Origin of the sequence: Undibacterium sp. 5I2 (genome assembly GCF_035019605.1) — a bacterium.
Lineage (GTDB): Bacteria > Pseudomonadota > Gammaproteobacteria > Burkholderiales > Burkholderiaceae_D > Undibacterium.
Genome location: NZ_JASJVS010000010.1, coordinates 1 through 57,671, shown reverse-complemented (window position 1 = coordinate 57,671; position 57,671 = coordinate 1). Strand labels below are relative to the sequence as shown.

The 57,671-nt window shown below is 54.6% G+C and carries 55 protein-coding genes (1 of these 55 running past the window's edge); 20 read left to right on the top strand and 35 right to left on the bottom strand.

Translation table 11 applies throughout. The annotated features are described in order from the left end of the window. From QN359_RS05805 to flhD, 3 genes are all read right to left on the bottom strand, one after another. Positions 1-140, bottom strand: the 5' portion of a protein-coding gene (locus QN359_RS05805; RefSeq protein ID WP_322248745.1) for a class I SAM-dependent methyltransferase. Its footprint begins 664 nt before the window's first position; only the first 140 of its 804 coding nucleotides appear in the window; it begins with the start codon at positions 138-140; its stop codon lies off the left edge, out of view. Positions 141-161: 21 nt separating this feature from the next. After that, on the bottom strand, positions 162-716 hold the full coding sequence (flhC, locus tag QN359_RS05800) for a flagellar transcriptional regulator FlhC (protein WP_322248746.1): 555 nt from the start codon (positions 714-716) through the stop codon (positions 162-164). 61 nt (positions 717-777) lie between these two features. Further along, the gene (flhD, locus tag QN359_RS05795; protein WP_322248747.1) at positions 778-1,095 is read right to left on the bottom strand and encodes a flagellar transcriptional regulator FlhD; all 318 of its coding nucleotides are present in this window, start codon (positions 1,093-1,095) and stop codon (positions 778-780) included. Positions 1,096-1,302: 207 nt separating this feature from the next. Here flhD and QN359_RS05790 point away from each other — a divergent pair, with 207 nt between their 5' ends. Beyond that, positions 1,303-1,608, top strand: coding sequence for a hypothetical protein (locus QN359_RS05790; RefSeq protein WP_322248748.1), 306 nt, complete (start codon positions 1,303-1,305; stop codon positions 1,606-1,608). A gap of 13 nt (positions 1,609-1,621) precedes the next feature. On the opposite strand, the gene dnaQ is transcribed toward QN359_RS05790, so the two are convergent. The 3 genes from dnaQ to QN359_RS05775 are packed head-to-tail and all read right to left on the bottom strand — an operon-like array spanning position 1,622 to position 4,776. After that, positions 1,622-2,335 (bottom strand): DNA polymerase III subunit epsilon, encoded by a 714-nt coding sequence (gene dnaQ, locus QN359_RS05785; protein ID WP_322248749.1) that lies wholly within the window; start codon positions 2,333-2,335, stop codon positions 1,622-1,624. 48 nt (positions 2,336-2,383) lie between these two features. Further along, a complete protein-coding gene (tilS, locus tag QN359_RS05780; protein ID WP_322248750.1) occupies positions 2,384-3,805 on the bottom strand; it encodes a tRNA lysidine(34) synthetase TilS in 1,422 nt (473 codons plus the stop codon). After that, positions 3,802-4,776 (bottom strand): acetyl-CoA carboxylase carboxyltransferase subunit alpha, encoded by a 975-nt coding sequence (locus tag QN359_RS05775; protein WP_322248751.1) that lies wholly within the window; start codon positions 4,774-4,776, stop codon positions 3,802-3,804. The genes tilS and QN359_RS05775 overlap by 4 nt, the downstream gene beginning before the upstream one ends. A gap of 589 nt (positions 4,777-5,365) precedes the next feature. Between QN359_RS05775 and QN359_RS05770 the strand changes: the two genes are divergently transcribed. The 6 genes from QN359_RS05770 (at position 5,366) to QN359_RS05745 (ending at position 10,932) form a co-directional block, all read left to right on the top strand. Next, positions 5,366-6,340, top strand: coding sequence for a tetratricopeptide repeat protein (locus tag QN359_RS05770; RefSeq protein ID WP_322248752.1), 975 nt, complete (start codon positions 5,366-5,368; stop codon positions 6,338-6,340). Between the two features lie 313 nt (positions 6,341-6,653). After that, positions 6,654-7,631 (top strand): tetratricopeptide repeat protein, encoded by a 978-nt coding sequence (locus tag QN359_RS05765; RefSeq protein WP_323493203.1) that lies wholly within the window; start codon positions 6,654-6,656, stop codon positions 7,629-7,631. After that, positions 7,598-8,887 (top strand): L,D-transpeptidase family protein, encoded by a 1,290-nt coding sequence (locus QN359_RS05760; protein ID WP_322248754.1) that lies wholly within the window; start codon positions 7,598-7,600, stop codon positions 8,885-8,887. Before QN359_RS05765 ends, QN359_RS05760 begins: the two co-directional genes overlap by 34 nt. A 56-nt stretch (positions 8,888-8,943) precedes the next feature. Continuing rightward, positions 8,944-9,606: a peptidylprolyl isomerase gene (locus tag QN359_RS05755; protein WP_322248755.1), complete on the top strand. Its 663-nt coding sequence runs from the start codon at positions 8,944-8,946 to the stop codon at positions 9,604-9,606. A gap of 37 nt (positions 9,607-9,643) precedes the next feature. After that, positions 9,644-10,132, top strand: a complete 489-nt coding sequence (locus QN359_RS05750; protein WP_322248756.1) for a peptidylprolyl isomerase — start codon at positions 9,644-9,646, stop codon at positions 10,130-10,132. Positions 10,133-10,152: 20 nt separating this feature from the next. Then, positions 10,153-10,932, top strand: a complete 780-nt coding sequence (locus QN359_RS05745) for a UDP-2,3-diacylglucosamine diphosphatase (RefSeq protein WP_322248757.1) — start codon at positions 10,153-10,155, stop codon at positions 10,930-10,932. Positions 10,933-10,950: 18 nt separating this feature from the next. Here the strand turns inward: QN359_RS05745 and QN359_RS05740 are convergent, their stop codons facing one another. Continuing rightward, on the bottom strand, positions 10,951-11,631 hold the full coding sequence (locus tag QN359_RS05740) for an ABC transporter ATP-binding protein (protein ID WP_322248758.1): 681 nt from the start codon (positions 11,629-11,631) through the stop codon (positions 10,951-10,953). A 10-nt stretch (positions 11,632-11,641) separates the two neighbouring features. Between QN359_RS05740 and QN359_RS05735 the strand changes: the two genes are divergently transcribed. Beyond that, positions 11,642-12,310: an arylesterase gene (locus tag QN359_RS05735; RefSeq protein ID WP_416200193.1), complete on the top strand. Its 669-nt coding sequence runs from the start codon at positions 11,642-11,644 to the stop codon at positions 12,308-12,310. Continuing rightward, on the top strand, positions 12,307-13,389 hold the full coding sequence (gene mnmH, locus QN359_RS05730) for a tRNA 2-selenouridine(34) synthase MnmH (RefSeq protein WP_322248759.1): 1,083 nt from the start codon (positions 12,307-12,309) through the stop codon (positions 13,387-13,389). Before QN359_RS05735 ends, mnmH begins: the two co-directional genes overlap by 4 nt. A 57-nt stretch (positions 13,390-13,446) precedes the next feature. On the opposite strand, the gene ccoS is transcribed toward mnmH, so the two are convergent. The 7 genes from ccoS to QN359_RS05695 form a co-directional block, all read right to left on the bottom strand. Then, on the bottom strand, positions 13,447-13,590 hold the full coding sequence (ccoS, locus tag QN359_RS05725; protein ID WP_322248760.1) for a cbb3-type cytochrome oxidase assembly protein CcoS: 144 nt from the start codon (positions 13,588-13,590) through the stop codon (positions 13,447-13,449). Continuing rightward, complete coding sequence (locus QN359_RS05720; protein ID WP_322248761.1) at positions 13,587-15,827, bottom strand: cation-translocating P-type ATPase; 2,241 nt, start codon at positions 15,825-15,827, stop codon at positions 13,587-13,589. The genes ccoS and QN359_RS05720 overlap by 4 nt, the downstream gene beginning before the upstream one ends. Before the next feature lie 8 nt (positions 15,828-15,835). After that, positions 15,836-16,078 carry a heavy metal translocating P-type ATPase metal-binding domain-containing protein gene (locus QN359_RS05715; protein ID WP_323493205.1) on the bottom strand — a complete coding sequence of 81 codons (243 nt, stop codon included), beginning with the start codon at positions 16,076-16,078 and terminating at the stop codon, positions 15,836-15,838. Positions 16,079-16,522: 444 nt separating this feature from the next. Beyond that, positions 16,523-17,497 (bottom strand): S49 family peptidase, encoded by a 975-nt coding sequence (locus QN359_RS05710; RefSeq protein WP_322248763.1) that lies wholly within the window; start codon positions 17,495-17,497, stop codon positions 16,523-16,525. Between the two features lie 14 nt (positions 17,498-17,511). Then, on the bottom strand, positions 17,512-17,877 hold the full coding sequence (locus QN359_RS05705; RefSeq protein WP_322248764.1) for a Rieske (2Fe-2S) protein: 366 nt from the start codon (positions 17,875-17,877) through the stop codon (positions 17,512-17,514). A gap of 11 nt (positions 17,878-17,888) precedes the next feature. Then, on the bottom strand, positions 17,889-18,548 hold the full coding sequence (locus QN359_RS05700) for an HAD-IIIA family hydrolase (RefSeq protein WP_322248765.1): 660 nt from the start codon (positions 18,546-18,548) through the stop codon (positions 17,889-17,891). A gap of 81 nt (positions 18,549-18,629) precedes the next feature. Further along, positions 18,630-19,604: an RluA family pseudouridine synthase gene (locus QN359_RS05695; RefSeq protein WP_322248766.1), complete on the bottom strand. Its 975-nt coding sequence runs from the start codon at positions 19,602-19,604 to the stop codon at positions 18,630-18,632. Positions 19,605-20,304: 700 nt separating this feature from the next. On the opposite strand from QN359_RS05695, the gene QN359_RS05690 reads away from it, so the two are divergent. The 6 genes from QN359_RS05690 to QN359_RS05665 all read left to right on the top strand — a co-directional run bounded on the left by QN359_RS05690 (position 20,305) and on the right by QN359_RS05665 (position 29,284). Continuing rightward, a complete protein-coding gene (locus QN359_RS05690; RefSeq protein WP_322248767.1) occupies positions 20,305-23,343 on the top strand; it encodes an Rne/Rng family ribonuclease in 3,039 nt (1,012 codons plus the stop codon). Between the two features lie 82 nt (positions 23,344-23,425). Further along, positions 23,426-24,727, top strand: coding sequence for a chromate efflux transporter (gene chrA, locus QN359_RS05685; RefSeq protein ID WP_322248768.1), 1,302 nt, complete (start codon positions 23,426-23,428; stop codon positions 24,725-24,727). A gap of 75 nt (positions 24,728-24,802) precedes the next feature. Beyond that, positions 24,803-25,921, top strand: a complete 1,119-nt coding sequence (gene moaA / locus QN359_RS05680; RefSeq protein WP_322248769.1) for a GTP 3',8-cyclase MoaA — start codon at positions 24,803-24,805, stop codon at positions 25,919-25,921. A gap of 35 nt (positions 25,922-25,956) precedes the next feature. After that, complete coding sequence (mobA, locus tag QN359_RS05675; RefSeq protein ID WP_322248770.1) at positions 25,957-26,565, top strand: molybdenum cofactor guanylyltransferase MobA; 609 nt, start codon at positions 25,957-25,959, stop codon at positions 26,563-26,565. Next, positions 26,562-27,863 carry a gephyrin-like molybdotransferase Glp gene (gene glp, locus QN359_RS05670; protein WP_322248771.1) on the top strand — a complete coding sequence of 434 codons (1,302 nt, stop codon included), beginning with the start codon at positions 26,562-26,564 and terminating at the stop codon, positions 27,861-27,863. Before mobA ends, glp begins: the two co-directional genes overlap by 4 nt. A 569-nt stretch (positions 27,864-28,432) precedes the next feature. Continuing rightward, positions 28,433-29,284, top strand: coding sequence for a peptidylprolyl isomerase (locus QN359_RS05665; protein WP_322248772.1), 852 nt, complete (start codon positions 28,433-28,435; stop codon positions 29,282-29,284). 30 nt (positions 29,285-29,314) lie between these two features. Here the strand turns inward: QN359_RS05665 and QN359_RS05660 are convergent, their stop codons facing one another. From QN359_RS05660 to QN359_RS05630, 7 genes are all read right to left on the bottom strand, one after another. After that, complete coding sequence (locus QN359_RS05660) at positions 29,315-30,682, bottom strand: DNA recombination protein RmuC (protein ID WP_416200238.1); 1,368 nt, start codon at positions 30,680-30,682, stop codon at positions 29,315-29,317. Between the two features lie 121 nt (positions 30,683-30,803). Continuing rightward, the gene (locus QN359_RS05655; RefSeq protein ID WP_322248774.1) at positions 30,804-31,229 is read right to left on the bottom strand and encodes a group II truncated hemoglobin; all 426 of its coding nucleotides are present in this window, start codon (positions 31,227-31,229) and stop codon (positions 30,804-30,806) included. Further along, on the bottom strand, positions 31,229-31,864 hold the full coding sequence (gene yfcF, locus QN359_RS05650; RefSeq protein WP_322248775.1) for a glutathione transferase: 636 nt from the start codon (positions 31,862-31,864) through the stop codon (positions 31,229-31,231). Before yfcF ends, QN359_RS05655 begins: the two co-directional genes overlap by 1 nt. 28 nt (positions 31,865-31,892) lie before the next feature. Then, positions 31,893-34,403 carry an ABC transporter permease gene (locus QN359_RS05645; RefSeq protein WP_322248776.1) on the bottom strand — a complete coding sequence of 837 codons (2,511 nt, stop codon included), beginning with the start codon at positions 34,401-34,403 and terminating at the stop codon, positions 31,893-31,895. A gap of 22 nt (positions 34,404-34,425) precedes the next feature. Beyond that, positions 34,426-35,670 (bottom strand): cystathionine gamma-synthase family protein, encoded by a 1,245-nt coding sequence (locus tag QN359_RS05640; protein WP_322248777.1) that lies wholly within the window; start codon positions 35,668-35,670, stop codon positions 34,426-34,428. Between the two features lie 117 nt (positions 35,671-35,787). After that, on the bottom strand, positions 35,788-36,852 hold the full coding sequence (locus QN359_RS05635) for a patatin-like phospholipase family protein (RefSeq protein ID WP_322248779.1): 1,065 nt from the start codon (positions 36,850-36,852) through the stop codon (positions 35,788-35,790). An 11-nt stretch (positions 36,853-36,863) separates the two neighbouring features. Further along, on the bottom strand, positions 36,864-37,778 hold the full coding sequence (locus tag QN359_RS05630; protein WP_322248780.1) for an alpha/beta hydrolase: 915 nt from the start codon (positions 37,776-37,778) through the stop codon (positions 36,864-36,866). Positions 37,779-37,897: 119 nt separating this feature from the next. Between QN359_RS05630 and QN359_RS05625 the strand changes: the two genes are divergently transcribed. After that, positions 37,898-39,610, top strand: a complete 1,713-nt coding sequence (locus QN359_RS05625; protein ID WP_322248781.1) for an acyl-CoA synthetase — start codon at positions 37,898-37,900, stop codon at positions 39,608-39,610. Here QN359_RS05625 and QN359_RS05620 read toward each other — a convergent pair. Beyond that, positions 39,589-40,212: a flagella assembly protein FlgT middle domain-containing protein gene (locus tag QN359_RS05620; protein WP_322248782.1), complete on the bottom strand. Its 624-nt coding sequence runs from the start codon at positions 40,210-40,212 to the stop codon at positions 39,589-39,591. The two genes, QN359_RS05625 and QN359_RS05620, sit on opposite strands and share 22 nt — an antisense overlap. Before the next feature lie 87 nt (positions 40,213-40,299). On the opposite strand from QN359_RS05620, the gene QN359_RS05615 reads away from it, so the two are divergent. Beyond that, positions 40,300-40,845, top strand: coding sequence for a GNAT family protein (locus tag QN359_RS05615; RefSeq protein ID WP_322248783.1), 546 nt, complete (start codon positions 40,300-40,302; stop codon positions 40,843-40,845). A 4-nt stretch (positions 40,846-40,849) separates the two neighbouring features. Here QN359_RS05615 and QN359_RS05610 read toward each other — a convergent pair whose 3' ends face one another. After that, positions 40,850-41,635, bottom strand: coding sequence for a ferritin-like domain-containing protein (locus QN359_RS05610; protein WP_322251129.1), 786 nt, complete (start codon positions 41,633-41,635; stop codon positions 40,850-40,852). Positions 41,636-41,776: 141 nt separating this feature from the next. Here QN359_RS05610 and QN359_RS05605 point away from each other — a divergent pair, with 141 nt between their 5' ends. The 3 genes from QN359_RS05605 to QN359_RS05595 all read left to right on the top strand — a co-directional run bounded on the left by QN359_RS05605 (position 41,777) and on the right by QN359_RS05595 (position 44,372). After that, positions 41,777-42,301, top strand: a complete 525-nt coding sequence (locus tag QN359_RS05605; RefSeq protein WP_322248784.1) for a gamma carbonic anhydrase family protein — start codon at positions 41,777-41,779, stop codon at positions 42,299-42,301. A gap of 11 nt (positions 42,302-42,312) precedes the next feature. Beyond that, entirely contained in the window at positions 42,313-43,239 is a 927-nt protein-coding gene (gene hslO / locus QN359_RS05600; RefSeq protein WP_416200239.1) for an Hsp33 family molecular chaperone HslO, read from the top strand. 68 nt (positions 43,240-43,307) lie between these two features. After that, on the top strand, positions 43,308-44,372 hold the full coding sequence (locus tag QN359_RS05595) for a MerR family transcriptional regulator (protein ID WP_322248786.1): 1,065 nt from the start codon (positions 43,308-43,310) through the stop codon (positions 44,370-44,372). Between the two features lie 53 nt (positions 44,373-44,425). On the opposite strand, the gene QN359_RS05590 is transcribed toward QN359_RS05595, so the two are convergent. The 12 genes from QN359_RS05590 to QN359_RS05535 form a co-directional block, all read right to left on the bottom strand. Further along, entirely contained in the window at positions 44,426-45,601 is a 1,176-nt protein-coding gene (locus tag QN359_RS05590) for an acyl-CoA dehydrogenase (protein WP_322248787.1), read from the bottom strand. A gap of 139 nt (positions 45,602-45,740) precedes the next feature. Next, positions 45,741-46,133, bottom strand: a complete 393-nt coding sequence (locus tag QN359_RS05585) for a RidA family protein (protein ID WP_322248788.1) — start codon at positions 46,131-46,133, stop codon at positions 45,741-45,743. 1 nt (position 46,134) lies between these two features. After that, complete coding sequence (locus QN359_RS05580; protein ID WP_322251130.1) at positions 46,135-47,322, bottom strand: acyl-CoA dehydrogenase family protein; 1,188 nt, start codon at positions 47,320-47,322, stop codon at positions 46,135-46,137. 13 nt (positions 47,323-47,335) lie between these two features. Then, positions 47,336-48,190: an enoyl-CoA hydratase family protein gene (locus tag QN359_RS05575; RefSeq protein WP_322248789.1), complete on the bottom strand. Its 855-nt coding sequence runs from the start codon at positions 48,188-48,190 to the stop codon at positions 47,336-47,338. Positions 48,191-48,193: 3 nt separating this feature from the next. Then, complete coding sequence (locus QN359_RS05570; protein WP_322248790.1) at positions 48,194-48,715, bottom strand: MarR family transcriptional regulator; 522 nt, start codon at positions 48,713-48,715, stop codon at positions 48,194-48,196. Beyond that, complete coding sequence (locus tag QN359_RS05565; RefSeq protein WP_322248791.1) at positions 48,715-49,503, bottom strand: SDR family NAD(P)-dependent oxidoreductase; 789 nt, start codon at positions 49,501-49,503, stop codon at positions 48,715-48,717. The genes QN359_RS05570 and QN359_RS05565 overlap by 1 nt, the downstream gene beginning before the upstream one ends. A 5-nt stretch (positions 49,504-49,508) precedes the next feature. Next, positions 49,509-51,902 carry a bifunctional salicylyl-CoA 5-hydroxylase/oxidoreductase gene (locus tag QN359_RS05560; protein WP_322248792.1) on the bottom strand — a complete coding sequence of 798 codons (2,394 nt, stop codon included), beginning with the start codon at positions 51,900-51,902 and terminating at the stop codon, positions 49,509-49,511. Positions 51,903-51,935: 33 nt separating this feature from the next. After that, positions 51,936-53,576, bottom strand: coding sequence for an AMP-binding protein (locus QN359_RS05555; protein ID WP_322251131.1), 1,641 nt, complete (start codon positions 53,574-53,576; stop codon positions 51,936-51,938). 490 nt (positions 53,577-54,066) lie between these two features. Further along, a complete protein-coding gene (locus QN359_RS05550) occupies positions 54,067-54,834 on the bottom strand; it encodes a DUF4145 domain-containing protein (RefSeq protein WP_322248793.1) in 768 nt (255 codons plus the stop codon). A 578-nt stretch (positions 54,835-55,412) separates the two neighbouring features. Further along, positions 55,413-55,721: a hypothetical protein gene (locus QN359_RS05545; protein WP_322248794.1), complete on the bottom strand. Its 309-nt coding sequence runs from the start codon at positions 55,719-55,721 to the stop codon at positions 55,413-55,415. A 548-nt stretch (positions 55,722-56,269) separates the two neighbouring features. After that, on the bottom strand, positions 56,270-57,037 hold the full coding sequence (gene istB / locus QN359_RS05540) for an IS21-like element helper ATPase IstB (protein ID WP_322249440.1): 768 nt from the start codon (positions 57,035-57,037) through the stop codon (positions 56,270-56,272). A gap of 11 nt (positions 57,038-57,048) precedes the next feature. Beyond that, positions 57,049-57,671: Mu transposase domain-containing protein (locus tag QN359_RS05535; RefSeq protein WP_416352098.1), on the bottom strand; the 623-nt coding region annotated here is incomplete at its 5' end.

Genomic DNA, 57,671 nt, shown 5'->3' with positions numbered 1-57,671 from the left:
CCAGCAGCTTTGAGGGTAAAGCACAGGCCCACTGAAATGAGTAAGGCCAGCAATTGCGCCAGCAAGGCCGAGCAAGCGGCAGAGCGCGACGCAGACTGAGAAGAAGGAGGAATGACAGAGTCAGCGGACAGCAATGCCAAAAGGATCCCCCGGGAAAATGTTTAAGCGACCATCTCCATTTCGGCATCAAGCTCTTTAGCTCGCTTGGTTTTACCGGCACGCGATGGAACATGGCACAGGCCACAGCGGTAATGATCGTGCAAATCAAGCGCATGTGCAACAAATTGACCGTTGCATTCACAACATTTTGCAAATGTCAGCATTTTTCCATCAAAAAAGCGCACCAAGGTCCATGCCCGCGTCAAAGACAGCAGGGCTTCATCGGCGGAAATACAACCAACCTGCTCGAGATAGAGGCGGTAAGCTTTGACGATTGCTTCTATGCCAGTAATCTCTGCATGTTCATTGAGATACTTATAAATATTCATGAACAGGGAAGAATGAATATTTGGCTGCCAGGTCGTGAACCAATCTGTAGAGAAAGGCAACATCCCTTTAGGTGGAGAGACACCCTTTAATTCTTTGTAAATTTTCAACAGGCGTTCACGCGACAAGGATGTTTCTGACTCCAGCAACTGCAAGCGCGCACCCAAGTTAACCAGGTCGATTGCCAATTGAATTTCATGCGCTTCGTTCACTACACTTTTGCCAGCCATAATCGTCTCCGTTGAGCTTATTGAGTTAATTGCGTTAATTGAATTAATCTAATAATTACAATTAATGAATTTCTTCAACTGCTTGCCCTGCCATCAGAATCGCCGCATGCGAATGGGCCAGCGCGCGCTCTTTATTGTAGTTAGTCAGCATGCAGAGTATCGAGCTGTCTTCGAAGCGAAAGCGGGCCAACATCATATTGGAACCGGCCAACTTCAGGATTTGCGAATTATTCAAACCCTCAATCAGATCAGCAATTTCTTTGCCGATACCGAGACGGAAAATCGCAGTCGCCTTATCGGCCCGAATCATTTGCTGCGCAAGCATTAAGTAGCTTAAATTTGCATCGCGGATTTCAGCCATCATATCGTTCTGTGTCATGTTCCCACCCTCCGTTCGTTTTCAAAGGCCAGATTCTCTTGCCAGTGAGACAGATTGTGAGCGAGCGCAAAAACGCCGTGTATAGGCGTGCGTCGGTATTTATTTCCGGAAAAATAGGAGTATTCCTGTAGGATAAATACCTACAAGAAATATTTGATGGTGAAACCGAAATAAAGTTTCAACCTGACTGAGTTGTGAGCTTGTGCCTTGATTTTAAAAATATCATTCAAAATCAAAAGCTTAAGCGAAAAACAGAGAACTTATTCTCATCTCTCACTTACATTAACGGCAGTGATTTCGAAAACTTTAGGGTCTTTTGAAAATAAATTTAAAATATTTTTACTTGATTACTTAACGGCAGCGGGCGGAAAAACTTTAATTATTTTTGAAAATATTTTTCAAGTTTGTCCGTTTGTGCAAATTCACAACAGCGAAAGCTGCTTTTTCCTGCAAAAACGGCATACGCAGGCAAAAAAAATCCCTACGAGCAGGGATTTTTGTTCAAACCAGTGACAAAGCAACTTAATCAGATGCCGCGCCAAATACAAGGCTGACGCAATTGCTTATCCAAGGCTCCGAGTACCCCCTCATGCAGAAGCAACTCTTCTTCACTGGCCGGCAAAACTAATAAGTCGCCGAGCGGCAAAGCGATTTCCGGCGCATCGCTCAGCGATGCGACCGGCTCATCGACGATATCGATAGCAAAACTGTTTTGTCCGCGCGACATCGCCAAAAAGACATCGGCCAGCAATTCCGCATCCAATAAAGCGCCATGCAACTTGCGATGGGCATTCGATACCTCGTAGCGATCACACAGGGCATCGAGGGAATTACGCTTTCCAGGATGCAACTCTTTCGCCTGCACCAAGGTGTCCGTCACGCGGCCGACTAATTCCTGGAATGGTGCCAAGCCCAAGCGGGTGAATTCGGCATTCAAGAAGCCGACGTCAAACGGCGCGTTATGGATCACGACTTCGGCACCGCGCACGTACTCACAGAATTGTTGCGCAATATCAGCAAACTTCGGCTTGTCGCTGAGAAATTCCGTCGTCAAACCATGAACCGCCAAGGCCCCCTCTTCCGAATCGCGCTCCGGGTTCATATATTGGTGAAAATTATTGCCAGTCAATTTACGGTTGACTAATTCGACACAGCCGATTTCAATGATACGGTTGCCCTCGCGCGCATTGAGGCCAGTGGTTTCGGTATCGAGCACGATTTGACGTGAGGTTTTATTCATCACACACTCCAATAAATAATTCAGGAATAAAATGTAGCGTCCGCATCTTCACACCGCAGCGGGATCAGGCACCCATTCCAAGGCATATTTTTCGCCATGCTGCTCTGAGCAGTAAGCCGACTGCATCCCTACCCCAGCCGCATACAATAACTGCGCACCGCTGGAAACGAAAGGCAATTGCTGCCGAATCCAGAACGGAATCTGCAAACTCTGATAATGGCTCTTCATATCACGCGTCGGTCGGTTGGCGGCCAATTTAAGTCGCTCACCACCACGGCGCAAATGCAAAGTCAAACACTGCTGCTGCATATAGTCGCCGGCAAAACCGTGTTCCGCCGCGTGAAAATGCAAACGCCCACGAAATGCCGGAAAATCGAGTACCGCCTCGCCGCGCCAAAAAAAATCCTGACTCAGTACCGGCAGCGCTTCATCGTACTCGTCCAGCAGCGGCACCGGCGCTTGCCGCGGCGCGGCATAGATACAGCCTTGGTAGCGATGCAGCGCCAAGGCTTCATGATAGATGGTGATGCGGGCATTGTCTTTAGCCGCAAACAATTGCTTACGCATTTCCAGTAAGCGCGCCGTCGATGGCATGCGCGCACCTGATTGGCCCAACCATAAACGCAGCACATGATTGATGCGCTCATCGGAGAGCGCTTGCAAGGCCGACACAGCCAAGCCTTGGCCAAGCCGGCACGCCGCCATATCGTCGGCGGCCAGTGCTTCGATCAGCGCTTGCGCGGCTTGGGTGTGCCGGGCCGCGCGACCCATGCGGGCAGCAAATCCGGGGACGATATTTTCCAACAAGGGCATGACCTGATGACGCAATGCGTTACGGGTAAAGCGCAGATCGGCGTTCGATTCATCCTCGATGTGTTGCAGAGCATGCTCGGCCGCATACTCGGCCAAACTCGCACGCGATTCTTGCAACAAGGGCCGCAACATCACCAAGGTGGGGTGACCGAGCAAGGTCGGCGCAGTATTCCAACTATCCATACCAGACAAGCCGGCGACGCCCGAGCCACGCAACATTTGCATGAGTAAGGTTTCAGCCTGATCGTCTTGATGGTGTGCTGCCATTAAAAACTGGCTATCCGCGGCCAGGCACAGTCGGCCCAGAGCAAGGTAGCGCGCACTGCGCGCACTGCCCTCAAGGCCGGCAGCATCGCCACGATTGACGCTGACACGCTCGAATGCAAACGGCACCTGCAGCGCCGCGCAGGTGGCGGCGCAATGCGCCAACCAAGCGTCGGCATGCGGACTGAGTCCATGATGAATATGCAGGGCATGCAGCGGCAGTTGCTGCTGTTTCGCATACGCGGCGGCCAGTACCAAGAGCACCGAGGAATCGAGGCCACCGCTGTAAGCAAGCGCCAAACCACCACGCAGCGGTGCGACGGCAGCAAACACGGCCTCCAAATTGGCCGCAAAACGCTGCGCCAAGGCGCTCATCGAACTACCGTGACTCATTCTGCCGGCTTGGTTTCCTTGAACTTACCGTAGCTCAACAATTTCTCATGTCGCGCTGCCAGCAAATCCTTGGTTTTCATGCCTTGGAATTGACGCAAAGTATCGGCCAAAGCACGTTTGACCAAAGCACACATTTGCTTAGGATCACGGTGCGCGCCACCCAAGGGTTCGTTGACAATTTTATCGATCAAGCCCATCGCTTTCAAGCGATGCGCGGTCAGACCCAGCGCTTCAGCCGCATCGGACGCCCGCTCGGCAGTTTTCCACAAGATCGAGGCACAGCCTTCCGGTGAAATCACGGAATACGTAGCGTACTGCAACATCAACACGGCGTCACCCACCGCCAAAGCCAAGGCGCCGCCGGAACCACCCTCACCGATGATGGTGGTAATGAGCGGCACTTTCAATTCAGCCATGACATACAAATTGCGACCGATCGCCTCCGATTGACTGCGCTCTTCGGCATCAATGCCGGGCCAAGCGCCCGTGGTATCGACGAAGGTAAATACCGGGATATCGAATTTTTCCGCTAACTTCATCAGGCGCATCGCTTTGCGATAGCCTTCCGGTTTCGGCATGCCGAAATTACGCAGAGCACGTTCTTTCGTGTCGCGCCCTTTCTGATGACCGATTACCATGCAAGCTTGGCCATTAAAGCGCGCCAAACCACCAACGATAGACAAATCATCGGCAAAGCCGCGGTCGCCGTGCAATTCATGAAAATCGGTAAACATTTGATTGATGTAATCAAGTGTGTACGGGCGCTGCGGATGACGAGAAATTTGAGAAACTTGCCAAGGCGTTAATTTCGCATAAACGTCTTTGGTCAGCATCTGACTTTTTTTAGACAAGCGGTCGATTTCTTCGGAAATATCGACGGCGGAATCATCTTGAACAAAGCGCAATTCTTCTATCTTTGTTTCGAGTTCAGCAATAGATTGCTCAAAGCTCAGGAATGTCGTTTTAGTCATCGTGCCTCCTTAAATCCACACGAGTTGAAAATACTTGCTATTCAATGCGCCAGGCAAATTTGCCTGCATGCGGAAGCCAGCGTGCGCCATGATTTCCGCGTGCGTCATCGCCCGCTATCAAAGCAAGCGATATCAGCGCATTAAAAAATAATATTACTTCACGCAGCCTGACGGCCGTCGTTTAAATATCGGAACGGAGCAGATTAAATATCAAAAACAAGCTTTCTGTCCAGCTTCGTTTGTAAAAATTGAAGTTAAGCAAAGAAATCCTGTCTTTGTCGCCTATTTTCGCTTATTTTACTTTGCTTAAAATCGCCAGCCCACCTGCATACGAGGGAAAATCACGCTACAATGCGCTCGGCTACGAGGATGCGGCTGCGCAGATTGATGAAAAAACATCAAAATATCGTCCATCGTGCACGCGTCTCGCATCTTTTTATCTTTTCAAGCACATTTTTCGTGCTTATTTGATATGATCAGTATCAATGAGGTGAGCAGCCTGCCGGATTAGCCGGCGCAATGCCGCGACGCACGAGTATAACATTGCCGCCCCCTATGCAATCAAGCTCTGACAACCAGTGAGAATAGTATGCGCCCCATTTTAAAGAAGCTCTTCGTCCTATCACAATTGACCTTGGCTATCTTGAGCGTCTCGGCATTTGCCGATGAGGTCAGTGATATCGACAAACTGATCCGTGCCGGTCAAACCGTCGAAGCCCTGCGCAAAGTCGACACGGCCCTGGTGCTGCATCCCAAAGATGCGCAAATGCGCTTCCTGAAGGGTTTGATTCTGACCCAACAAAATAAACCAAGCGATGCCATCACGGTATTTTCCAAGCTCAGCGACGATTATCCCGAACTGCCCGAGCCGTACAATAATTTAGCCGTTCTGTATGCCGCCAACGGCCAGTACGATAAAGCCCGCAGCTCGTTGGAGTCGGCCATACGGGTCAACCCGACTTATGGTACGGCGCAAGAAAATCTTGGTGATGTGTATGCCAAACTGGCTAGCCAAGCTTACGATAAAGCCTTGCAACTCGACCCTGGCAATGCCACGGCGAAGCAAAAATCCACCCTTGTGCATACTTTAGTCGGCAACCCACCTAGCGGCACGAATGCGAAAGTCGCGGCAAAAACGCCACCGACCGCTACCCAAACCGGGCAGAAGCCGGTCGGTATGGTCGAACTGCAGGCCAAAGCCGATGCCGGTAAAACCTTAGCTCCCGAGCAAGCAGAACTGATACGTAAGATAAAAAATTGGGCGCAAGTTTGGAGCGAAAAAAATACCGAGGCCTACCTCGCACATTACGCGCCGGATTTTCAACCGGCCAGCGGCGCAGCGCATAAAACTTGGGTAGAGGAAAGACGCAACCGTATCGGTAGCAAAGGCCGCATCGAAGTCAAACTGGAAGACATCAAAGTTGCCGTAAATGGCGATACGGCAACCGTTCAATTTCGCCAGATTTACACTTCTGACAAATTGACCGAGAAAAACAGCAAAACCCTGGTGCTGGCAAAAACCGATGGCAAATGGCTGATCAAACAAGAGCGCGCGGCTAACTGAAGCGGGCGCATGCTTGCGGCGCGGAGAGGTGACTGCTCCGGTTAACAGATTGCGCCGCTCAGTGTTAAAAATAAATAAAAAAAAACGATAATGAGACGCTCAGTACGCATGTTTGTAGGGGTAAAAGCCCAAGCCCGCGCACTTATTTGATAAGATGACGCTTTGCTGTCGCTACATTCGGCTTGAGCTGCCGCTTTTACACTCTACTTCATTTCATGCCCCAGCAAACTCTAAGAACACTAACCCGTACACCATGCGCCACATTTTAAGAAGTGTCTTCGTAATTTCCCACTTGTCGCTCGCATTGACGGCCATGCCGTCGTTCGCAGATGAGGGCGGCGACGTCAGCAAATTGTTGCGAACTGGCCAAACTGCCGAAGCTTTACGGAAAGTCGATGGGGCGCTGGCGACGCGTCCGAAAGATGCGCAATTGCGTTTTCTTAAAGGCTTGATACTGACCGAACAAAACAAAACAGTCGAAGCGATCAGTATCTTCAGCAAACTCACCGATGATTATCCGGAATTGCCAGAACCGTATAATAATTTGGCCGTCTTATACGCATCTGCTGGGCAATACGACAAAGCGCGCGCGGCACTGGAGATGGCGATCCGTACCAATCCTGTCTACAGTACGGCGCATGAAAACCTCGGTGATATCTATGCCAAACTGGCCAGCCAAGCTTACGGTAAGGCACTGCAACTCGACTCTGGTAATAGCGTAGCGAAATTAAAATTAACTTTGGTGCACAATTTGGTCGGCAATGTGACCGGTGGCACCAATCCGAAACCAGATCCCAAAACAGCCGTGTCGGCACCTCTGCCAACCCCCGTACCGGCGTTGGCACAAGCCAAGCAAACACCAGTGCCGCCGGCGAAAATCGAAGCGGCACCGAGCAAAGCGACGCCGCTGGTCAAAACAGAACCAGTCAAACCACGTCCGCCGGTTGATCGCGATGAAGACGATGTCATCAAAGTGGTGGAAAACTGGGCTAAAGCCTGGAGCAATAAAGAAACCAATACTTATCTGTCGTACTATGCGAAAGATTTTCAAGCCCCGAAAGGCATGAGCCGCAAAGCTTGGGCCGAAGAGCGGCGTGACCGTATCGAGGGCAAGGGTCGCATCAATGTCAAAATTGAAGGCTTAAAAGTGAGCATAGATGGTTCGCTCGCGACAGTAAAATTTCGCCAAATTTACACTTCCGATAAACTGACTGCCAATAGTCGAAAAACGCTGAATATGAGCAAAATCGATGGTAAATGGCAAATCAAGCAGGAGCGCGCGGGCAGTTGATGGCTTTCTTTGCTTATAACCTTACTTCTGCCAAGCTGGTGACGAAGTTGAGCCGCTACGTCCTGCTCTTCATTGCCGCTGCCGCCCTCAGCGTCTGCTTTACTGAGGCGCAAGCACGCAAGTCGCCGGTCTTTGAGAGTCGTGTCGCGGCAGCCCCGAACCCAGATGAATTGCTCGCCGAAGTGTATCAACATTTAGCGGCCAACGAGTTGCAAGCTGCGCAAACTAAAGTTGATCAGTTGATCGCCGCGTACCCACTGTTTCAGCTCGCGCATTTAATCCGCGGTGATTTGCTACTCATGCACTCGCGTCCGGTCAGCAGTTTCGGCGGCGGTGCCGGTGCCAGTGCCGATAAACTCAAAGATATGCGCGATGAAGCAACTGCGCGCATCAAAGCTTACCGTGAGCGTCCGGCAGCTGATCTGGTGCCGAGTCCGGTACTGCAATTGCGTGACGATCAAAAACAGGTACTCGTGATCGACGCCGTCAAGGCCAGATTATATCTGTATGAAAACAGCGGCGGACAGTTGAAGTTACTGAGCGACCATTACATCAGCCACGGCAAATTCGGCCTGAATAAGATCAAAGAAGGCGACCAAAGAACACCAGTTGGCGTGTATTACATCACCAGCCGCTTGTCTGGCAGTAAATTGCCCGATTTTTATGGCCCCGGTGCTCTGCCCCTGAACTACCCGAATGAATGGGATAAGGTGAACGGCCGCAGTGGTTCCGGTATTTGGTTGCATGGCATGCCCTCGACCAGCTTCAGCCGCCCACCGTTCGCCTCCGACGGCTGCGTGGTGCTGACCAATTTCGATTTCATGAAAATTTCCGGGCTCATCGACATAGGCAAAACCCCGGTGATCATCAGCGAGCATCTGGAATTCATCACGCGTGCGCAATGGTCGGCCGATAAACAGTTGGCCAGCAACTTGTTGGAAGAGTGGCGGCGCGATATGGAAAGTCGGAATGCCAATCGGATTTTCGCCAATTACTCGCGCAACTTCAAAACCATGCAAGCAGAAGACCTGAACACTTGGTTTGCGCGTCAACGCCAAATCTGGGAACTCGGCTCGACACCACTGATACAATTGAAAGACGTGACGCAATTCCGTTACCCCGGCAAAGATGAGATCATCGTCAGCACGTTTACCCAAGAAACCCAAGCCGGCAAGAGCCACTCGAGCATACGCAAGCGCCAATACTGGCTCAAAGAAGCCGGTAAATGGCGCATCATTTATGAAGCCGCTCTCTGAGCAGGCTGCTCGCCGCCGGCTGTGCCGGATTTTTTCATCCCTACACTAAAATTACCATGAGCCAAATTCGTCGCCAATTTTTGACCCTCTTGTGCAGTACACTGTGCGGCCTCAGCTTCTGCCAAGCGGGCGCGGCCGAACTGCCCAAGGTCTCGATCAAAACCAATCTCGGTGAGATTGTCATCGAACTTTACCCCGACGCGGCACCGAAAACCGTCGCTAATTTTCTGGCTTACGTCAAGAGCGGGCAATATAAGGGTACACTGTTTCATCGGGTTATCGATAATTTCATGGTGCAAGGTGGCGGTTACGACAAGAATTTCAAAGAAAAAGCGGTACGCCCGGCGATCGTTTCTGAATCGCGCAGCGCGCTGGACCACGGTTTGAAAAATACCAAAGGCACGCTGGCGATGGCACGCACCGAAGACCCGAATTCGGCGACGGCGCAGTTTTTCATCAATGTCAAAGACAATGATTTTCTCGATCACCAGATTATCCCGGCCGGCGACCCGGTCAGCTTCACTTATCGCGGTAATATAGTCACTGCGCCGCGTCGGCAAGCATTGGCCGCGACGGCTGGTTACACACCGTTTGGTAAAGTGATACAAGGCATGGACGTGGTCGAAAAAATTCAGACCAGCGCGACCGGCGAGAGCCATATGATGCCGAATGTACCAAATAAAAACATCGTCATTGAATCGGCGACTGTTATAAAATAATTCCCAGTTTTCATTTCATCATTCATTAAGGAATACCATGGCCGTTATTATGACCACCAATCTGGGCACTATCCGTATCGAACTCGATGCTGAAAAAGCGCCGAAAACCGTTGCCAACTTCCTCGCTTACGTCGAAGCCGGCCACTACGCAGGCACGATTTTTCATCGCGTGATCGACGGCTTCATGATCCAAGGCGGCGGCTTTGAACCGGGCATGACGCAAAAAGACACCCAGGCACCGATCGAAAACGAAGCCAACAATGGCTTGAAAAACGAACGCTACACCCTGGCGATGGCACGCACCGGCGCGCCGCATTCGGCCAGCGCCCAGTTCTTCATCAACACTGGCAATAACAGCTTCCTCGATTTCCCGGGTCAAGATGGCTGGGGCTATTGTGTATTCGGTAAAGTGACCGAAGGTAGCGACATCGTCGACATCATCAAAGCGGTCAAAACATCGCGTTCCGGTATGTTCCAAGACGTTCCAGTGGAAGACGTCGTCATCCTCAAAGCCGAAATCGTTTAAGCGACGCGAACCTGCTGCCCATGCACGCGACCCAGTCGACACAGGCAGCGCCGCTGGCGGCACTGTTTGTGTCAGATATCCATTTAAGCCCGGCGCTGCCGCTTACCACGGCGGCCTTTTTGCGTTTTCTGGCGCAGCATGGCGCTGGTGCGAAACGCCTGTATCTGCTCGGTGATTTGTTCGAGTATTGGGTCGGCGACGATGATCTTGACGACCCCTACCATCAAACCATAGTTTGCGCCTTGCAGCAGTTGGCCGCACACGGCACGGAACTGTTTTGGATAGGCGGAAATCGTGACTTCTTAATCGGCCGCGTCTTTGCACTAGCGACTTCTATGCAGTTGCTGCCGGAACCGAGCGTGATCGTAGCCGGCGCACAGCGCATCATCCTCTGCCACGGCGACGCCGCCTGCACCGACGACCTCGATTACATGCGCTTTCGCAGCATGGTCCGCAGCAGCGCTTGGCAAGAGCAATTTCTGGCGCAAGACTTAGCCACACGCAAGCAACTCGTTGCAGCTATGCGCAGCAATAGCAAGAACGAGCAAGCACAAAAGGAAATGGCGATCATGGATGTCAATCCAGCTGCGATTGCCGCCGTGTTTGAGGCCTGCGCCTGCGACACCATGATACATGGGCACACGCACCGGCCGGCGCGGCATGAACAAGATGGCCGGCGCCGCTATGTGTTACCAGATTGGGACTGCGACACCACACCGGCGCGCGGCGGTTGGATTGCCATCGATGAGGCTGGCACAATCAGCCGCCACCAACTCGATGGCAGTGTGACCAGCGCTTAAGCGGACACGCGACCCACACTACTCGGCCAGCAATTGACCCGACTTCATCGTCAAGGTGCGCTCACAGCGCGCGGCGATGCTCAAATCATGCGTCACCAACACCAAGGTCGAGCGATGTTCACGATTGAGCTCGAACATCAAAGCGATCACGGCTTCACCGGTTACGGCATCAAGACTACCGGTCGGCTCATCGGCAAACAAGAATGCCGGCTCAGTGACAAAGGCGCGCGCCAGAGCAACCCGTTGCTGCTCGCCACCTGATAGATATTTCGGATAATGGCGCAAACGCTGCCCTAAGCCTACCCGCTCGAGCATGGCCGTGGCTTTTTGCTGGGCCGCGCGGTCACCGCGTAATTCCAATGGCAACATGACATTTTCCAGCGCTGTCAAATGCATCAGCAATTGAAACGATTGAAACACGAAGCCTAGCTGTTCTTTGCGAAACAGCGCACGCTCATCTTCACTCAGAGAAAACAAATCGACGCCTGCCAAGTTGACGCGACCGCTGCTGGGCAAGTCTAATCCGGCCAAGATGCCGAGCAAGGTAGACTTGCCGCTGCCGGAGGCACCAACTATTGCAAGCGCTTGTCCCGTTGGCACGGTAAAATCGATACCATCGAGAATAGTCAGTTGCCCACCGCTATCTTCGACTTTTTTGTTCAAGGCATAGACTTCTATGCTGTTTGTGTGCGTTTTCATAGGACTTGTCATGCTGTTTTTTATACCCACTCATCAATGTAAGCTGCTGGTTTCACGCGGTCTGATGTTCATCGCCCTCAGTCTGAGCATGAATTTTGCCTATTCTGCAGCAAAAACGGTGCTCGTGCTCGGTGACAGTTTATCGGCTGAATACGGTCTGGCTCGAGGACAAGGTTGGGTCAGTTTGCTGGAAAAAAAGATCATCGAAGAAAATCTGGCCGTTACCGTAGTCAATGCCAGCATCAGCGGCGAAACCACCAGCGGCGGCAGAAGCCGTTTGCCGGCATTACTCAAGCGGCTCAATCCCGATATCGTGATCATTGAACTCGGCGGCAACGATGCCTTGCGCGGTCTGGCACTGAACGCCTCGGAAGATAATTTCCGCACCATGATTACCAGTATAAAACAAAGCCAGGCTGCGGTACTGCTGGTTGGCATGCAAATTCCACCGAATTATGGCAAAGACTATACCGAGCGTTTCTTTTCGATATACGGCAAATTAGCGCAGGAACAAAAAATCAGTTTGGTACCGTTTTTACTCGAAGGTATCGCTGAGCGCAGCGAATTATTTCAAGCCGATCGCATTCATCCACTCGCCACCGCGCACCCTGTGATGCTGGCCAATGTGTGGAAGCCCTTGCTCCCCCTCTTGAAGAAAACGAAACAAGCCAGCCAATGAAATATCCGGAAATCCTTCAGTTCACTGACATCACGGATAAATTAGCACAATTTTCCAGCATCATTGATGTCCGCAGCCCGGCGGAATTTGCCGAAGACCACTTGCCTGGCGCAATCAATTGCCCGGTACTTGACGATGAAGAGCGCATACGCATCGGCACGCTGTATAAGCAAGTCGGGTCTTTTGAAGCCAAGCGGGCCGGTGCGGCCGTGGTGGCGCATAATATCGGTCGCCACCTCGAAGAGCAATTTGCCGATAAACCGCGCGAATGGCGGCCACTGGTTTATTGCTGGCGTGGTGGGAACCGCAGTGCTTCCATGGCACACATCTTGGCCAAGGTCGGCTGGCAAGCGGCACAACTCGAGGGTGGCTATAAAGCCTACCGTCAGCACCTGAATCTGAGTCTGCCGCAATTGGCCGAAAATTTGCCCTGGCGTGTATTGTGCGGCCCCACCGGCAGCGGTAAGAGTCGTATGCTGCAAAGCTTGCAGGCATTAGGCGAACAAGTACTCGACCTTGAGCAACTGGCAGCACACCGTGGCTCGGTGCTCGGTGAATTGCCAGACCAAGCGCAACCTTCGCAAAAGATGTTTGAAAGCCAGATTTGGCAATTACTGCGAACAATCGATAGGCAACGGCCGATTTACGTCGAAGCCGAAAGTAAAAAAGTCGGTAATTTGCGCGTCCCGGCCGCCATCATGGATGGCATGCGCAGCGCACCGTGCGTATCACTGGCACTCAATAATGTCGATCGGGTGGCCTTGCTGCTGGCCGACTATGCGCATTATGTCGCCGACCCGGCGCAATTCTGCCGCCAACTCGACTTCCTCGCCCACTTGCATGGCAAAGAGCGGATAGAGCAATGGAAAGTACGCGTGTCTCAAGGCCAGTTGGCCGAGGTCGTGCTCAGTTTGCTCGAAGATCATTACGATCCAGCTTACCGTAAGTCGATTGCACGTAATTTCCTGCAATTCAACCAGGCACCGACGCTGACCCAACATGGCATCACTGAAGCTGTGTTTGCTGAGCAAGCGCGTCAAATTATGGATTGGGAAGTGCGGGCAAAGCGCTTGGATTAAATCCGCGCTTACCCAGGTGGGGGAGGACGTCAAAAGCGATTCTTATTTTCCCGCACATCACCCATCCACATCATCAAGAATACGCTGCCCTTCCTGATCAAGCTCATCGAACTGACGATGATTGATGGCCCACCAAAACAGGGCTCCGATGGCGAATACCATGACTAAGCTTAAGGGTATGAGTAAGTAGAGGATATTCATGATTCCACCAAGTTGTCGAGCAGCACATGCTGCGGTTGCGGCAGCAAATATAAACGCAGCGCATTCAAGACTACGATCAGGGAACTGAGCGACATACCCAACGCCGCATGCCAAGGTGCCAGCCAACCGAGCACGGCGGCGGGAATGGCGACGGCATTGTAGAGCATGGCCCAGATCAAGTTTTCACGAATCAAACGCAAGGCCTTGGTGGCGACCACAAAGGCATAGTCGAGGTCAGTGAGGCGATTCGACATCAGCAACAAGTCGCTGCGGGTCTGAGAAATCGGTGCGCCCTGCCCCATGGCAATGCCGACATGGGCCAAGGATAACACCGGCCCATCATTCATGCCATCGCCGACCATGGCGACGATGGCGCCATGTGCCTGCAAATCCTGCACCACAGCGAATTTATCACCCGGACTCAAGCCACCGCGGGCATCGCTGATACCGCAGAGTGCGGCAACTCTTTGCACCACATCATCACGGTCACCGGACAAGAGGCAAATTTGTTTACCGCGGTTTTGCAGTTGTCGTATCGTTTGCGCGGCATCATCACGCAAACTATCTTCCAAGCCAAACAATAACAGTGCGCCGGCTTCATCGGCCAACACCGAAACGGTTTGCGCCTGCATGGCTGGTGGCAAGCTCAGTGGCGCGCCATGCAATTGCATGGCAAAACTGATGCTGCCGAGCCGATACACGCGACCGTTGCAACGCGCTTCCACGCCACCGCCCGCTGTTTCCAGCAAAGCCTCCACCACCACGGCAGCGGCCGCTTGACTGTGCCCGGCCAAACCATCGGCGATCGCACGCGCCACTGGGTGCGCCGAGGCGGAGGCCAAGACAAAAGCGAGCACAGCAGCTTGCTCGGTGACGGCGCGCTGCGGCTCGGTGTGCACCAGGCGCAGCTTACCTTGGGTCAAGGTACCGGTTTTATCAAAAACAAAATGCGTGGCCTGCGCCATACTTTGTATCGCTCTACCATGCTTGACCAGTACGCCATTGTTGGCCATCAAGCCGATGGCGGCCGACATCACTCCTGGCGTTGCCAGCGACAAAGCGCAAGGGCAAGTAACAACGATAACGCTGATGGCAATCCACAGCGCGCGACTCGGATCGATCGTGCTCCACACCAAGGCGGCCAATACGGCGACGATCAGTATCAAACTCAGGAAGCGGCTGGCGTGTTTATCTGCCAACAAGACAATCGGCGGTTTTTCCGTAGCGGCGGCTTCCATCATCGCAATGAGGGAAGATAATTCAGTGTCGCGCCCGACCCGCAGGGCGCGCATCACCAATGCGCCGCTGACATTGATGGCACCGGCGATGACGTTTTCACCCGCAGTTTTCAGCACCGCTTGCGATTCGCCCGTCATCAGCGCTTCATCGCATTCGCTATGTCCTTCCAAGACCACGCCATCGGCCGGTATCTGCTCGCCGGCCGCAACGAGCAGGATATCCTCGACGGCCAAGGCTGCGGCATCGACCGTTTCGGTTTGCCGGCCCGGATAATGCAACAAACGTCGTGCCGTCAACGGCGCGAACTCGGTCAGCACGCGCAATGCGGTACTGGTTTTTCTTTGCACCTTGCTTTCAATCAGGCGCGCACCGAGCAAGAGAAACACAAACATGATGGCCGAATCGTAATATACGGCCCCGCCTTCAAAGGTGGCCCAGACACTGGCGAAAAACGTCAGCAGTATCCCGAGTGACACCGGTACATCCATGCCGACATGGCGATTGCGCAGATCGCGCCAAGCTGCCTTGAAAAACGGCATGGCAGAGAACCCAATGACCGGCACGGTAATGAGCATGCTGGCGATTTTTAATAATTTATCGAGATCCGGCGTGAGGTCGCCATCGATCTGCGGCAGCGGCACCAAATAAGCGGGAAAGGCATACATCATGATTTGCATCATGGCGAAGCCGGCGACGAATAATCGCCACAGCGCCATTTTATTTTCCGCGCGCGTCGCTTCGTCATCACTCTGATTGGCCGGCAAAGCACCGTAGCCAAGCGCGATGATGGCCGCGATGATGTGTTTGAGCGTGGTTTTGTCGCCATCCCAACTGAGTTCACCGCGGCCACTGACGGCATTGATGCGAAAGCTGGCAACACCGCACAGTTGACGCACACGAAATTCGATCAAGGCAACACAGGCGGCACAACGGATGCCGGACAGACGCAGTTTTTCTTGCAATAAAACGGGGGGAAGCGTGGACTCTGGGGCGGGCATGCTGACTCTTATTGTTGCTGCGCAGCCGACTTGGTGCGCAGGTAGTCGGAAATCATGTGGTTTTCTTGTATCACGTGCAAAATAGCCATACAGCCATGACAACAGACGGCCCGCTCGCCGCCATCAAAGCTGCAATACAAAGCCTTACTCAGTCGCATGCGCTCGCCGCAATGGTAGCAGGCAATCTTCGGCAGGCTCAGTGACGGCAGCCATGAAGCTGGTGCAAACCACTGAGAAAAATTAATTGCCATCGGCAAGAACCTCGAAAAAAGCATGTGTAAATAGAAAGGATGTTACCGCAATTCTGTCGTGCTTCCTTGATCTGTAACAAAGGCGCGAGAAGTGCATGGCAAAAAGCACAAAGCAAAAAGACGTCAGCATTGCACTGACGTCTCTTCGTTGCTTCGCTTACTATCACAAGAGGGACCTGAGATCCCTGAGTTTCACGCCGCAGCGTGAACAAAGGTCTTACACAAATTGTCTGCCATCAAGTTCGTACATAACCGGCACAACTAAACAACACCGGACTTCGGGTCATTACCACAGATAAGGAATAAGAAATGAATCAATATCAGCCTCCTTGTTTGAACCAGTTACGCCCCTAATATATGCCAGTTGCCAGAACCGAGGAAGACAATTAAAACTATCCAGCACGGCTCAAAGATAAAAAAAATCAAGCATACTATTTCTAAAAATCAATGTATGCTGGGTCGGTTTGCCTTCACCAAGGCAGAGATAGCAGCACTACCAACCGAGGCACCGAATTTTCTCAATACACGTTCCGGCAAGGCTTCTTTCTGCGTGTAGTCGATGACATCTTCAGCCTTGACCACATCGCGCGCCACTGAATCGATGGTGCCGTAACCATCGGCCAAACCCATTTCGACGGCCTTGCTGCCGACCCAAAACAAGCCGGAAAACGTGTCCGAAGTTTCTTTCAAGCGCGTGCCGCGGCCTTTGCGTACCACTGCGATGAACTGCTGATGGATTTCATTGAGCATCGCTTGCGAATAGGCTTTTTGTTTGTCGCTGACCGGCGAGTAGGGATCCATCAAGCCCTTGTTTTCACCGGCCGTCATCAGGCGCCGTTCGACCCCGAGCTTGCTCATCAAGCCATTGAAGCCGAAACCATCCATCAAGACCCCGATGGAGCCGACGATACTGGCTTTGTTGACATAAATCTCATCCGCCGCAGCGGCAATATAGTAGCCACCCGAGGCGCAGATTTCATCGACCACGACATACAGTTTTTTCTTTGGGTAACTTTGACGCAAACGCCCTATTTCATCGTTGATCATACCGGCCTGCACCGGACTGCCGCCCGGACTGTTGATGCGCAAGATCACCGCCATCGCACCCGGCTCAGCAAAGGCACGATTGAGTGCCGGAATGACTTCATGCGCACTGCCACTGCCGGCACCATCGATTTCGCCATCGATTTCCACCAAGGCCGTATGGTGACCTGGATGTTCACTGCTGCTGTCGATCAGATCGGTATAGCGATACACAAAGAACAGCACAATCAACAGACTGAGCAATTTGAAAAAAATACCCCAGCGGCGCTTGAGTCTCTGCTCGCGCACGGTAGCCAAGGCGAGCTTTTCCAGCACCTGGCGCTCCCACGGCTGCGCGGAGTCGGTCGCCGTGGCGGACGCATTAATTGGTTCCATACATTCTTTCGAAGTTAAGCAATAACAGCTTGAAGATAATCATCGGGATGCCAGACGATGCGGCTGTCTGTTTCAGTGACGGCAATTTTGCGCAAGCGACTGCCGCGGCAAGGGCCGCCGGAACAATGGCCGCTGGCCGGTTCGTAGATAGCACCGTGGGTGGAACACATGATGTACAAGCCGCTGCCTTCGAAAAATTCACCAGGATTCCAATCCAATTCGATCGGCACATGGGCGCAGCGATTAAGGTAAGCATGTACTTGGCCACCGTAGCGCACCACAAAACCGGTGGCGTCATCGCTGCCGGCCGTGAGCGGAAAGCGTATGCCCTTGCCGCCTTCTTGTACGTCGTCAGCAGCACAGATATCGATGGAAATCATGTCAACTCCAGTTACGCATGGGTAGTCAGCCAGTCATGCAATTCGGCAACCGTTTTGGCCGAATACAATGAGGGGCAAGTCGCCAGCATCACTGCATCATGCGCGCCATACTCGACCGCGACCGCAGCGGCCCCGGCATTGCTGGCCATCTGCAAATCGTGGGTGGTGTCACCGATCATCAGCGTGCGTTGCAGTTCCTGACCGAGTTCACGGCTCAATTCTTGCAACATGGCCGGATGCGGCTTGGAAAAGGTTTCGTCAGAGCAACGCGTGGCATCGAACACCGACATCAGATTCGCCGTATGCAAAGCGCGGCTCAATCCGACCCGACTCTTGCCGGTTGCCACGGCGAGGAAATACCCTTGCTGCGTTAAATCGGCCAGCATTTCGCGCACCCCGGGAAACAGCGGTAACTCGTGGTCTTTGGCTAAATAATGATAACGATAGCGCTCGACCATACGCGGGTAATATTTCGGGTCGATGTCGGGCAATGCTGCTTGCATGGCCGGCAGCAGCGACAAACCGATCACATACGCGGCTGCGCTGTCGCCCGGCACCGGCAAACCGAGGTCGCGGGCGGCGGCTTGAATGCACTTGACGATGGTCGCAGTGCTGTCCATCAAGGTGCCGTCCCAATCGAAGACGATGAAGTCAAATTGCTTTTTTGGCATATATAAAAGTGCGACGCCCGTTCACGATGAACAGGCGGCTTGGTTTTCGTTGAATCGAAATATCATACCATTAATAAACGATTAAGTTTTTCCGACCAGGCTCAGCAGGAAGCGCTCACAATCAGCCGGCAAACGTGCATTGTAGGTGACGGCTTGGCCGGTTTCCGGATGCGTGAAGCTGATCTGATGCGCATGCAAGAACATGCGCTTGAGGGCCCCGCGCGTGGCTGTGGCTTTTTGCAAAGCTTTGTTGAGCGGAAAATCGCCGTACTTATCATCGCCGGCAATCGCAAACCCGCTCGCTGACAGATGCACCCGGATCTGATGGGTACGACCGGTTTTGAGTTCCGCTTCCAACAGCGCAAATTCGTCAAATTTTCTCTTGAGCGAAAATACTGTGTGCGAGGCCATGCCATCGGCTTGCACGCGCACGCGTCGTTCGCCTTCGGCGGTGGTATATTTATGCAAGGGCAATTTGACATGTTGTCGGGCGTTTTTCCAGTCGCCGGCCACCAAGGTGAGGTAACGCTTGTCGGTCAAGCCGTCGCGCATTTGTTCATGCAAATTAGTTAAGGCCGTGCGTTTCTTGGCGATTAGCAATAAGCCTGAGGTTTCCCTATCGAGCCGGTGCACCAGTTCAAGAAACTTGGCCTCTGGCCGTGCTGCACGCAATTGCTCTATGACACCGTAACTGACGCCGGAACCACCGTGCACGGCCACACCGGCCGGTTTATCGATGATCAGCAGTTGGGCATCTTCAAAGATAATCGGGAATTCCAGCTTGGGGACATTCTGTAAGGCTGGGGCAGCAGCGATGCGAATTGGCGGCAAGCGCACCACATCCCCTTCCACCAAGCGATATAATTGATCAATGCGACCTTTATTGACGCGCACCTCTCCCGAGCGCAAAACTCGGTAGACATGGCTCTTCGGAACACCTTTACATATGCGCAACAAGTAATTGTCAATGCGCTGACCCGCCTCTTCTTCCGAGATTGTCAGCAGTTGTACCTTCGGTAAATCGGCCGTAGCCGCCTCAGGGAGCGTGTTTTGCATCTGTTTTTGATGCTGCCCCCGATTAATTGTCGCTAAGTCCTTCATTTTGAATATATAATCATTTTCGCTTCAGCAATTACGCCAAAGCAGTGTAAGTGGAATAAACGCCTATTTTACACAGGGGCAAGTCCATCAGCCTCGCCAGTTTGCAAATATGATGGAAAAGATGTGTATGCAAGCTCATTTGCACGCCAAGGTAGCAGCCAATTGTTGTTATCGGGCGATATAGCAGACGAGCTTGGATCAGAAAGTTCGGACAGTAAGGATAGAGAGGCAAGTAGTGCTGTTGTCACGCTGTTATCGTTATCACAGCATGCTTGCCTCGGTTTTGCGAACGAAAGCGATTCCGTCAGATACAACACAAGAAGATGGTCTGACACCAAAGTTGCTCATCGCCTGGCCTTGTCCTCAGCCGCTGTTTTAAGCGCGCCGAGTCAGACAATGCGGGGGACATGTGCACTCGAGTTCGCCAGCAAAACCAAACGCGCCCGGCGCGACGCAGAATGACACGACTGGTTCACCCTCGGCATGCGTGCCGCAGGTGACGGTTGCCATGCCATTGTGCCGCGCCACAGGCATCCCCATCCCCTCCCGACTCTCTGTTCCTGGCATACATCCCGGCACCAGTACAGTTGCTTGCTGCTTCGATGAAGCGATGCAGCAGGCGGCAAAAGATGACCACCAGGTCACGGAGTAAAACATGAAACGTATGTTGTTCAATGCAACGCAGCAAGAAGAATTGCGCGTTGCTATCGTCAATGGGCAGAAACTCATCGACATTGATATCGAGACCGCCGGTCGCGAATTACGTAAGTCCAACATTTACAAGGGTGTCATCACCCGCATCGAACCATCGCTCGAAGCTTGTTTCGTCAATTACGGCGAAGAACGTCATGGCTTTTTGCCCTTCAAGGAAGTTGCCCGCACCTATTTCAAGGAAGGCATCGACGTGCGCAATACCTCGATCAAAGAGGCTTTGCGTGAAGGTCAGGAAATCATGGTTCAGGTTGAGAAGGAAGAACGCGGCAATAAAGGCGCGGCACTGACTTCCTTCATTTCTTTGGCCGGTCGCTACCTCGTGTTGATGCCGAACAATCCGCGTGGCGGTGGTGTATCGCGCCGTGTCGAGGGCGAAGACCGTCAAGAATTGCGTGAAACCATGGATAAACTCGACCTGCCAGGCGGCATGTCGGTCATCGCCCGTACTGCCGGCATAGGCCGTAATGTTGACGAATTGCAATGGGATTTAAACTATCTGATGCAACTCTGGCGCGCGATCGAAGGTGCTGGCAAGTCATCCGCAGGGGCATTCCTGATCTATCAGGAATCTTCCTTAGTGATCCGCGCGATTCGCGATTACTTCCAGCCTGATATCGGCGAAATTCTCATCGATACCGATGAAATTTACGAACAAGCTCAGCAATTCATGAGCCATGTCATGCCTGATATGGTGCATCGCGTTAAACGTTACAGCGATGACGTGCCACTGTTTTCGCGCTTCCAGATCGAACATCAGATCGAAACCGCTTACTCGCGTACGGTACCGTTGCCATCGGGCGGCGCCATCGTGATCGACCATACCGAAGCCTTGGTCTCGGTCGACGTCAATTCGGCCCGTTCTACTCGCGGTGGCGATATCGAAACCACCGCGTTCAATACCAACTTGGAAGCCGCAGAAGAAGTTGCTCGTCAATTACGTCTGCGCGACCTCGGCGGCTTGATCGTGATCGATTTCATCGACATGGAAAACGCCAAGAACCAACGCGAAGTCGAAACCCGTCTCAAAGATGCCTTGCGCTATGACCGCGCGCGCGTCCAGATGGGGAAGATCTCGCGTTTCGGCCTCATGGAATTGTCGCGTCAGCGCCTGCGTCCATCGCTGTCCGAAGGCAGTCATGTTACCTGCCCACGCTGTAATGGCACTGGTCACATCCGCGATACTGAATCATCGGCTCTGCAAGTCCTGCGTATCATCCAGGAAGAAGCGATGAAAGAAAACTCGGCGGCGATTCATGTTCAGGTACCGGTCGATGTGGCCGCCTTCCTGCTCAACGAAAAGCGCGGCGAAATTCTGAAAATCGAAACCCGCCATCGCGTGACCGTCATTCTGATCCCGAACACGCACCTCGAAACGCCGCATTACAAGCTCGACCGCTTGAAACATGACGATCCGCGCCTCGAAGAGCATCACGCCAGCTACGCCATGGCCGAGCAAGCCGATACCGACATCGGTTACAGCAAACGTCAGAAGGATGATGTCAAGCCACGCCAAGAAGCGATGGTCAAGAGCATCACGCCTGAGCAAGCACCTATCGTGGAACGCAAAGAAGCGGCACCGGCTATCGTCGCCCCTGTGGCAGCGGCACCTGGTTTCTTCGGTAAATTGTTCGGCTTCCTGTTCGGTGCCAGCAAAACTACCGCCAGCCCGGAACCGGTGCTGACGGCTGAAGAAAAAACCGCTGAACGCGAGCGCAACAGCCGCAATGCCCGCAACAACCCGCGCAACCGCAGCCGTCGCAACCGTGATGAGCGTGAAGAGCGTCCAGCCGGCAGCAAAACGACGGAGGCTGCGAAAGCAGCGCCAGTGACAGAAGCGGCCCGTCCGGCTAAAGCCGTCAAGCCACCACGCGAAGAGCGCGAACCACGTGAACCGCGGGAAGTGCGTGAACCACGTGAGCCACGTGAGCCACGTGAAGCCAAAGAGCCGCAGGAAGGTCGTCGCGAACGTCAACAACGTAGCCGTGAAGAACGCAAAGAAGCGATGCTGACTGAAGTTAAAACTGATGATTTGATTCAAAAACACGACGATCCAATACCGGTCGAAGTAATGCCAGCCAGTTCGGCATTGAATCAACCTGAACTCAGCAGCGACAATGAAAACGCCGAGCAAAGCGAAGAACGCCGTCGTCGTCGTCGTCGTGGCGGTCGCAATCGTAATCGTCGCGAACGTGAGCCAGGTGAGCTCAACGAACAAGGCGAATTGATCAACGACAGCGATGTCGCAGAAGAAATCGTCTCCGGTGATGGCGATACCGTGGCTGCCCGTGTTGCCGCCGCAGTCGAAGCTGCCAACGCTCACAGCGCTGCTGCATTGGCAGCAAACGCAGTGGTACCGGCAGTCGCAGCAGTTGCCGTGATGGCAGAGGTTGCCGTGGTGGCAGAGGTTGCCGTGGTGGCAGAGGTTGTCGAAACGATAGCCGAACCAAGGCCAGTCGTCGCACCGACCAGCGTAGTGGTAGAAGAAACGATTGCTGCTCCGCTTGAAGTTACTGCCACAGCAGTAGCCGCACCGGCTACCATCGCTGTCGCTGCAGCTGTTGTAGCTACTCCAGTCGCAGCAGCAGTGCTTGAGACTCAGGCAGCTGCGACAGTGGAAACGCTGGTAGCTGAGCCTGTTGTCGTCGCTGAAGTTGTTGCTATTGAGCCAGTCTCTGCGCCAGCCGCCGTTGCTGAACCGGTAATTGCTGAAACTGTCGTCACGGCACCTGTCGTCATCGAAACCGTCGTCGTTGTACCGGTTGCTGTTGCACCGGTTGCTACAACGACCGCGCCGGCAGCCGATCTGAGCAGCGTACTCAACGCAGTTGGCTTGCAACTCGCCAGTACTGACCCGGAGAAACTGCGCGCCGCCCAGCAAAGCGCCAGCCTCACCGCGCCGCCGGTTCGCGTACCGCGTGTACGTAAGCCGGTAGCCGTGGTGGCTGATGAGCCCTTGGTCATGATTGAGACTCGCCACTAAGCAATACCTTGAAAAAGCCGGTACACCTGAATCAGGCGTGCCGGTTTTTTTTTGCCTGTGAATTTACCTAAATCCGCCTGCCATGCTACCAGCCCCCCTCCCGTCCGACACCGTCTCACTGCGCAGCGCATTAGCTTATTGGTTGAAACTCGGCTGCCTGAGCTTCGGCGGACCGGCCGGCCAAATCGCCATGATGCACGCTGAATTGGTAGAAAAACGGCGCTGGATTTCCGAAGCACGTTTTTTGCACGCACTCAACTACTGCATGTTGCTGCCCGGACCGGAGGCGACGCAATTAGCCATTTACATAGGCTGGTTGATGCATAAAACGCGTGGCGGCATCTTGGCCGGCATCTTGTTCATTTTGCCCAGCCTGGGTCTGCTGATCGCGCTGTCTTATCTGTATTTACAATTCGGCCAACATCATTTGATCAATGGCGTACTGGCCGGCATCCGGCCAGCCGTCGCCGCCATCGTCTGCGCCGCCGCTTGGCGTATCGGCCGACGCAGCCTCACCAATGTCTACTTGCGCGCGATCGCGATCCTGTCGTTTATTGCCATCACTGTGCTGAGCTTGCCATTCCCCCTCATTTTGTTGGTCGCTGCCGTGCTCGGCACGGCATTCGCCGCGTCCATCGCTCCGCCCGATGCCACAGCAAAGAGCGCAAGTGCGGCAACTGCCTTGATCGATGACAATAGCCCGACTCCTGCGCATGCACGTTTCCAGCTCGGCGGCTTGCTGCGTATCATATCGCTTGGCGTCGCCTTAGGTGTGCTGGCATGGGCAGCCTTAGAATATTGTTTCGGTCCGAATAATCCCCTCAGCGAGATGACTTGGTTTTTTACCAAAACCGCCCTGCTCTGCTTCGGTGGCGCCTACGCGGTGCTGCCATATGTATTTCAAAATGCCGTAGAACACTTTCACTGGTTGTCCGCCAGCCAGATGATGGATGGCTTGGCGCTCGGTGAAAGTACGCCCGGCCCATTGATCATCGTCGTCGCCTTCATCGGCTACCTCGGTGCCGCGCAGCTTCACAGTAATCCGCTGCTCGGCGCGCTGGTCGCGGCCGCTTTCACGTTTCTGCCTTCGTTTCTGTTCATCCTCGCCGGCGGCCCGCTGGTCGAAGCCAGCCGTACACAATGGCGACTCAACGCGCCACTCAAAGCGATTGCCGCTGCCGTGGTCGGTGTCATCGCCAGTTTGGCGCTGTTTTTTGTCAGCCATATCAGCCAAAACGCGGCCGGCGCACTCGACTATCGCGCCATAGCATTGATGGCTGTGGCCGGCGTGGCCTTGTTCCGTTTTCAAGTAGGCAGCATCAGCTTGTTGTCGGCATTTGCGGTGTTCGGCGCACTGGCCGCCTATTGTCAGTGGCCGCTTTGAAGCAGGGTTCTGACTGCGCTGTCATTCTCGTGGTATCGTTGCGAATTGCAACGTTTGAAGAGTAATCGCACTGCCATGAAGGAAATAGTCATCCCCCTCATCGATGCGCGCCAGCGCACGCCGCACATCGCTCTGCCAGAACAACTGCGTCGGCCTGACGGTCAGTTGCGCGATACCCGCGCACGGCCGCTGCATGATTTGCGTATTTCAGTCACCGATCGCTGCAATTTCCGTTGCGTGTATTGCATGCCCAAGCATATTTTCGATCAAGACTATGCCTATTTGCCGCAGCAAGCCCTGCTCAGTTTCGAAGAGATTACCCGCGTCGCGGCAATTTTTCTCAGCCATGGCGTGCGCAAGCTGCGCTTGACCGGCGGCGAACCGCTGTTACGCAAAAATATAGAAAAACTCGTCGCCATGCTCGCGCAATTGCGCACCGTCGACGGTGTGGCACCCGATTTGACGCTCACGACCAATGGCTCTTTGTTGGCCAAGAAAGCCCGCGCGCTCAAAGAAGCCGGTCTGACCCGCGTGAGCGTGTCGCTCGACTCCCTCGATGAAACAATTTTCCGTCGCATGAATGATGTCGATTTTGCCGTCGCCGATGTACTGGCCGGTATCGACGCTGCGGCGGCGGCTGGTCTGGGGCCGATCAAGATCAATATGGTCGTCAAGGCCGGGGTCAACGATGCTGAAGTGGTGCCGATGGTGCGCCATTTCCGCGATAGTCCGCATATCTTGCGCCTGATCGAATATATGGATGTCGGCACCTCCAACGCTTGGCAAAAACAAGAAGTCATCAGCTCACAGCACTTGGTCGAGCGCATCGTCGCCGCCGGCATGCCGCTCGTGGCGCTGCCGGCCAATTATCGCGGCGAAACCGCCGAGCGTTGGCAGCACAGCAACGGACACGCTGAAATCGGCTTTATTTCCAGCGTCAGCCATGCTTTTTGCGGCGATTGCAGTCGCGCCCGGCTATCCACCGAGGGTAAGCTGTACACTTGCTTGTTCGCCAGCGCCGGTCATGATTTGCGCGCATTGTTACGCGGACCGGAACAACATAGCGACTTGCTCATCGCCAATGTCATCGCTGGTATCTGGCAACAGCGCAGCGATCGCTATTCAGAATTACGCAGCCAGCAAGACCCGGCAGCCCAGCGCACGCAGATAGAAATGTCTTACATCGGCGGCTGACCTGCCCCCTACTCCACTTACTCAAACGCACCGCCATGAACACGATTGATGCACAACAAATAACCGGATTGATACTCGCGGGCGGGCGCGGCACGCGCATGGGGCAGATCGACAAGGGTTTACAAACCTTCCGTAATGCGCCGATGGCTTTGCATGCCTTGCTGCGCCTCAACCCTCAGGTTGGCGAGGTAATCATCAATGCCAACCAAAATTTGGCGGCCTATGAAAGCTTCGGCACCCAAGTGTGGCCCGACCACTTGACCGGCTTTGCCGGTCCCTTGGCCGGTTTGCAAACAGGCTTACTGCATTGCAATAGCCCTTATTTGCTCACCGTGCCATGCGACTCCCCCTTACTGCCACATGATCTGGCGAGCCGCTTAAGCGCCGGCCTGCTGGCAGACGATGCCGACCTCGCCGTCGCCGTTACGCTGGAAAGCGAAGACGGCGTCACGCGCCGCCAAATGCATCCGGTATTCGCTCTGGTAAAAACTGCCTTACTTAACGATTTGAGTGAGTTCTTGCGCACTGGCGGTCGCAAGGTCGATGCTTGGTTTGCCCCCTTACGCGTAGCCGAAGTCTTGTTCGACGATCATACCGCCTTTCGTAATTTCAACACTTTGCAAGAACTGCGACAATTCGAATGAAGCTCCCTCTCCTGCCCCACGCCAAACTCAACGACGTACTCAGTTGCCTGGCAGATTATGATCCTCAGGCTGTGCCAGTCGCCCAGGCGCAGGACATCATTGAAGGTTTCATCACGCCGATCGCGGCAGTGGAACAGTTAGCCCTGCGCAGCGCACTGGGTCGGGTGTTAGCCAAGGATATCCAGTCGGCCATCAATGTGCCGGCACACGACAACTCCGCCATGGATGGTTACGCCGTGGTGGGCGCACAATTGCCAGAGCAAGGCGAGCGGCGCTTTCGCATCGTCGGCAGCGCGTTTGCCGGGCGCGCTTACCACGGTTCGGTCGAGCCAGACGAGTGCGTGCGCATCATGACTGGGGCGGTGATGCCGGCTGGCTGCGACACCGTGATCCCACAAGAATTCACCCACGCTGCCGATGCCGAAGCGATCAGTGTGCGCGCCGCAGTGGTACGCAGCGGTGACAACCGCCGACTGGCCGGAGAGGATCTGGCAATCGGCAAAACCGCCCTGAAAAAAGGGAAAATCTTGCGCCCGGCCGATCTCGGCTTACTCGCTTCGCTAGGCATCGCCGAAGTGCCGGTGCAGCGACGTTTGCGCGTCGCCTTCTTTTCTACCGGGGATGAATTGCGCTCACTCGGGCAAACTCTGGACGAAGGCTGCGTGTACGACAGCAATCGCTACACCCTGCATGGCATGCTGACGCGCTTAGGCTGTGAACTGATCGACATGGGTGTGGTAGCCGATGATCCGGCCGCCTTACGCGCCGCGCTCGCTTGTGCGGCCGAAAACGCCGATGCCATCATCACCTCAGGCGGTGTCTCGGTTGGTGCCGCCGATTACACCAAGCAAATCATGGCCGAACTTGGCGACGTGGCATTCTGGACCATAGGCATGCGCCCGGGTCGGCCTATGGCTTTCGGTAAAATCCACTCGCAGGGTCAGAGTGCCTATTTGTTCGGCTTACCTGGAAACCCGGTAGCGGTGATGGTGACATTTCTGTTTTTTGTACGCCAAGCTTTGCTGCATATGGCCGGGGCGCACCTTGCTCCATTGCCGCTGGTGGCAGCGATCAGCCCTCAGCCGATCAAGAAACGGCCCGGACGCACTGAATACCAACGCGGCATCGTCAGCAACAATGCCAGCGGTGCACTCGAAGTCTGCGTCACCGGCGCGCAGGGTTCCGGCATTCTACGCTCAATGGCCGAAGCCAATTGCATGATCGTGCTCGATCACGAACAAGATCAGGTTGCCGCCGGTGATACGGTACGCGTCATCTTGTTCGAAGGCTTGATGTAGACCTGCCAGCCGCTGTGCTACTGCCTGCGTTTTTCTCCGGGTTGACCAGGGAGGGCTGCGCGCCTCCAGCATGAGTATAAAGCATGGATCCAGTAGACAATCCTTTCGCTTCAGAGGCTGTCGCAAAAGTCGGACGGACATTTTTTTACATCTGAAACACCGCATACCGCGTCTTTCCCGCGCGCCACAGCCTCGTCATTCCCGCATGCTTTTAGCGGGAACCCAGCGTCGTTTTCAGCACTGAAAACACGATGATATCTGGCATTTTCAGTTAGCCACGAACGTCGCTGGGTTCCTGCCAAAAGCGCGCAGGAATGACGTGGCCACCAATTAGGGTAATGATACCGACTCAAATTCAGGCCTAATCGGCTGCAAAAAACCAATGACACCAAACACTTGTCACTCAATGTGACAATAAATTGCGTAAGAAAAACTGAAAAAGTGCAGCAAGCACAGTACAATTCATTTTTCTTGACTATGCGATCTCGTAAATTGGATGCCGGTGCTTCAAAACGAAGCGCGCATCGCACTGCGGGCGGCATCATTACCTGTTAATTATGGAGAACCGTTTGAAAGCTTCAACCTACTTCTTGGGTGCGTGTGCATCTCTGGCATTGCTGAGCGGCTGCGGCGGTTCGAAAAGCAGCAGCAGCGTCGTGGCGACCGTCAGCAGCGTCAGCTTCGATCAAGTCGCTTATCGCAAAAACACCACCATGACCATCATCGGTCAAAATCTTACCCAGGGCCTCACCGTCACCAACCCCGGCTGCTTAAGCATCGGTGAAGTCACTGGCGGCACCGCCACCAAGCGCAGCTTCCTGTGTAAAATCATCGCCGTCGGCACCTTCAATGCCACCGTGACCAATAGCGCCGGCGCCCAGGTTTACTTCGCCACCCTGACATCGACCCTGGCCAACCGTCCGCAAGTGACCTTGACCACCAATATGGGTAAAATGGTAGTCGAACTCAATCCGGGCAAAGCACCGGTCACGGTCGACAACTTCCTCAATTATGTTGAGGCCGGCACCTATGCCAATTCAATTTTCCACCGAGTCGACAGTACCGTGATTCAGGGCGGCGGTTACAACACCAGTCTGCAGTTATTGCCAGCCTTATCGTCTATCGTATTTGAAGGCGGTCTGAGCAATGTCCGTGGCACCATCGGTATGGCGCGCGGCACCGATGTCAATTCGGCGACTTCACAATTCTATTTCAACCGCATTGATAACAGCGCCATTTATGACTCGGTCGCGGCCACCTCCACAGCCGCCGCCACCTATGGCTATACCGTCTTCGGCACGATAGTCAGCGGTTTGCCGGTGATGGATGCGATCGGTGCTGTACCAACCTCAGTACAAGGCAGCTTGCCAACCGCACCAGTGACCCAAGTAGTCATCACCGGCGCCGTACAAACGCTGTAACAGACCTGCACGCCTGAGTCACACAGCCAATTAATTGGTGCTGTCTGACTCGGCCGTCGCATCCACTACGCCGAGTATCTGGCGCGCCTGTTCCGATGGCAAGGCTTCCACCTGTTTTAATTTACGCGTCATTTGCCGGGTGCGCACTTCAGCCTGATCGATATTGCGCGCGGCACGCTCGAGTGCCGTTTTGGTATTGGCTAAAATTTCACCGAATTTACCGAACTCAGTTTTCACCGCGCCCAGCACCTGCCACACTTCCGACGAGCGTTTTTCCAATACCAAGGTGCGAAAACCCATTTGCAAACTGTTTAACAGTGCCGACAAGGTCGATGGTCCGGCGATCGAGACGCGGCAAGTACGTTGCAATTCATCGGCCAAACCGGGACGGCGCATGACTTCGGCATACAAACCCTCAGTCGGTAAAAACAAGATAGCGAAATCGGTGGTCAAGGGTGGCGACAGATATTTTTCGGCGATCGTCTTGGCTTCACTGCGAATCGCCCGTTCCAGTTCTTTGCCATACGCCGCTACGCCATCGGCATCGGCGCGCTCGGCCGCATCGAGCAAACGTTCGTACTGTTCTTTAGGGAATTTCGCATCAACCGGCAGCCACACCGGCTGCTTACCTTCTTCTTTACCCGGCAATTTGATCGCGAATTCGACGCGCTCGCCACTGCCCGGTATGGTCTCGACATTCTTGCCATATTGTTCGGACGTGAGCATTTGTTCGAGTACCATCTCGAGCTGCACTTCACCCCAAGTGCCGCGCGTTTTGACATTGGTCAGCACCCGTTTCAGATCTCCTACACCGATGGCTAACTGCTGCATCTCACCCAGACCTTGATGAACTTTCTCCAACCGATCCGAGACTTGTTTGAACGATTCTCCCAGCCGCTGTTCCAGCGTGGCATGTAATTTTTCATCGACCGTGCGGCGCATCTCTTCGAGCTTGGCACCATTCTCCAACTGCAATTGGCTGATTTTTTGTTCCAGCGTACTGCGAATTTCCAGCATGCGTGCGGCATTCGATTCGGTCAGGGTATTGAGGGTTTGTGTGAGCGTGTCGGCGAAGCCTTTCAAACTGCCGGCCTGCTCTTCGCGTGCACTGAGCCCCTGTTGTATCAGAGCTTGGCGCATGTGTTCGAGTTGCTGCGCCATGCCTTCCGTGAGCGCCGCCATCTGTACGGAAAAGCCATCGATTTGCGCCTTCTGCATGGTCGCGACGGTACTCAATTGTGTCGCCAAGCCCTGCTGTAAACGACCGAAATTCGCAGCCAACTCTTGGCGTGTCGCCTGTGCCGTGTTTTGTATCTGCTCACGCAGCGAACGTTCACTGCGCTCTTCGTTGTGCATTTGCTGCTGATGTGCGTTTTGTAAAAAATTTTGCAATGCCATCAATTCCGCCGCCGCGCTGCCAGACTGTGATGGGCGTCGCCATAAAGCGAGCTGCAGCAATAACAGCAAGAGCAAAACGACCAGTATGATGATTTCAACTGTATTCATCGAATAATTCCATTCATCCGGGAGTATTGCGCATCCAATCGGCAGTCTGATAAAACGAATTCATCAGGTGCAATTGCAAATCCTCGGCCAACGCGACATCTTGCATCGCCCACGCCATACAACGTAGCCATTGGTCGCGCTCGGCGCTGGCGATGGTATAGGGTAAATGACGCGCACGCAGGCGCGGATGACCGAACTGACTGATGTACAAATCGGGGCCGCCCATCCAACCCGATAAAAATGCAAACAACTTATCGCGGGAGCCATCGAGCGGGGTCGGATGCATGGCACGCAAGGATGCGAATTCGCTTTCCAACTCCATCAAATCATAAAAGCGATCTACCAGCGCGCGCAATGTTTCCGCGCCGCCGATGCGTGCATACAAATTTTCCGGCTCACTGTCGAGCGCTGCCGAATCAGTGCTGGGGGCTAATGACATCACAAGCTGCGCGCCGCGATATATTGCAACCAACGCTGCACCGAGGGGCGCTGCCATTGCGCCTCGGCATAACGTACCAAGCGCGGCGCTAAAGCATCGCCATGCAAGTGCAGGCGATTGAGCATCAGGGCCATCTCGGTATCGGCAATACTCCATTGACCGAACAAATGCTCAGCGCCCTCGCCCAGCAAGGCATCGGCAACGTAGACCAATTGCTCTACAGCAGCAACGGCGGCAGTCGACAAGGGCGGAAATTTCTTGCCGTAAAATACAGCCATGGTATTGCGTTCGTTGCGCAGTGCCATTAAATCGCTGCGCAACCAAGCTTGCACTTGGCGTGCGCGTGCGCGTTGCTGCAACTGTTGCGGATACAAGGCGACAGCCGGGAAAACCTCCTCCAAGTATTCGCAAATGGCCGACGATTCCGACAAAGAAAAATCACCATGTTCAAGCGTAGGGACACGGCGTGTCAAGGACTTGGCTGCATAGGACGGCGCATGCTGCTGGCGCGCAGAAAAATCGAGCGTGCATAATTCAAATGGCAGGGCTTTTTCGTGCAGAGCCACAAAGGCAGACATGGCATACGGGCTGCTGTACTCAGCATCAACATATAAACGGATTAATTGTTCTGACATGGTTTCCTCAAAAAAACGGTAATATCGCTCAGACTTGACGCAAACTGAGCAAGGGTGCTTGATTCAATACCTGACGTAAACTCAGCCAGCCACCCAACCAAGCACATGCGGCCCCGGCAACGATGCCAACTAGCCAAACCACAGGTGAAAATACCCATGGAAAATGGAAACTGAAGTGTGCCAAACCCCAACCCGTGGCGCTGGCACCGGCCGCCGCCAAAAAGCCAGCCAAACTGCCGACGAGTAAAAACTCCAGCCATTGCGCTTGCGATAATTGCCGACGACTGGCACCGAGGGCACGTAACAAAGCCGTTTCACGCTGCCGCAAATCTTGCGTACCAGCCAGCGCCGCATACAGGACCAAGCCACCCGATACCAAAGTGAACAAGAACAAGAATTCCACCGCCGTGATCACTTGATCTAAGACATCCTGCAATTGGCGTAGCATGGCACCGACATCGACCACGGTCAGATTCGGAAAATCGAGCGTGAGTCGGTTGACGAAGTCAGTTTGCCCCGGTGGCAAATGAAAGGCCGTGATCCAAGTTTGCGGAAAATCACTGAGTGCGCGCGGATTGATGACGACAAAAAAGTTGACGCGCATTGAACTCCAATCAAGCTTGCGCAAACTGGTGATGGTGGCGCTGATCTGCTGGCCGGCAACATCAAAGCGCAACACATCGCCTAACTTGAGATGCAAAGTTTTGGCAATGCCTTCTTCGACTGAAGCTTCCGCCGTCGCGGCATGGGCATCGTCATACCAGCGACCGGCCGTGATCTGATTCATCGGCGGCAAATCGACCATGGTCGAAAGATTGAACTCGCGTTCGAGCATGCGCTTGGCTTGCTCTTCCGGATACTGCGCCGCCGTCAATGGCTGGGCATTGAGCGCAATCAGGCGACCACGTATCATCGGATACATTTGCGGTGCGCCGAAGCGGGCCAAGCGAGCGGCAATTTGTTCGGTTTGCTCGGGTTGGATATTGATTACAAATTGATTTGGAGCATCAGCAGGAGTCGCTTGCTTCCAAGCCGAAATCAAATCCGCCCGCACTACCGTCAGCAACAGCAAGGCCATCAAGCCCAGCGCCAGCGCAACGATTTGCAATACCGTCGCGCCGGGTCGGCGTTGCAGAGACGTGACGGCAAAGCGCCAACTGGCCGCTTGCCACAGATTGCGCGCACTCTTGAGCAAGCGCAACGCCGCCAGCGCCAACAAGGCGAACAGTGCCAATGACGCGAGGAAACAACCGGCGATGATTAAACCGAGTTTGAGATCGGCGCTTTGCCACAGCAATAAGCCGACAAACATCGCCAAGCCCAGACCGTAGGTGAGCACACTCAATGCTTGCGGCGGCACAGCTTCACGGCGCATGACGCGATTATGCGGCACATTCCGCAATTGCAAAATTGGTGGCAAAGCAAAACCTAGCAATAGCAGCAAACCGGTAGCGGCCGCCAAAACAGCCGGCAAGCAACTCGCCGCCGGCAAATCTTTGGCCACCAGTTGTTGCAATAATTCCAGCAAAACATAGTGCCCTGCATAACCGAGCAAGACACCGGCCACGCTACCTATGACTCCCAGCAAGAAAAACTCACTCAGATACATCAGCGTGACTTGGTTTTGCGTCAAACCAAGGCAACGCAGCATGGCACAGGCATCAAGATGGCGCAGCATGAAGCGGCGCGCCGCCATGGCGATGGCAACCGCCGCCAACATCGCCGAGAGCAGGCTGACCAAGGCCAGAAACTGTTCGGCCCGATCCAGCGTGGCTTGCATCTCGGGCCGGCCATTGGCCAAAGATTCCACACTGATACCCTTCTGTTGCGAAATAGCAATATTTTGCTGCAATTGTTTTTGGTATTCGGCAATCGCCGTCGGCATGCCGGCCATCAATAAGCGGTAGGTCACGCGCGAGCCATTCTGCACCAAATTCGTGCCGGCCAAGTCACTCAGCGCAATCATCGCGCGCGGCGCAAAATTCATGAATCCAGCGCCGCGATCGGGCTCATTGCCAATGACCGCAACAAATCGCAGCCGCTGCTCACCCAAGCGCAGTTGCTCACCGAGTTGCAAACCCAAGGCCTGTTGCAAGGAAGCATCGAGCCAGACCGTGCCAGCGGCCGGACCGCCGTTACCAGACACTTGCGGATTACTCGCACCGCCAGGCGCTTGCAACAGCAAGGTGCCGCGCAAAGGATAACCAGGACTGACCGCCTTGAGTGAAACCAGATGGGTGCGCGCGGCATCGCCCTCACCGGCGATAGCCATACTGGCAAACACCACCGTATCGGCGGTTTGCAAGCCACGCTGCTGCGCCTCCGTGCGCCAAGCCGCTGGCAGATTTTGGTCGGCGCTGAGTAATAAATCGGCCCCCAACAATTGATGCGCATCACGCTGCAAACCGCTGCGCAAACGGTCGGTGAAAAACCCGACCGACGACAAAGCAGCGACGGCAATCATCAAGGCCAGTAATAAAAATCGCAATTCACCGGCACGCCAGTCGCGCATCGTCATGCGCCAAGAAAGTCTCAGCATAAGCTCCTCATTTACAGCACGCTCAGACCTGTGCCAGCGCCCGGGCAAAATCAGCCAACAAATCGGCACTATCTTCAATGCCAACCGAGACCCGGATCAAACCGTCGGCGATACCCATGTCGGCACGCCGTTCGGCTCCCATTTCAAAGAAGATGGTGTGCGCGACCGGAATCACAAGGGTGCGCGTGTCGCCGAGATGAGTGGCATTGATCGCGATCTTCAGATGATTGAGGAAATCGAAACAATCTATCCCGGCTTGCAGCTCAAAACTCAGCAGTGCGCCGCCGGCGCGAAACAGCTGCGTCACCAGAGCGTGTTGTGGATGACTGGCTAAACCCGGATAGTAAACCGCCGCTACCCGTGGATCAGCGGCCAACAATTGTGCCAGCGCCAGCGCATTGGCACAGCTGCGCTCCATGCGCAAAGCCATGGTTTCCGCACCGATGGCAATCTGGTGCGCCGCTTCCGGTGACAAACTCGCGCCGAAATCGCGCAAGGCTTTGGCCCGCAACTGCGCCATCCCCTGCTGCTGCGGGGCTTGTTTGCGGAAGTTCGGGGCGATATGTGGATACGTGCTCCAGTCGAACACGCCGGTATCGGAAACAGCGCCACCGAGAACATTGCCATGACCGGCAATCGACTTGGTGAGCGAATTGATTACCAGACCCGCACCAACCGCCTTGGGACGGAACAGATACGGCGAGCTCATGGTGTTATCGACGACAAACAAGATGCCGCGCGCGGCACACAGCGCACCGATCCGTTCCAGATCGGCGACTTGGGTGCGCGGGTTGGCGATGGTTTCCACAAACACCATGCGCGTGGCCGGCGTCAGCACCGCCTCGACCACGGCGACATCGGTGGCATCGACCATATCGAGGCGAATGCCTTGCCCGGCGGCGGTCTGCCACAGGCTGTTAGTATTACCAAACAGGAATTTCGACGACACCACATGATCGCCTTCCTTGAGCAAAGCCTGGAACAAAGCACCGATGGCCGCCATGCCGGTGGCAAAACACAAGGAAGCCGTGGCATCTTCCATCTTGCTGATTTTTTCTTCCAGCGCCGTCACCGTCGGATTACCCTGACGACCATAACGATAACCGGCTTGCTTACCCTGGAATACCGCCGCCAAATCGCGCGCATCGCCATAGCCGTACATCACCGAGCTGTGAATCGGCTTATGCACCGAGCCATGCTCTATCGGTTTTTGGCGGTCGCTGTGGAGAATCGTCGTGGTAAAGCCATATGCAGTGTGATCGGTCATGGTCGGAGCGGATATCAATAAAAGAGGCAGATTAAAATGAAGCATCAGTGTAACGCGAAATCGCCTCGAATGATGCGCTGCGGCGTAGCGCGTAAACCGGCACAGCGCCTTACTCGCTCAACGCGTCAGGCCATCCAAGCCGCGCGCATACCCATATTCCCACTGCAGTCTGACCATTTCAGTGAATTCAGCCAGACTCGGTGGCACCCGCAGTGCCAGTCGGTTGCGCCGCCACTGCAAATGCTTGCTGATTTGATGGCGTACCAAGGCACGCTCCATATCGGCGGTATCGATCCAGTGCTCGGCCGCTTGTGCTAACACCTGACTCAAGCGGCGATTTCCGTGTATGCCTAAGACTAATCGTAAGGCCGGTAAATCGACCAAGTGATTGTATTTACCCTTACGTTCCATGATCACTTCTGCAGCCAAACGCCGCGCCACTTCGAGCGGAAACAAATCGATCACGCCACCCAGATAATGCTCGCTACCGATTTGGTGACAGCGAAAATAATACATATCAGCGATCGAAGCACGCACCGCATCGTTGATAGCGACACCACTGAGCACTTCGATGTCACTGGCAACCGTACTGCGGCCCCAGCCGGGATCGGCCAACGGCGACTGCATGCCGCGCAACAGCGTGGCCACGCGCGCCTCGGCGAAGATGGTTTCGACAAACAACTTGCGTTCACCGCGCAGCGTCCCGACCTCGTGCGCTTGGTACAATAAGCGCCCGGCAATCACGGCCAGCGCGGGTGAACCGGCATAGCCGCTGTCCGGCGGCAGCGGCAAGCGCGCTGGAATATCAAACAGGTAATCATCAAACAAATCGGGGATCAGCTTGGCATCATTGGCACGCAGCGCGCGCTCGAGCACGCCGCCTATCGCCCCCAGCAAAGTCTTGGAAGGATTGGCCTGTAAAGCACACCAGAACGCGTGCATTTGCGGCGTCGTCAACCACGCCAAGCGCGCCGCGTTATCGGGTAAATGGCGAATAATGGTCGCGGCAATCGCCGCGCCGCAGCTGGCCAACAGCAAATCCGGGGTTTTGCCGCGCCGTTCGCAAGCGGCCATCATGCCAAGGTAATAACCGAAGCGAAAGCCGCCGCCGGCCATCACCAAACAGCGCTTAAAGCGGGTATCATCGGCCGCGCCGACATCGCTGAAATCTGATATGAGCAAATTTTCTCCTGTCAAACGCCATCGCCTTGCATGAAAAATGCTTCGATCAATTGCGCCAGTAATTCGGGCTGGTCATGGTGCAGCATATGACCGGCATCAGCAATCATTTCTTTCTTGAGATCGCGTAAATGGCTGAGACGCCGATCAATTTCCAACCGCGCCGTCGGTTTCGGCCCCATCCAGTTCCAAATATCGGTTTGTTCCGCCTCCATCCACAACACCGGCGCGCTGATCTGCTCCCAACATGCCAGCACTTCTTCGACATGAAACAACAAGGGGCTGCTCTGTTTATGCGCCGGGTCGCCGAGAATTTCCCAGCGTCCGGCGCTGTTTTCACGCGCCCAGCACGAAGCTAAAAATGCCGCACGTTGATTGGATAAACGTGGATTGGTTTTTTGCAGTCGCGCCGCCACCTCTTGCGCTGAAGCATAGGTGCGCAACTGCTGCGGTGAGCGCAATTCATCGAGCCATTTTCGGTAGCGCCCGGGGGCTTGCTGCGGCTGCGTAGTCGGCATACCAAAACCTTCCAGATTAACCAAGCGACGCACCCGCTCCGGGCGCGCACCGGCATACAAACCGAGCACATTGGCCCCCATGCTGTGACCAAGCAAATTCACCGCTCCTTCGGGCACATAATGCGCGAGCAAGGCATCGAGGTCACCGAGATAATCTGGGAACCAATAGGTGTCGCTGCCGGGTGCCTCGGTCAAACCGAAACCACGCAAATCGGGAGCGATGACATGCCAATCATGCTGCAGGCAATCAACTACAAACTGAAACGAGGCCGACACATCCATCCAGCCATGCAGCATCACAATGGGCGGCGCACCGACGCGCCCCCACTGCCGCACATGATACTGCAAACCACGAATGGGTAAAAATTCCGAACGGGACAGTCGATGTACGGGCGAATTTGAAGGAGTCATGGCAGATTAATATTTTTCATGAAAAAAAGCGGCAAATGCATGCGAAGATAGTTGCAGTAGCAAAAATCTGATGCAAAAGAACAATAGAACGACCGTTCGATAATTATAGCGGAGACTCCATGAAAGCACACTCTATCCCTGCCGGGAGCAGCAAATCATTGCCCGATCAATATGCCAAACTGTACCAAGAATTCCGCTGGCATGTCCCGGAACACTTCAATATCGCCGAAGTATGCTGCCGCCGCTGGCAAGATGAAGCGCAACGCTGCGCCATCATCAGCGCCACGGCCGATGGTAAACACACACGCACCAGTTACGCGCAATTGGCGACGCGCGCCAATCAATTGTCGAATCTCTTGCAACAACAAGGGGTGCAACGCGGCGATGTGGTCGCTTGTTTGCTACCGCAAAGAGTAGAAACCGCCGTCAGCATCATGGCCTGCCTGCAGATGGGAGTCATCGTCCTGCCCCTGAGTTGTCTGTTCGGTCGCGATGCACTCGAATACAGATTACAACACAGCCAAGCGCGGGTATTAATACTCGATCACAGCGGCGTCGACACTTACCGACAAATTGCCGCCACCTGCCCCGAGCTGAAAACCGTCATCGCCATCGATTGCCCGCAGCTCGGGCACACGCTGGACTGGAACAGCGATTTGGCAGACATGCCCGAACACTTCGACGTCGTCAACACCCGCGCCAGTGACCCGGCCATCCTGATTTATACCAGCGGCACCACCGGCCCGGCCAAAGGGGCGCTGATTCCGCACGCCGCCGTGATCGGCAATCTGAGCGGCTTCGTGGCCTCGCAAAATTGGTTTCCGCAAGATGGCGATGTATTTTGGTCGCCAGCCGACTGGGCTTGGACCGGCGGCTTGATGGATGCGCTGCTGCCGACCCTGTATTTCGGCCAGCCCATCGTCGCCTGGAGCGGCCGCTTTGGCGCCGAGACGGCATTTGAATTAATGGAAAAATATCGCGTTACCAATACCTTCCTGTTCCCGACCGCGCTCAAAATGATGATGAAAGCCTGCCCTCAGCCGCGCCAACGTTACCGGCTCAAGCTGCGCGCCATCATGAGTGCCGGCGAAGCGGTCGGCAGCGCCGTCTTCGAATGGTGCCAGCAAGCGTTGGGAGTGACGCCGAATGAAATGTTTGGCCAAACCGAAATGAATTACATCGTCGGCAACAGCCATCAGCGCTGGCCGGCCAAAGCGGGCAGCATGGGCCGCCCGTATCCGGGCCACCGCGTCGCCATCATCGACGATGCCGGTCAACCGGTCGGGCCCGGCATATGCGGCGAAGTGGCGCTGCACCGTTGCGATATCCACGGCCATCCCGATCCGATATTTTTTCTCGGCTACTGGAACAATGATGCCGCCACCCGCAGCAAATACAGTGGCGACTGGTGCCGCACCGGTGACTTGGCCAGTTGCGATGACGATGGCTATCTGTTTTATCAAGGACGTGCCGACGATATGTTTAAAGCCGCCGGCTATCGCATCGGTCCATCGGAAATTGAAAATTGTTTGCTGCACCACGCGGCCGTCGCCAATGCCGCCGTGGTACCGAAACCGGATCGCGAGCGCGGCAATCTGGTCAAAGCGTATATCGTGCTCAGCCCCGGCTTTGTTGGCGACGCCGATTTAATCGCCACCTTACAGCAGCATGTCCGCAGCCACCTGGCACCGTATGAATATCCAAAAGAAATTGAATTCATCGCCGCCCTGCCGATGACTGCCACCGGAAAAATTCAAAGAAGCGTACTGCGCCTGCAAGAGCAGCAACGTGCCACGACCAGCGGCCATGCTCAAGGTCGCATCAACAATTGACTGGCAATAGTTTGTGCCGCCTCATCGACCAAGCTTTCAATTGCTTGGCCGAAGCGGGTGGCACGAAAACCGACACCGCCGAACACGTGCTCACGACCGATATGCACATCGCCATCAGCACTGGCGGAAAACTCAAACCGTCCTAATAAATTTCCGGCCGGAGCATCATAGACATACATTTCCACTTCTATGCTGCGCGATGGCTTACTCCACAGACCGAACAGTTGCGGCACATTACGAATGCCGGCATTGCGAATTTCGCCGGTAATCAGGTAGCGCGCCCCGTAATCAAGCCCCAATTGCGTCAGCAAGCGTGCCGGCGGTGCTTGCAATTGCCAATTGAATGACAACAGCTCGGGCATCGTACGCACCTCGAATTGCTGACTCTGGCGCAGGCGGCGCGCGATTTCATGCGACAAACCTTGGGCAATATCATCGATATCACTGAGCTGTTCCGGCTTATTGACGGCAAAACCACTGAGTAAAATGCTGCGCGCCGGGTCATGTGCCGGCAACAGCGACTCGGCCATCAGCGACGGCGCCACAGCAGTGGTACTCAACAACAGCGCAGCACGCAACAGCAGTAAAATAAGACGACGCATAGAATCTTCCTGTCATGACAAAGGGAGAGCAAGGGCAGGCCAGCGGCGCGGCCTGAAGCAAAACGCTGGAATCAGAAAAGACTAAACATGCCAGACATCAAGGCCGCATTACAACTGACTCCTGCACTGCCAAGCTACAGCAGTGCCGTACTCGCATTTGAAACGGAAAACCGCCCTCATTTCGAACAATGGATCAGCACACGCGGCAACGCTTATTACTCGGAAAACGCCGTGCGCAGCAGCTTGGAACAAGCCCAGTGGGCTGCGCAAACCATGAAAGAATATCATTATCTGGCTTGGCACGGCAGCGAAATCGTCGGCCGTGTCACGCTGCGCGGAGTCGAGCGCGAGCAGTATCACAAAGCCACGCTCGGCTACCGCTTCAGTCAACGCCACGGTGGCCGTGGCTACGCCGCGGCAGCCGTCACAGCGGTACTTGAACAGGCGTTCTCGCGCCTCGCCCTGAAACGACTGGAAGCCTTGGTCATCGCCGACAATCTGCCATCCCAGTCGGTCCTGCAGCGCTGCGGCTTTCGCGAGTACGGGCGAGCACGTCAAGCGGTATTGCGGGACGGCGTGTGGCACGACCTACTCTACTTTGAGCAGCATGCTCCGGGTTTTTTGCAAAGTTAAAAAATCATGTGGACGACTGCGGCAAGGCCTGCAACTCCAACTCGGTGAAACCAGCCGCACGCCGGGCCGCCAGATTGAATGGCCCACGCAAGGTCGGTGCCGCATAGTGCAGTGCCAAGCGCGCATAGGTAGCAATGGTATCGTGCCCCTGTTGATTACACAAATACTGATACCAATGATTGCCGATGGCGACGTGACCGATTTCATCGTGATAAATCACCATCAGTAAAGCTGCCCCGGCGGCATCGCCGGCCTGCGCCAGCTTGGCCGACACACCCGGTGTCACATCGAGGCCGCGCGCTTCCAGCGTGCGCGGCACCAGTGCCAAACGCGCCAACAAATCATCGCAAGTTTTTTCTGCCATTTCCCACAAACTGTTATGCGCTGGAAAATCGCCATACTGATAACCGAGCGTCTGCAAATGCTGCTCTAGCAGTTGAAAATGACGCGCCTCTTCCTTGGCGACCTTAAGCCAATCGCGATAAAACTGCTCCGGCAAGTGAGGAAAACGCCAGATGATATCGGTCGCCAAATTAATCGCATTCATTTCTATATGGGCCAGCGCATGGATCAAAATCGCCCGTCCCTCGACGGTCAACATCGAGCGTCGACCGACCTTGCCGGGCGCAATCAGCTCGGGCCGCAGCGGTCGCCCGGGAATTCCGGCCGGAATCGCAAAACACTGTACCGTATCAAGCGGCGCCTCATCGGGCAGCGCCGCCAACAGTGCGCACTTGACATCGGTATCAACCGCCAATAAGGCCGCCAGCGCCACGGCACGCAGTTCCATCACTTGATTTGTTTTCAAAATACTCATTTTCCTGTTTATTTCGGCAAGGATGCCGCTAGAACGTTAAAATAGCGTTCGCCCTCTACTTTGCCACGGCAAAGCAGATCAACCTTCACTTTGCAGCTATTTTACGGAATTTCCATGCCCATCTACCAATTAGGCGAATTCGTACCCGAGATCGCCGCCTCAGCATACCTGACTGACACGGCCAAAGTGATAGGCAAAGTCCGCATCGCTGCCGGTGCCAGCATCTGGTTCGACACCACCCTGCGCGGTGATAATGAGTTGATCAGTATCGGTGAAAACAGCAATGTCCAGGAAGGCTGCATCCTGCATACCGATCCGGGCCATCCCTTGAGCGTCGCCGCCAATGTCACCATCGGCCACCAAGCCATGCTACATGGCTGCAGTATCGGCGAAGGTTCGCTGATCGGGATTCAAGCTGTCATCCTCAATGGTGCCAAGATCGGTAAAAACTGCCTGGTCGGCGCCGGTGCCTTGGTTACCGAAGGAAAAGAATTTCCCGATAATTCCCTGATCATCGGCTCGCCGGCGAAAGCCGTGCGTGAGTTGAGCGCTGCTGACATCGCCGGCATGCATGGCAATACTGCCAATTACGCGCAACGCGCACAAACTTACAAAACCGAACTCAAACGCCTGGATTGACACGCATGACCATCACCGACACCCTACAAAAATTCATGTTCGAAAATGCCGGCGTACGCGGCGAATTAGTTGAACTTGAAAACGCCTGGCAACAAATGCTCGAGCATCAAACCTACCCACCCGCGGTACGCAATGTGCTCGGCGAACTCATGGCCGCTGCCGCCCTGCTGTCGGCCAATCTGAAATTCAACGGCACCATGATCATGCAAATCCATGGCGATGGCCCGGTACGCTTGATGGTGGTCGAATGCGACGCCGAGTTGCGCCTGCGTGCCACCGCCAAACTGGCCGACGACGCCGTTATCGGCGAACAGGAAAGCCTGCGCGATCTGGTACATGCACACGGCCAGGGCCGCTTCGTGATCACGCTCGACCCAAATGACAAAATGCCGGGCCAACAAGCTTATCAAGGTATCGTCCCGCTCGATGGTGACAGCATCGCCGCCGTCATCGAAAACTATATGCTGCGCTCGGAACAGCTCGACACCAAACTCTGGCTGGCCGCCGATGACAAAGTGGCGCGCGGCTTGTTACTGCAAAAATTACCGGAAACCGGTGGCAGTGGTGCGCGCGTCGACGATGGCGAAGATCTCTGGGGTCATGCGGTCTTGCTCGGCGATACGCTCAAACGCGAAGAATTACTGAGCACCGACAGCGCCACCTTGATGCACCGTTTATTCTGGGAACAAACCTTACGCGTATTTGATCCCTTGACACCGCAATTTTACTGCAGCTGTACGCGTGAAAAAGTCGGTGACATGCTCAAGATGCTCGGCACCGAAGAAGTCGAGAGCGCCCTGAACGAAATCGGTCGACTCGACATCAACTGCGATTTCTGCGGCAAACACTACGGCTTCGATCCGGTCGATTGCGCCCAATTATTCGTCGCCAAAACGCTGACGGAAGGTTTGTCGCCGGCAGCAGAAATCAAGCACTGAGAGGAGCCCGGCCTTGACTCTGACGTTCGGTCAGGCTGTACAGTCGGGCTTCCCTTATGGAGAACCTCATGCTCATGAAAATCGGCGAACTGGCCAAGCGCACCGGCTTAAGCGTGCGCACGCTGCATCACTACGACAAAATCGGCTTATTATCACCGTCGCAGCGCTCCAGCGCTGCTTACCGGCTGTACAACCGCGCCGACATCACGCGCCTGTATCGGATTGTCGCGCTGCGCCGGCTCGATCTGTCGCTGGCCGAAATCGCCGCCTTGGTCGACCACGAGCATGCTGATCTCAACAGTGTGATCAGCGATCAATTGCGCTTACTCGAACAACAGATCAATAACGGCATCGCGCTGCGCGAACGCTTGCGTGATTTGCATACGCTGGTGCAAGCGAATAAAGAACCGCAGCTCGATTATTGGCTAGGTATTTTAGAAATGATGAGCGTGGCGGACAAATATTTCAGTCCGGATGACATGCAGCAGTTGAGCAAACAAAATCGGCCGACCTTAACGCCCGATTTACACATGCTGCCACTGATCGTCGAAGCCCGCAGCTTGCTCGATACCGGCGTCGCCTATACCGACCCGCGTGCACGCGAGTTGGCACTGCGCTGGAACGACACGATGAACCGGCACATGCCCGATTTGCCTCAGTATTTGGCAAAATTTTCGCAAATGCACCGCGACGAACCGGCTCTGCAAGCCCTGACCGGTATCGATCCCGAGATGATGGATTTCATCGTCCGCGCGCTGATCGAAGTCCGATACGCGGCATATCGTCAGCATTTGAGCGAACACGAATTGCGCTTCTTCCGCGCCGCGTCGTTTCGCCATGCGCATGCTTGGAACGAGCTGTTTTCGCAAGTCAGGAAAGTCATGCAAGCCGGCATGCTCCCCGAAGAAGAAGCCGCCCAAGTCTTGCTGCGCCAATGGCGCAGCTTGTTTTTCGATACCTGGGGCGGTGATTTGACAACCATACGCAAAGTGCGCGAACTGCACCGCAGCGCTGATGGTGCCTTGGTTGGTGGCGCCAGCTCGCCGGAATTGATGCAATACGCCAGACGTGGACTGATCTGGTTGGAAGCGCGTATCAATACCAAGCCGCTTACGGACCCAATGACGAACTGAGCAGAGCAAGCATCAAAGCGCGGGACCGCAGCTTGCCGTTCCCGCGCCAGCAATTAAAACGCCGCAATCCCGGTTTGTGCGCGGCCCAGTATCAAGGCATGAATATCATGCGTGCCTTCATAGGTATTGACCACTTCCAGATTAACGAGGTGACGAGCGATACCGTATTCATCGGAAATGCCATTACCACCCAACATATCGCGCGCCATGCGGGCAATTTCCAGCGATTTACCGCAGGAATTACGTTTCATGATCGACGTGATTTCCACCGCGGCCGTGCCTTCGTCTTTCATGCGCCCCAAACGCAGACAGCCTTGCAAGGCTAAGGTAATTTCCGTCTGCATATCGGCCAATTTTTTTTGCACCAACTGATTGGCTGCCAAGGGACGACCGAATTGCATACGGTCGAGCGTATATTGGCGTGCCGTATGCCAGCAGAATTCGGCCGCGCCGAGGGCACCCCAAGCGATACCGAAGCGCGCCGAATTAAGGCAAGTGAATGGCCCTTTCAGACCTTCCACGTGTGGCAATAAATTCTCTTCCGGCACGAACACCTGATCCATCACGATTTCACCGGTGATCGAGGCACGCAGTCCAACCTTGCCATGAATCGCAGGCGCACTCAAACCCTTCCAACCGCTTTCCAGAATGAAGCCGCGGATACGGCCATCATCGGTCTTGGCCCAGACCACGAAGACATCGGCAATCGGGCTGTTGGTGATCCACATCTTGGCACCGCTGAGCGAATAACCGCCCGGCACCGTCTTGGCGCGCGTGACCATGCTGCCGGGGTCGGAACCATGGTCGGGTTCGGTCAAGCCGAAACAACCGATCGAGGCACCACTGGCGAGTTTCGGCAAATACTTCTGCTTCTGCGCTTCGCTGCCGAATTCATTGATAGGCACCATCACCAGCGAACTTTGCACACTCATCATCGAGCGGTAACCGGAATCGATGCGCTCGACTTCGCGCGCCACCAAGCCATAACAAACATAATTGAGACCGGCACCGCCGTATTCGGCTGGAATCATCGAACCGAGCAGACCGAGCTCACCCATCTCGCGAAAAATCACCGGGTCGGTACGTTCATGGCGGAAGGCTTCAAGTACGCGCGGTGCCAGCCGCTCTTGGCTATAAGTGCGTGCGGCTTCCTGCACCATGCGCTCTTCCTCGCTCAATTGCGACGACAATAACAAGGGGTCTTCCCAACAAAATACGGCTTTCGACATCTGTCTCTCCTCAATCGTTTTGTTTTTATAATCATATCAGCACTACTGACTATGCCGCAAACGGCACCGCTCGGTCTCTATTGTATAGCACCGGCGCGAACGAGGTCAGCCGTCTGCCTGTCCCCCGCTCTCATCTTGCTCAGTCCGGCACAATCGCCGTGACTTCAATTTCCACCTTGGCACGGTCTTCGATCAGCGCAACGACCTGCACCGCCGTCATACAGGGAAAATGCGGACCGATCAGTTCGCGGTAGGCCACGCCGATGGCCGAATACGCCGCCACATATTCGCGTTTGTCAGTGACATACCAGGTCATGCGCACGATGTGTTCGGGGCGCGCCGCGGCCTCGGCCAGCACTGCCACGATATTTCGCAAAGCTTGGCGTACTTGGCCGGCGAAATCATCGGTCTGAAACTGCCCCTTCTCATCCCAGCCTATCATGCCGCTGACGCACACGGTACGGCCGCGTGCCGCCACCCCATTGGCATAGCCGCGTGGCCGCGGCCAGCCTGGCGGTTGCAATATATTCATATCAATCCATTTCTTTACTGTTGGCGGCCGCGTACTCTTTGAGTAATTCACGGCCGATAATCATTTGCTGCACTTCGCTGGCCCCCTCATAAATGCGCAAAGCACGAATTTCACGATACAGGCGTTCGACCGGCACTTCGCACACGACACCGAGACCGCCGAACATCTGCAGCGCCGCGTCGATCACCCTTTGCGCATTCTCGGTCGCGCACAATTTCGCCATCGCCGCTTCTTTGGTGACCTTGCGTCCCTGATCACGCTGCCAAGCGGCGCGATATACCAGCAAAGCCGCGCTATCGATCGCCAAAGCCATCTCCGCCAACTTCACCTGGGTCAACTGAAAATCGGCCAAGGTTTGATTGAACATCTTACGCGTGGTCGCGCGCGCCAGCGCTTCTTCCAGCGCACGCCGAGCAAAGCCAAGCGCGGCTGCCGCCACCGAGGTACGGAACACATCGAGCGTCGCCATCGCCACCTTGAAACCCTGACCTGCACTGCCGATCAACTGGCTGCGCGGAATCCGACATTCACGCAGTTGTAAACGCGCCAGCGGATGCGGCGCGATTACGTGGATACGCTCGGCAATTTCCAAGCCGACCGTATCAGCGTCGATGATGAAAGCAGAAATCCCACGCGCGCCCGGCGCTTCACCGGTACGCGCAAACAGTACGTAGAAATCGGCGATACCGCCGTTGGAAATCCAGGTTTTTTCGCCGTTAAGTACATAGCTGTCACCATCTTCACGCGCACTGCACTGCAGCGCCGCGACATCGGAACCAGCCTGCGGTTCCGACAAGGCAAACGCAGCAATCGCCCGCCCGGCGGCGACCGGCTCGAGGTACGCGGTTTTTTGCGCCGACGTGCCGAACAAGCTGATGGCCCCGGAACCGAGTCCCTGCATGGCGAAGGCAAAATCGGCCAGGCCGGCATGACGCGCCAGAGTTTCGCGTATCAAGCACAAGGCCCGCGTGTCGAGCACTTCGCCATGGCCACCATACGCGCTGCCAGCAACCGCATGCGTCAACCAAGCGGCACTACCCAATTGCGCGACTAAATTACGGCAAGCTTGGTCAACATCGGCCGCATGCTCCTGAACCAACTCAGCGGCGCACCAGGCATCCAATTTGCGCTGCAATTCGACATGATGTGGCTCAAAAAATGGCCACTCGAGATAACTGCTGTCACGCATAGGCTGGCTCATCTTAATCTCCTTCAAACTGCGGCTTTTGTTTGGCAACAAAGGCATGGTAAGCGCGATGAAAATCATTGGTCATCATGCAAATCGCCTGTGCCTGCGCTTCCGCTTCAATCGCTTGCGCTACGTTCATATTCCATTCCTGTTCCAACATAGTCTTGGTCATCGCATGCGCAAAGCCAGGCCCATCGGCCAGATTGCGCGCATACGCCAAGGCATCGCTGAGCAAATTCTCCGGCGCGATCAAGCGATTATAGAAACCCCAGCGCTCGCCCTCGATTCCGCTCATCGCGCGCCCGGTATAGAGTAAATCAGCAGCGCGCCCTTGGCCGATTATGCGTGGCAAAATCGAGCACGCGCCCATATCGCATCCGGCCAAGCCAACACGGGTAAACAAGAACGCCGTTTTACTGCGTTCGCTGGCGAAACGGATATCCGAGGCCAGCGCCAGAATCGCACCGGCGCCGGCACACACCCCATCAACAGCAGCAATCAGCGGCTGTGGACAGGCACGCATGGCCTTGACCAAGTCGCCGGTCAGGCGCGTGAAACTGAGCAGCCCCGGCATATCGAGCTGGGTCAGCGGTCCGATAATTTCATGCACGTCACCACCGGAACAAAAATTTTCACCGGCACCGGTAATGACGACCGCTTTGACATCGTCGGCCAGCGCCAGCGTGCGAAACAAATCGCGCAATTCGGCATACGACTCAAAGGTCAACGGATTTTTTCGTTGTGGTCGATTTAAGGTAATGGTGGCGACCCGCTGCTCCAGTTGAAAATCAAAATGTTGTGCCGAATAATCGGCCAAGCTGGTTCTTGCGCCCGGCAATTGATGGCGCTGCCCTGCTAAATACTTCATCTGCTATTCCTCTGCGATCGGATAGGTGGCGCTGCCGGCCGGATTCAGATGTTTTTTCAAACTACCCAGCAGCGCCGATAATTGATTTTTGTCGGCCACCGGCATGGCCGCGAACAGCTCGGCGATCCAGCCTTCATGTACTGCCGCCATGCGCGTAAAAGCTTGTCGTCCTTGCTCGGTCAATTGCACTTGGTAGACCCGGCCATCACGCGGATCGGGCACGCGGCGTACCAGTTGTTCTTGCTCCAATTGATTGGTGATACCGGTGATATTGCCACCAGTGACCATCATCCGCTTCGACAACTCACCCATGCGCAAACCGTCCGGATAGCGCTCGAGCTGGGCCATCAGATCAAAGCGTGGCAAGGTGATGTCGAATTCATTCCGCAAGCGTGAACGTATTTCATCTTCTATCAATACCGTGCACGACAGCATACGCAACCACAGCCGCAAAGATTGGTGGTGATCGGCCGTCAAACGCGTTTCCAAATCACTGACCGCACCAGCTTGGGACAGATGTTCCATCACATCACCTCGCCACCGGCCACGGCAATCGCCTGACCATTCATGGCTGCCGCCGCCGGCTGACACAACCAAGCGACCGCATGCGCGACTTCCTCGGCTTGCACCAGCCGCTGCTGCGGATTAGCAGCCGCCAGCAATGCCTGTGTTTCGGCTTGCTGACGACCAGTCTTGTGCATGATATTGGCAACGGTTTTTTGCAGCAATGGCGTTTCCGTATAGCCCGGGCATACGGCGTTCACCGTCACACCACGGGTCGCCACTTCCAGCGCCAAGGCGCGCGTCAAACCGATCACACCGTGTTTGGCGGCGCAATACGCAGCGACATACGGGTAAGCACGCAAACCGGCGGTACTGACGACATTGACAATACGCCCCCAGGCCGCCGCCACCATACCTGGCAAGACCGCTTGGGTACAATGAAAGCTGCCCGTCAAGTTCACATCGAGCATGTTCTGCCACAGCGCTGCCGTGGTTTTTTCAAACGCTGCCGATTCTGCCTGGCCAGCATTATTAATCAAAATTGCCACCGGCCCGGCCAAGGCAACCGCCTGCGCCACACCAGTTGCCACCGAGGTCGCATCGCTGACATCGAGCAGCACCCAGCCCAGCTGCGCCGCCGGCGCTTGGGCACGCAAGGCAAGCACGGCCGTTTCCAGCGTGGCAGGCGTGCGTCCAGCCAGCGTCACCGTCGCTCCTTGCTCCAGCAGGGCCAGAGCAATCGCATAGCCGATTCCCTGCGCGCCACCGGTCACCAACGCATGCCGCCCTTGCAATACTTGTCGCTCCATCGCTGTCACCCTTCCAGTAATTGTGCCGCAATCTGTTGCGGCGTCAGACCGGCAGCCGCGGCGGCAACCTGACGTTCGCGTGCCAGATTTCGTTCCAGTTGCATTTTTCCAGCCAGATATTGCTTTGGCCAAGCGATGTCAGCACAAGCAAGCTGTGCCGCCTGATGCAAAGTCCAAGCCGGATCCGCCAAATGTGGTCGACCAATCGCACACAAATCGGCACGCCCGGCAGCGATGATGCTGTTGACATGATCGGCTTCGAAAATCGCCCCGACCGCCATGGTCGCGATCTGCGCTTCGTGACGAATCCGGTCGGCAAACGGCGTTTGAAACATGCGCCCATACTGCGGTGCTTCGCGCTTACTGACCTGGCCCGAAGAACAATCGATCAAGTCGACTCCCGCATGTTTGAACAGTCGCGCGATTGCCACCGCATCGTCGACACTGATACCACCCTCAACCCAATCGTGAGCGGAAATCCGTACCGACATCGGCTTATGCGTCGGCCAGACTGCACGCATCGCCGCGAACACTTCGAGCGGAAAACGGCAACGCTGCGCCAAGTCGCCACCATACTCATCTTCACGTTGGTTGGTCAACGGGGAAATAAAACTCGACAATAAATAACCATGGGCGCAATGCAGCTCAAGCCAATCAAAGCCGGCCGCCTCAGCCGCGTGCGTCGCCTGCACGAAATCCTGCAACACCTGCAGCAACTCTGCCGCCGTCGCCGCCGTCGCCCACTGCGACACCCCGCTCAGATACTGCTGCGGGGAGGCGGAAATCAAGGGCCAGCCGTCGTCTGTGAGCGGTAAATCAATGCCATCCCAGGCCGCTCGAGTCGCCCCCTTAGCACCGGCATGACCAAGTTGCACAGCAATTTTGGCATCACTGTTGGCATGCACAAAATCGACGATGCGCCGCCAAGCCAGCGTGTGTTCCGGTGCATACAAGCCGGGACAAGCCGGCGTGATACGCGCCGCCGCCGAAACACAAGTCATTTCAGTAAACACCAGCGCCGCGCCGCCGAGCGCGCGACTGCCGAGATGCACCAGATGAAAATCACCAACCACGCCGTCGAGCGCCGAATACTGCGCCATCGGCGAGACCACGATACGATTTTTCAAGACCAGCGCACGCACGGCAAACGGCGTCAACATCGGCGGCAAGGGCTGCGCCGTGATCGGCATCGCCAGGCCGGCGGCGGCAAACGCGCTCTGTGCGAGTTGCCGCTCCACTTCGGCGACATAGGCAGGATCACGCAGGCGTAAATTTTCATGCGACAAACGCTGGCTGCGGGTCAGCATGGAATAGGCAAACTGTGAAGCCGACATAGCGGTATAGCGCTCGACGTTTTCAAACCATTCCATGGAATTGCGTGCCGCACTCTGTATCTTCAACACTTCCAAAGAACGCGAAGCTTGATATGCACTCAGCACCGCAGCCATCCCGGCCGCGCCGTGAACGGCGAAGCTGTGCGCCAGTTCGATCGCATCTTCGAGCGCCAGCTTGGTGCCGGAACCAATCGAAAAATGCGCGCTATGGGCGGCATCCCCCATCAAGACCAGCGGTACGGCGCGACCATGTTGCGTCGTCATATGCACCCAGTTTTTGCAAACGATGCGAGGAAAAGTAATCCAGTTGGCCGAACCACGTAGATGCGTAGCATTCGCCATGAGCGCATGACCATCGAGATACTTGGCGAATACTTTTTCACAAAACGCGATCGCCTCTTGCTGCGACATGCGATCGATGCCGGCACGCAGCCACACGGCTTCCGGGGTTTCAACGATGAAGGTGGCGGTATCGCCATCGTATTGATAGGCATGCGCTTGGAACCAGCCGAATTCGGTTTCTTCGAACGCGAACGTGAAAGCGGAAAACAGTTTTTTAGTACCGAGCCAAACAAAGCGGCATGTGCGTTGTGCTATGTCGGGCTGGAATGTGGCAGCATAGCGACTGCGGATGCGACTGTTGAGGCCATCGGCAGCAATCACCAGATCGGCTGCATACGACTGCGCCAGCACCTGATCATCATCAACATCGTTGTCAAACACCAAGTCGACGCCGACTTCTTCACAACGCTGTTGCAAAATATTGAGCAAGCGCTTGCGCCCTATGCCGCAAAAACCGTGGCCGCCGGAACGGATGCACTCGCCCTTGAAATGCACATCGATGGCATCCCAGTGGTTAAACGATTGCAGAATCGCGCGCGCCGTGACTTCATCAGCCTGCGCCAACTTACCCAAGGTTTGATCGGAAAACACCACGCCCCAACCGAAGGTATCATACGGACGATTACGCTCGACTACCGTGATGCGGTGCGCCGGATCTTGTAACTTCATCAGCAAGGCAAAATACAAACCGGCGGGACCGCCACCTATACAAACTATATTCATCGGATTATCCTGATAAGGAGTAGGCAGAGCGACTCAGAGCGCATGATCACGCAATTTGAAACGTTGTAATTTACCGGTTTCGGTACGCGGCAAACTGCTCACCCATTCGATTTCGCGCGGGTACTTATACGGTGCAATCGCTTGCTTGACAAAATCCTGCATGGTTTTGCACAAGCCAGCGTCACCCACCCAGCCTTGGCGCAGCACAATATACGCTTTCACGCGTTGCCCACGCTGTTCATCGGCCACGCCAATCACCGCCGCTTCGGCCACCGCTGGATGCAGTAACAAAGCCGCTTCAACTTCGGGCCCGGCAATGTTATAACCGGACGAAATGATCATGTCATCAGTGCGTGCGCAATACCAAAAATAGCCATCAACATCGTAGCGATAAGCATCGCCAGTCAAATTCCAACCATTCAACACATACGCAGCCTGGCGTTCATCGGCCAAATAACGGCAGCCGGTCGGACCTTTCACCGCCAAGCGCCCGACCACACCAGGCGGCACCAGCACACCCTGTTCATCGAGCACACAGGCTTGATAGCCAGGAATCGGCTTGCCCGTGGCACCGGGGCGCGCTTCGGCACCGGCAGCAGAAATAAAAATATGCAGCATCTCGGTCGCACCTATGCCATCGATCATCACCAAGCCGGTAGCTGCGGCCCAATCGGCGCGCGTAGCTGCCGGCAAAGCCTCACCGGCGGAGACGGTTTGGCGCAGCGAAGTCAAATCAAAGCGCGTGACCAAGCTTGCCATTTGGCGATAAAAGGTCGGCGCGGTGAAACATATGCTGGCCTTGAAATCGGCAATCGCTTGCAGCAGCGATTCCGGACTCATTTTTTCCAATAACACCGCCGTGGCCCCTACTCGCAGCGGAAACAACAGCAAACCACCGAGCCCGAAAGTAAACGCCAGCGGCGGTGTGCCGATGAACACATCGTCAGGCTGCGATTGCAGCATAGAACGTGGAAAACAATCGCAGATGGCCAGCACATCGCGATGAAAATGCATGGTGCCCTTAGGCTTGCCGGTGGTACCCGAGGTGAAGCCGATCAAACACACCTCGTCGGCGGCGCTGTCGTAAGCAGAAAAAGTAGCCGGCTTGCCGACCATGCGCGATTCCAAGGCCAACGCATCGTCGGCCGCGCCGTTGAAATATAAAATCTGGCGCAACACAGGATGGGCACACAGCGCCACTTCCTCAGCCAGATCTGAGGCACACAAAGCATGACTGACCTGCGCCTTGTCGATGATCATGCCGAGTTCTTTGGCGCGCAACAGCGGCATGCTTGGTACCGCAATCCCACCAGCCTTGATCACGGCCAAAAAACAAGCGGCCAACATCGGCGTATTGGTACCACGCAAAAGCACGCGATTACCAGGCAGCAAGCCCAAGTCATCGACCAAGACATGGGCGATGCGATTGACCCGTTCTTGCAAGTCCTCATAGGTCCACGTCTCGCGATACGTCAGCAAAGCCGGATGAGCACCGCGCCCCTTGGCACAGGCATGGTCGAGCAATTCGGCGACGCAGTTGAGGCGAGCCGGATAATTCAGTTCCGGCAAAGTGAAAATCAAGTCCGGCCATTGCTCGGGCGGAGGCAGGTGTTGGCGCGCAAAATCGTCGCGCCGACCATCGTCACACTGGGTTACTGCCGCCGCTGTCGCCATAGTTAGCCCTTTCACTACAATCCGATAAACCCCCGCCTCACGAAACAACTTTAAACCTAAACTAAATCGAGGTAAAGCATTTTTTTGACCATGTACCGGCAGTACAGAGAAAACATGAAATAAACAAGTGCAGCGTCAGGGTAAGTGGTGGGGAAACGCGGATTTAATCCAACCGGTTTGCCCGCATCAACTAAGGCACACCGCTAAGTTGCCTCCTCGTTGGCAACGGTATTCCACTGCCATTAAAATCCGCGCCTCCCTAGGACATTCACCAGTTTGCAGCCTTCACTCAAAACAAGCCAGTTTTGAATACCAAGATTAAAATCCAGGCCGGGGAACAGCCTAGACTATCTGCGAACTTTTTTCGCAAGAGATAGCTAGCTCCTCCCAAGATTGAGTCAGCGCAATATTTGTTAATAACGCACTTGTAGCAAGTAGCTGTTAGATGAGTTACGGCTCGAAATTGAGCGAGTACCAATTTTGCATCAGATCACTTCCTCTTATACAAAGACTGCCCTTTCGCCTTATTAATATTCTCTGCCAGAGTGATGATTTGTGCCGTATCCACAGGTGTTTTCGGATACAAAACCGACAGACAATGTTCAAGCATTCGAAATCCATCAATGACCGACTCCCTTTGAAGCCCCCCTAGCTCATGCGTACCTACGTTACCAATCCACTTGACCGCCTCAAAAACCGTTTTGAGATCTGTATATTTGGTGGCATCAAGCATATCAATACGAGTATGAAGAGGTATACGGATAGTCAGATTACGATACCGCTCAATCAGTAAGCCATCGAGAATATATTCAACAGCGGTGCGAATTCTATTTGCACAAGAATCAAGATCTACCCAAAATAACTCACATGCTTTTTTGACCGAAGACAAGACCTGCCTGGGGACAGCTATTTCACTCTCAATGACTATTATCCTAACAGTCGGGTGAAAATACTTGGGTTCAAAATAGTCGCAATAAGAAGACCCATGATCCGTATCATCATAGTCCCGCTCAATTGAGCCAGTTCCGCAGAAAACAACTTTTTCGTTACAAAGGTTACAGCTAAGCAATCCATGAAACACATACTGAACCCAATCAAAATCAAATTGCGAGGAAGATCTGGACGTTTCAGTTTCACCATTATCTTCTTTTTGGAAATCTTCCTCCTTCAGCCTGAGTATACCTTTTGCACAAAACGGGCAGGGCCAGTGAGGTACATTGTCCAGAAAAAAATGTTGCGCGAATAAATTTTCGTCCAAATGGAACCTTCCTTTGAGTCGTTAGATGCAACCGTGGTGCTATCGAAAATCTGTAGATGAAATATTAACCAATTTAATTCGCCCAGAGTAACCATAGCCAACTTCCGAGCGCAGCCGCAAATGCAAAGACGGGATTTGAATTCCACTCTCAGCAGGCACCCAGAAAAAATTCACTCCAAGCACTCGCCAATCCGCTCGTGCTTGAGTGCCCCCCCAGATGCCGAGAGGCAGGCAGTCACCGGATTAGCCGACAAATACAACACGCTCAGCGAGCAGCTTCCGCTCATTGCGCTTGTCGCTCGTGTTGGCCTGATATCCCATTTCGGGAAATACCCTAAAACACGCCAGAAACGTCACGATCAAGCCGAGAATTCTATTGTCATAGTTGTAGATCAGGCATAATTCAGCCGCCACTTGTTTACGTTATTAGCAGACGAAGTTCAAACTATTTCTGAGCATATGAACGATACGATACACAGCTTTACGGTCGTTTTCGGGAGGGCCTTCCAAAAAGTCGAATGAATTGATACTACATCGTTGTTACCAACTACCGCAAATCGAACTGTCTACGACAAATCCTAATTTAATGTTCGGATAATTTCTGTGGTTAAGTCTTCGCCACCATTAATGTTGCGAATAATTGATGTTGGTGTGCCAATCAGACCCCACGGAATACCCCACCATCCAAGTACCACGGTAATCAAAATATGTTTTTTTGCATACCGCATATGTGACTCGTTCGGTGGAACAAAATATATATCTGAATAACGGCGTTGACTAAAGACTATAAATGACCGAGTTTCTTCAAACCGGAGAAAGCGCCACCCGTTATTTACTCGCTGCCTGATTTCTTTTGAATCAAGGCCTGCCACGCCTAAAATTGCCATCAATTACTCTACTTTCAAATGTATCTAAAATCTCGGACTAGCATCTTCGTATAGATCGGAAGTATGTTATCAATCGCCCATTATCCATTTATTAAGTTCTTTTATCCTCTTTTCTTTCTTTTCGGTAAGACAACTAAATAATATAACCCATCGCATTGAGCCACTATCGTTTAATGTCTATTGAGCTTTAAAATCAGTCGCAGGAAATCAAATCCAATTTGCTGTGCTTCTATTAACAATTTTTGGGTCTCAGCATAATTCGTGTCGTCATATTTGTCTGTGGAAACAAGCTTTTTAATTAATTTTGATATGCAAAATTCAATTCTTTATTTTTTTGGGCTAGGAGTCTGGGCGGCAATTTTATCTAATCATGTGAAACGGATAGAGGAGAATAAACGTTATGAGAATATAGCAACGAGCTACCTCCTCTACGAACCACAACAGCGACTGCTGTTACTGGGTATTCCGGCGAACGTGACCGCTCATTCTGGTGAACGTGACCGCTGCGCATAAGATGGCGTTACGCGGTCAAATTTTAACCTCTACGGTCACGATAGGTCGATGTTTTTCTCCTTTTTGATGATTTTAGGGCGCTCCGTGCGCAGCGAATCGCCGGTCAGCGTAAAACGGTGGTTGCGCTGCATGATGCGGTCCAGAATGGCATCGGCAATGGTGGCGTCACCGATCCACGCATGCCAGTGCTCGACTGGCAATTGGCTGGTGATGATAGTGGCCTTGTGGCCCGCTCGGTCATCAATAATCTCAAGCAAGTCCGAACGTGTCATGCCATCGATGCTACCCATCCCCCAGTCATCAAGCACCAATACGTCGGTTTTTGCCAACTGCAGTAACCATTTGCCGAAGACGCCACTGCCGTGCCGGATGCGTAGTTCTTCCTGCAAGCGCGGGACGCGTTGGTAAATTGCTGAGTAACCCCGCCGGCATGCGTATTGCGCCAGTGCGCACGCCAGCCATGATTTTCCAGCCCCCGTTGGCCCCGTCACCAATACACTGTGCCCGGCGCTGACCCAGTCGCCCAAAGCCAGACTCATTACCTCGCGCCGGTCAATTCCGCGACCAGCGCGAACGTCAATATCCTCAATCGCCGCCTGCCCATATTTTAAATGCGCATTTTTTAGCAGGCGCAACAACTTGCGGTCATTGCGAGCATGGACTTCGCGATCAATCAGTAGCGCGATGCGTTCCTCGAAGCTCAAGGCGGTCACGCCGGGCTGTGCCATTTGTTCTTCAAGGCCTGCCGCCAGGCCGTCCAGTTTCAAGGTGCGCAGTTGCGCCAGTGTGGTGTGCATCATCATCGTCTTATTCCTTATTGATAGTAACCAGGGCCACGCAAGTGGGCATGCTCTGGGCTAATCCATTCATCGGCAGCCACTGGAACACTCTGGTCGCGGTTGTTCTTCAGAATGTCATTCACGTGGCGATACTGGCACGCGCCGATCTGCAGGGCCAGCATGCAAGCCGCCTCAAGTCGTCCCTTACCGTAACGCTTGGCCAGCGACAGCAGACCCAGACAAGCGCGGTAGCCATGCTCAGGATGTCGGTTTTCTGCCATCAAACGCGTGACCGCCTCGGCGCACGCAGGACCAATGCTCTCGCCCCAGTGGATCAAGCGCTGCGGCGTCCACTCCATCTGGGCACGGTGCGCCGCTGGCATGTGTGTGGCAATGGTGGTAAAGCCCCCGACACGGGCGTTACGAATGTGACTGGCGACACGTTGGCCGCGATGCAGTAACTCCACCGCAGTTGTGGTGATGCGCGCTTCGAGTTCCTGACCCACTAGAGTTTGCGGCACACTATAGCGATGGCGCTCGACTTCGACGTGGTAGTCAATATGAACCTTGACAGTTTTGAAGTGGGCCATTTCGTAGCGTTGTAGCGGCAACGACAGCAAGGCTGGCGCATCAATCTCGGCGAAGGTGCTGGCGCGGC

Bases quoted from the DNA above. Each gene is read 5' to 3' on its own strand.
- QN359_RS05660 (WP_416200238.1), bottom strand. From the start codon at position 30,682: ATGGCATTGCAAAATTTTTTACAAAACGCACATCAGCAGCAAATGCAC.
- QN359_RS05700 (WP_322248765.1), bottom strand. From the start codon at position 18,548: ATGCCAAAAAAGCAATTTGACTTCATCGTCTTCGATTGGGACGGCACC.
- QN359_RS05630 (WP_322248780.1), bottom strand. From the start codon at position 37,778: ATGACTCCTTCAAATTCGCCCGTACATCGACTGTCCCGTTCGGAATTT.
- QN359_RS05760 (WP_322248754.1), top strand. From the start codon at position 7,598: ATGGCAAATCAAGCAGGAGCGCGCGGGCAGTTGATGGCTTTCTTTGCT.
- QN359_RS05765 (WP_323493203.1), top strand. From the start codon at position 6,654: ATGCCGTCGTTCGCAGATGAGGGCGGCGACGTCAGCAAATTGTTGCGA.
- QN359_RS05750 (WP_322248756.1), top strand. From the start codon at position 9,644: ATGGCCGTTATTATGACCACCAATCTGGGCACTATCCGTATCGAACTC.
- QN359_RS05640 (WP_322248777.1), bottom strand. From the start codon at position 35,670: ATGACCGATCACACTGCATATGGCTTTACCACGACGATTCTCCACAGC.
- QN359_RS05710 (WP_322248763.1), bottom strand. From the start codon at position 17,497: ATGGAACCAATTAATGCGTCCGCCACGGCGACCGACTCCGCGCAGCCG.
- QN359_RS05575 (WP_322248789.1), bottom strand. From the start codon at position 48,190: ATGAAGTATTTAGCAGGGCAGCGCCATCAATTGCCGGGCGCAAGAACC.
- QN359_RS05555 (WP_322251131.1), bottom strand. From the start codon at position 53,576: ATGGCGACAGCGGCGGCAGTAACCCAGTGTGACGATGGTCGGCGCGAC.
- ccoS (WP_322248760.1), bottom strand. From the start codon at position 13,590: ATGAATATCCTCTACTTACTCATACCCTTAAGCTTAGTCATGGTATTC.
- QN359_RS05755 (WP_322248755.1), top strand. From the start codon at position 8,944: ATGAGCCAAATTCGTCGCCAATTTTTGACCCTCTTGTGCAGTACACTG.
- QN359_RS05615 (WP_322248783.1), top strand. From the start codon at position 40,300: ATGCCAGACATCAAGGCCGCATTACAACTGACTCCTGCACTGCCAAGC.
- QN359_RS05690 (WP_322248767.1), top strand. From the start codon at position 20,305: ATGAAACGTATGTTGTTCAATGCAACGCAGCAAGAAGAATTGCGCGTT.
- QN359_RS05560 (WP_322248792.1), bottom strand. From the start codon at position 51,902: ATGAATATAGTTTGTATAGGTGGCGGTCCCGCCGGTTTGTATTTTGCC.
- QN359_RS05735 (WP_416200193.1), top strand. From the start codon at position 11,642: ATGCTGTTTTTTATACCCACTCATCAATGTAAGCTGCTGGTTTCACGC.
- QN359_RS05655 (WP_322248774.1), bottom strand. From the start codon at position 31,229: ATGTCATTAGCCCCCAGCACTGATTCGGCAGCGCTCGACAGTGAGCCG.
- istB (WP_322249440.1), bottom strand. From the start codon at position 57,037: ATGATGATGCACACCACACTGGCGCAACTGCGCACCTTGAAACTGGAC.
- yfcF (WP_322248775.1), bottom strand. From the start codon at position 31,864: ATGTCAGAACAATTAATCCGTTTATATGTTGATGCTGAGTACAGCAGC.
- chrA (WP_322248768.1), top strand. From the start codon at position 23,426: ATGCTACCAGCCCCCCTCCCGTCCGACACCGTCTCACTGCGCAGCGCA.
- QN359_RS05770 (WP_322248752.1), top strand. From the start codon at position 5,366: ATGCGCCCCATTTTAAAGAAGCTCTTCGTCCTATCACAATTGACCTTG.
- glp (WP_322248771.1), top strand. From the start codon at position 26,562: ATGAAGCTCCCTCTCCTGCCCCACGCCAAACTCAACGACGTACTCAGT.
- QN359_RS05585 (WP_322248788.1), bottom strand. From the start codon at position 46,133: ATGAATATATTGCAACCGCCAGGCTGGCCGCGGCCACGCGGCTATGCC.
- tilS (WP_322248750.1), bottom strand. From the start codon at position 3,805: ATGAGTCACGGTAGTTCGATGAGCGCCTTGGCGCAGCGTTTTGCGGCC.
- mnmH (WP_322248759.1), top strand. From the start codon at position 12,307: ATGAAATATCCGGAAATCCTTCAGTTCACTGACATCACGGATAAATTA.
- moaA (WP_322248769.1), top strand. From the start codon at position 24,803: ATGAAGGAAATAGTCATCCCCCTCATCGATGCGCGCCAGCGCACGCCG.
- QN359_RS05590 (WP_322248787.1), bottom strand. From the start codon at position 45,601: ATGTCGAAAGCCGTATTTTGTTGGGAAGACCCCTTGTTATTGTCGTCG.
- QN359_RS05715 (WP_323493205.1), bottom strand. From the start codon at position 16,078: ATGGCAATTAATTTTTCTCAGTGGTTTGCACCAGCTTCATGGCTGCCG.
- QN359_RS05565 (WP_322248791.1), bottom strand. From the start codon at position 49,503: ATGGAGCGACAAGTATTGCAAGGGCGGCATGCGTTGGTGACCGGTGGC.
- QN359_RS05605 (WP_322248784.1), top strand. From the start codon at position 41,777: ATGCCCATCTACCAATTAGGCGAATTCGTACCCGAGATCGCCGCCTCA.
- flhD (WP_322248747.1), bottom strand. From the start codon at position 1,095: ATGACACAGAACGATATGATGGCTGAAATCCGCGATGCAAATTTAAGC.
- mobA (WP_322248770.1), top strand. From the start codon at position 25,957: ATGAACACGATTGATGCACAACAAATAACCGGATTGATACTCGCGGGC.
- QN359_RS05610 (WP_322251129.1), bottom strand. From the start codon at position 41,635: ATGGAACTGCGTGCCGTGGCGCTGGCGGCCTTATTGGCGGTTGATACC.
- QN359_RS05740 (WP_322248758.1), bottom strand. From the start codon at position 11,631: ATGAAAACGCACACAAACAGCATAGAAGTCTATGCCTTGAACAAAAAA.
- QN359_RS05745 (WP_322248757.1), top strand. From the start codon at position 10,153: ATGCACGCGACCCAGTCGACACAGGCAGCGCCGCTGGCGGCACTGTTT.
- QN359_RS05580 (WP_322251130.1), bottom strand. From the start codon at position 47,322: ATGCGTGACAGCAGTTATCTCGAGTGGCCATTTTTTGAGCCACATCAT.
- QN359_RS05545 (WP_322248794.1), bottom strand. From the start codon at position 55,721: ATGGCAATTTTAGGCGTGGCAGGCCTTGATTCAAAAGAAATCAGGCAG.
- flhC (WP_322248746.1), bottom strand. From the start codon at position 716: ATGGCTGGCAAAAGTGTAGTGAACGAAGCGCATGAAATTCAATTGGCA.
- QN359_RS05720 (WP_322248761.1), bottom strand. From the start codon at position 15,827: ATGCCCGCCCCAGAGTCCACGCTTCCCCCCGTTTTATTGCAAGAAAAA.
- QN359_RS05620 (WP_322248782.1), bottom strand. From the start codon at position 40,212: ATGCGTCGTCTTATTTTACTGCTGTTGCGTGCTGCGCTGTTGTTGAGT.
- QN359_RS05625 (WP_322248781.1), top strand. From the start codon at position 37,898: ATGAAAGCACACTCTATCCCTGCCGGGAGCAGCAAATCATTGCCCGAT.
- QN359_RS05645 (WP_322248776.1), bottom strand. From the start codon at position 34,403: ATGCTGAGACTTTCTTGGCGCATGACGATGCGCGACTGGCGTGCCGGT.
- QN359_RS05695 (WP_322248766.1), bottom strand. From the start codon at position 19,604: ATGCAAAACACGCTCCCTGAGGCGGCTACGGCCGATTTACCGAAGGTA.
- QN359_RS05705 (WP_322248764.1), bottom strand. From the start codon at position 17,877: ATGATTTCCATCGATATCTGTGCTGCTGACGACGTACAAGAAGGCGGC.
- QN359_RS05570 (WP_322248790.1), bottom strand. From the start codon at position 48,715: ATGGAACATCTGTCCCAAGCTGGTGCGGTCAGTGATTTGGAAACGCGT.
- QN359_RS05595 (WP_322248786.1), top strand. From the start codon at position 43,308: ATGCTCATGAAAATCGGCGAACTGGCCAAGCGCACCGGCTTAAGCGTG.
- QN359_RS05775 (WP_322248751.1), bottom strand. From the start codon at position 4,776: ATGACTAAAACGACATTCCTGAGCTTTGAGCAATCTATTGCTGAACTC.
- dnaQ (WP_322248749.1), bottom strand. From the start codon at position 2,335: ATGAATAAAACCTCACGTCAAATCGTGCTCGATACCGAAACCACTGGC.